Consider the following 57,554-nt stretch of genomic DNA (forward strand, 5'->3'; position numbering starts at 1 on the left):
AGCGCGGCGAGCGGGGCGACGGAGCGCGGATCGCCCGCGTAGCCCAGCCCCAGCACCGCCGCGTCGCGCCGCAGCGGCTCGCCGGAGCGCAGCGCGGTGAGGAGGGCATCCGTCCCGCCTTCGAAGCGCCGCCTTCCCAGCAGCCTGGCGGAGACGCGGCGGACGCAGGCATCCGGGTCGCCCAGCCCGTCGCGCAGCGCCGCCACGTCGTCGGCCGACGCGGACTGGGCGCCGAGCCAGGCGAGCACGCGGCCGGTCGCTTCGTCGCGCTGCACCAGGGAGGGCGCGTCCTCCGCGTCGCCGCCGCCCATCCCCCACCCGTTGCCGACCGACTGCGACACCAGCTCGCAAGCCACCGGCGAGATCCCGCGCACCGCGGCCAGCAGCGGACGCGCGCCGCTCTCCTGCGCCTCCGTCGTCTCGGCCCGCGGGCGCTCGACGCCGCAGAAAAGCGCCGCCGGCACCAGGACGAGGGCGAGCCCGGCCATGGCGGCGGCCCTCGGAAGGGGCCGCCGCACGAATGATTCGATCGTGTTCATGGGTTCGTTCCGCCTAGTTCATGGGGCGCGGACGGGGACGCGGGCGCGGTTGAGGCCGCGGCCGGGGCCGGGGATCGGGTCCGCCGCCGAGGGCACGGGCCGCGGCTCTGCGCACTTCGGGATTCGGGTCGCGCAGCAGCGGCTCGATGGCGGCCACGTCCCGCGTCTGCCCGAGCGCCCACAGCGCGTTGGCGCGCACCGACTGGTCGTCGTCGCGCAGCAGCGCGCTCAGCTCGGCGGGGGCGCGGTCCGGCTCCACCTGCCCGATCGCCCACGCCGCCGTCGCGCGCACGGCGGGTACCCGGTCGCGCAGCGCGGCGGTGAGCGCGGGCATGGCGGATTCGCGCTCGATCTCGCCCAGCGCCCACGCCGCCGTCTGCCGCACGCTCGCGTCGGAATCGCCCTGCAGCACGCGGCTGAGCGGCGCCACGCCGGACTCAGCCTCGATCTGCCCCAGCGCCCACGCCGCCTGGTTGCGCACGCGCGGGTCGGAGTCGCCCAGCACCGTGGTCAGCGCGGGCACCGCGTCCGCCGATTCGATCTCGCCGAGCGCCCACACGGCGGTCTCGCGCACCTCGCGGTCGCTGTCGCGCAGGGCGGCGGCGAGCGCGGGCACCGCCTCCGCCGCTTCGATCTGCCCCAGTGCCCAGGCGGCGAGGCGGCGCATCGCCACGTCACCCTCGCGCAGCACGGATGACAGCGCGGGGACGGCGGTGCGGCTCTCGATCTCGCCCAGCGCCCACACCGCCGTCTCGCGCACCTCGGTGTCGGGGTCGCGCACCGCGCGGGCGAGCCCGTCCACGGCGGCGGGGTCCTCGATCTGCCCCAGCGCCCACGTGGCGGTGCGGCGCACCTCGATGGAGCGGTCCGACGCCATCGCCTGCACCAGCGCGGCGGTCGCGGCACGGCTCTCGATTTCCCCGAGCGCCCACGCGGCGGTGTTGCGCACGGTTGCATCCGAGTCGGTGCGCAGCGCCTCGATCAGCGCCTGCACCGCGCGCGGATCATGGAGCGACCCCAGCGCCCGGATCGCGCTCAGCCGAACGGTGCCGTCCGCATCCCTGAGCGCCGCCACCAGCGCCACCACCGCGCCCGCGCTGCTCTGCGTCACCGTCGCCTGCGCCTTCGCTTCCACCTGCGGGGTCACGGCGGCCTGTGCATCCGCCGCCGCCTGCGCCGCCGCGCTCGCTGCCTGCTGAATCGCGGGTGCGGACGCATCTTTGAGCGCCGCGATGGGCGCGGGCACGGAGCGCGGGAGCACCGAGAGGACGGCGGGCGCCGCAGGCGGCTTCTCCGCCACCTTTGCCGAAACCACGCGCGCCTCCACACGCCCCGGCGCGGCCGGGATCGCGGCGAGATCGGCCGTGATCGCCTCCACCGGACGCATCGCGCCGACGGCGGCCACGACGGCCAGGAGGCCGCCCATGGTCAGCGCCGTCCGCGCGCGTCCCGGCGTGCCGCGCTCCACGCCCGGCTCCAGGATGGCGAGGAGGCGCCCTTCGAAGGTGGACCGCTGCGCCATCGGCAGCGCGACGGCGGCGGGGACGCGCGCCCGGCCGATGAGGCGCACCATCTCCAGCAGGTGCGCGGCGTACGCGGAGGCGCGGGTGCCGGTGCTCAGCACGGCATCGTCGCAGCACCGCTCCGCCTCGGCGCGCAGCTGGTGAAGCGCGAGCCAGGCGAGCGGGTTGAACCAGTGCACGGCGCACGCGAGCTGGGCCAGGGCGAGCGTCGCCACGTCGCGCCGGGCCACGTGCGCCAGCTCGTGCCGCAGCACCACGTCGCGCCGCTCCGCCGGCCACTCGTCGCAGTCGGCGGGAAGGAGGACGACGGGGCGGATGAACCCCCACGTCATCGGCATCTCCGACCAGCGGGTGCGGATCAGCCGCGCGCTCGGCGCGTCGAAGGTGCGCGAGATGCGGTCGGCCGCGGCCGTCCACTCGCCGTCCACCATCCGCTCGCCCGACCGCGCGAGCCACCACACCATCGCCGTCCCTGCCAGCACGCGCAGCACCAGCACCGACGCCACCAGCAGCCACACGCCCACCATCAGCGTCGTGCGGTCCACGTCCGCCGGCCACCACGCGGATGCAGCCGGCGCCTCGCGAACCGGCTCGGCGACCGTCCGCGGCGAAGGCGCGGCCTCCTCCACCGTCTGCGACACCGCGGGCGCCGCATCATCCCGCGCCACCTGCGCCCCCGCCAGCGAGGCGGGGAGCACGGCGATGCGCACGGGGATCAGGTGCGTGAAGGGCAGGGCGAGCACGCCGGCGACCGCGGTGGTCCACACGATGTGGCGCACGGCGGCGGAGCGGCGGCGCAGGAGGAAGGCGAGCACCCCCGCCACGCCCAGCACCAGCGTGGACTTGAGGGCAAGCTCCGGCAGGTAGCGCCCGGCGATCTGCAGCGCGGACGAGAGCTCGTCGATGGCCATGCTACCTCCCCTCGTCGCGGGCGGCATCCACCTGCTGCGCCAGCCGCCGCAGGTCCGCATCGGTCAGCTTGCGCCGCGACATCCCCAGGAGCGCCGCCGCCGCCGCCTCCACGCTTCCGCCGAAGAAGGTGCGCACCAGGTGCCCCAGCGCCGCCGATCGCGCGCTCTCCTTCGCCACCATCGGCTTGTAGAGGTAGCGCGGGCCATCCTGCAGGTGCTCGACCTCGCCCTTTTCCACCAGCGTGCGCAGCGTGGCGCGCACGGCAGAGTAGCTCGGCGGGTCGGGGATGCGCTCCAGGATGTCGTTGACAGTGGCCTGGCCCAGCGCAAAGAGCACGTCCATCACCTGGCGCTCCCTGCGGCTGAGGTGTGCGGTGAGCTCGGGACCCATGCGGATCTCTCTCGTGAGGAGGTGGGGATCGTCCTGCGGGAATTCCAGCACAGTGCTGGAAACCCAGCATCCTGCTGGATATCTAGCACCCTCTTTCCAGGGCGTCAAGGATCTTGTTCACCGAGTCCACTTTCTTGACCCGATCGCCCCGGCGTGGCATCGTGACACTCATGATCGACGACAGCAGCCACAACCGCATCTTCGAGGTCGTCCGCCGCATCCCCGCCGGGCGCGTGCTGACCTATGGCGACGTGGCGGCGCTGGCGGGTCTTCCCGGCCACGCGCGCCTGGTGGGCTACGCCCTGCACGCCCTCCCCGACGGCACCACCGTCCCCTGGCACCGCGTGATCAACGCGCGCGGCGGCATCAGCACCGGCCGCGCCTACCCCGGCGGCGAACTGGTGCAGCGCTTCCTGCTGGAAGGCGAGGGCGTGGAGTTCGATGCGCGCGGGCGCACATTGCTAGCGCGATATCGGTGGGAGGGTGGGTGAGGCGGGCCCCCTCCAGGGCCCCCTCCCCCGCTCGTCACCTCGCGGCCCCTCCCCCAAAACAACCTGGGGGAGGGGCGGTGGCAGCCATTGGTGCCCGTTCCCTTTTGTCATCCTGAGCGACGCGCCCCTCTGGACTCGCCCGTGCTCCGTCCTGTGGCGCGGAGCGAAGGATCTACTGCGCGTATCGAGGGGACTGGGGTGAAGTGCGGGACTCCTGCCTCGCAGGCTAGATCCTTCGTTCGCCGCCGGAAGGTTGGTGCCCAGCCGGCTTCCGCGAGGCGGCTCGCTCAGGATGACAAAAGGGGCGGGGAGGCGCTGTTCCTCACGCACTAACGCACTAACGCACTAACGCACTAACGCACCCCTCCGGTCCGCATCCTGCTTTGTAGCTCACGCGGATGGCGGCTGGCTCACAGATCCCAGGAATCGCTCCGTTGACGGCAGGGCAGAACGAGGAGACGAAGTACGACGCCTCGGCGTGGATGACGCACATGCGCGGCGGCGACTTCGAGGCGGCGTGGCGGGTGAGCGACGCGGTGCTGCGGGGACGCGTGGGCGCATCGTGCGCGCACTGGCCGCGCCACGAGCAGTGGGTTTGGAACGGCGCGCCTCTCGACGGAAAGCGCGTCCTCGTGCGCTGCTACCACGGCCTCGGAGACACGCTGCAGTTCATCCGCTACATGCCGCGGCTGCGGAAGGTCGCGCGGGAGGTGATCGTGTGGGCGCAGCCGGAGCTGATCCCGCTCCTTTCGACGGCGCGCGGCATCGATCGCCTGCTACCGCTCCACGACGGCGCGCCGGAGGTGGAGTTCGACGCGGATGTGGAGGTGATGGAGCTGCCGCACGTCTTCCGCTACACGCCGCGCACCCTCCCCGCCGAGGTCCCCTACCTGCACGCCGATCCCGCCCCGCTCCCCCGCGACGGACGCCTGGCCGTGGGCCTGGTTTGGAAGGCGGGCGACTGGGACGAGCGGCGCTCCATCCCGCCGGAGCTCCTGGCGCCGCTCGGCGAGATTCCCGGCGTGGAGCTGCACGTCCTCCAGCGCGGTCCGGGATTGCGGGAGCGCCCGGCCGGGTTCGGCATCGACTCCGGCTCGGACGACGTGCTGGAGACGGCGCGCGTGATGAAGGCGCTCGACCTGGTGGTCACGGTGGACAGCATGCCCGCGCACCTGGCAGGCGCGCTGGGAGTGCCCACCTGGACCCTGCTCCACGCTGATCCGGACTGGCGTTGGATGGAGGGGCGCGAGGATTCGCCCTGGTACCCCACGATGCGCCTCATCCGCCAGGAGCGCGCGGGCGATTGGGCGGGCGTGGTGGCGCGCGTAGCCGCCGATCTGGCGACGCGCGCGGAACCATCCGCGCGCCGTGGGGTGTAGTTTTATTAGCACCTCGTCGCACGGACGCCGCTTCCGCCCACCCCTCCGGACCTACATGACCCACCCGCTTCGCCCGATCCTGACCCTGGGCGCGCTGCTGCTGGCGGCCTCCACCGCCGCCGCGCAGGGCACCGTGATCCCCGGAACGGACGGCTACAACGACTATCCGCGCGGACGCGAGGCGTACGTCAAGGAGGTGCAGCAGGAGGTGCGCGTCACCCTGGCGCAGCTCCTGGACGCAATGGAGCGCGGCGATGCGGACGCCGTCGCGCGCCTCTACACGCGCGACGGCGTGCTGGTGTACCCGGATGGCGACGCGGCCCGCTCGCAGCGCGAGATCCGCGAGCGCCTGGCCGCCGACATCCGCCGCATGCCGCGATTCCGCATACAGGAATCGGACGTGGAGGCGAGCGGCGACATGGCTTTCGTCTCGGGGATGTACGTGTACGACGACGTGAGCGGCGGCGGCGCGCCCGTCGCGCGCCTCGGCAACGTGAGCCTCGTCCTCTGGCGCACCTGGGAGCGCCAGTGGCGGATCCGCTTCATGGTCCTCGGTGGCCCGCTGCAGCCCAAGATCTGACCTGCCAAAGCAAAAGCTCACACAGAGAACACAGAAGGAACTGCAAGACACAGAGAAAACCCTCTTGCGGTTCTCTCTGTGTCTCTGTGTGAGGCCCAGGGGATGATCGCGCCGAGCTTCAGTCCGCCGTGACCACCGATGCCATCTGCGCGTTCGAGACCGAGGCCGCGGGCGCGTCGCGAAAGGTGGCGAGCACCTCCATCAGCCGCGCGACGTCCGCATCGTTGCTCGCGATGCCGACCGAGGCCCGGATGGCGCCGACCGCGTAGTCGTTCATGCAGTCCGAGAACTGCTGCAGCGTGAACGTCTCCGGAGTGAGCGTCTGGATGCAGCGGAACGCCTCGTCGTCGTGGTACTCGAAGGCGAACTCCGCCGCGCCCGGGTTGCAAAAGAAGCCGGTGCGGATGGAGACCCCCGCCTCGTTGGTGCGCTGCTCCACCACGCGGAAGTCGACGGTGCCGCCCTCGGGATCGATCAGGTTGAACGCCACGCTCCCGCCCCGCATCACCGTCCCCTCCGGCCCGTAGACTCGCACCATCGGCGCGCCGTTGGAGTGCCGCAGCCCGGCCAGCTCGCGGAGGAGCAGGTCGGTCAGCCGCATCACGTGGGCATTGATGCGCCCCATTCCCATCTCGCCCAGGAAGTCCAGCCCCGCCGACACCGCCGAGATCCCCAGGTAGTTGAGCGTCCCGTCCTCGAAGGCGCGCCCGGTGACGTGCGACAGGTGCACGCTGTTCTGCGCGGACACGAAGCGCACCGTGCCGCCGGAGAACCAGGGCCGGTGCAGCTCGCCCAGCATGTTGCGGCGCGCCAGCAGCGCCCCCACGCCGGTCGGGTAGCCGAACATCTTGTAGAACGACAGCACCGCGAAGTCGGGCCCGTACTTCCCCAGATCGAGCGGGCTCGTGGGGACGAACGCCGCCGCGTCCAGCAGCACGTGATAGCCGCGGGCGCGCGCCGTCTCCACCCATTCCAGCGGGTGCTTGACGCCGCTGAAGTTGCTCTGCGCGGGGAAGGCGAAGAGGTGGTGCTTCCCCGGCTCCGCGCCGGCGAGGTGCTCCTCGACGTCGTCCACCCGAAGCTCACACCCCAGCGGGACGTAGCGTACGTCGGCGCCGCGCGCGGTGGCGTACTCGCGCATCCCGTTGACGGAGTTGTGGTTGTCCGCCGTCAGCAGGAAGCGGCCGCCGGGCTCCCACGGGTACGCTTCGGCGATCAGCTTGAGCGCGCCGCTGGCGTTGAGGGTGAAGATGACCTCGTAGCTTTCGGGATCGGCGTTGAAGAAGTCGAGCACCTTGCGCCGCGCCTCCTCCACGAGCGTCGTGGCGGCCATCGACGACGGGTTGCGCGAGTGCGGGTTCCCGAGCACGCACCCGCACAGGTAGTCCGCGTGCGCGCGCACCTGGCTCTCGGCGTAAAGCCCCGCACCCGTGTAGTCGAGGTACACGTGCCCGCCGCGGTCCAGCCGGCTGAAGTCGCGCCTGCGAAGCTCGGCAAAGGTGTCGGTCATGCGTTCACACCCGGGATGGAGAAGGTCAAGGCTACCAGGAGTTTCGCTCAAACGTTCGCCGCAGCACGACGCGGAGGTCCGGGTCGAGCGCGCTCGGCTCACTCTCGGACACCAGATCCAGACGCGCCGTCACCTCAGCCTCCGCGGCGATGGCAACATCATCCGAGACAGCCTCAGAGTTTTCCTTAGCTTCGTCCACCTGGATACCTCGATCAGGTCACGCGAAAAGGAGACGCCCGCGAGGTTGTGGAATCTCACGACCCAGCTCCCGGGCCGTGGCGATCCACTCGTCGATGACGACCTTGACATCGCCTACCGCTTCGGCGTACGTGGCCCCGTCGGCGGCGCAGCCCGGCAACTCCGGCACAATCGAGATGAAGGCGCTGTCCTCGTCGCTCCAATACACGATCAGCTCGTAGCGATGCTCATTTTTCATCCGAGCCGCTCGACGTCGGTATCCGGCTGGTGTGTCGCCGCAAGGCGGAGTGCATCGGCGCAAAGATCCACGCCGCCCGGCCACTCCAGAAATCGACCACCATCCCCTATCACGACTCCCGAAAACACCTCGGGATCTTTGAGCGCCGAGAGCACGCCCCCCTTTGCGATCTGCGGGCCCAGCTCGACTCTGGCCGCGGTACCGTCCGCAAAGGTCAGGTCGAGCGCCTCGGGAGGCGCGGGCAGGGCGCGGGTGATGATTGCGAGCATAGCGGCCTCATGGAGTTCAGTCGAGCGGAGCGATCTGGGACGGAGCCTGCCCATCCTGGCACCTGCGCCAGTTCTGGAGCAGCTCGAGCTGGTGCAGCGCAGTCCATTCCAGCACCATCGACCTCACGCGCCCGGGCGCCGCACCGTCGAGGATGCTGACGGGCGAGATACCCACGACCAGCTCGTGCTCTCCATACACCGCGTGAAAGTGCGGCGGAGCGTGGTCATTGTAGAAGATCCGTATGAGGATCCCGTAGAACTGCGAGATCGTTGGCATGCGCGCCGTACGTTGGCTCGGAGCAGTTCAGGCTTCGCGCGTATAACATAGCCCATCCTGGCGTGATCGGGGAGCGGGCCGGTTCGCGGCGCGGTGGTGCCATCCCAATCCGCGCTTCAGGCGAAAAACAGCCGCCCGCGGGCTCGCGGTACGACACGCCCCATCTCCCGCGCCACCGAGATCCACTCGTCGATGACCATCTCGACGTTGGCAACGGACTCGGCGTACGTGGCTCCATCCGCCGCGCAGCCCGGCAGCTCCGGGACGAGCGAGATGAACGCGTTGTCCTCATCGCTCCAATGAACGATGAGCTCGTACCGATGTTCATTGTTCATCTGGAACTCCCACCATTCAGGTCTGAGCGCCAACCACCCTGCCGCGCCGCATCGTCTCGGGGAGGAAGATGGCGACGAGGGCGGCCATCGCCAGCGCTGCACAGGCGGCGACGATAGTGTTGCCGCCGAAGCCCCAGTACGCGTACGTCGCGCCGGCCAGCGCGCTCCCCACGCCCGAGCCGGCCTGGCCGACCGCCATCGACAGGCTCATCAGCGAGCCGCGCTGCCGGTCGGGGACGAGCTCGGCCATCATCGCCTGAAAGGGGGAGGCGCGCGCGGCAAAGAGCGCCATCGTCCCGCCGAAAAGGAGGTAGGCGCCGGTGATGGAGCGCGCCAGGGGCACCGTGGCCGCGATCCCCATCGCCAGGCCGATGCTGGCGCCGATCACCAGCCGCTTGCGCCCCGTGCGGTCGGAGAGCCGGCCGGCGGCGGGGCCCGTGAGCACCGTCGCCACGCCGCCGATGGCGAAGAGGAGCGCCACCTGCCCCGGCCCAGCCCCGCGCGCCTGCTCCAGCCAGGTGGGTAGGAAGAGGATGTACAGCGCCGTCCCCCCGAACATCCCGAAGCTCGACAGGACGGCGACCGCCGCCGCGCGCCTCTCGAGCAGCGCGCGGTAGTGGCGCAGCAGGTAGCGCACGCCGAGCGGCGCCCGCTGCAGCTCCACGTCCGCGTGCGGCACCCAGCGCACGATCATCAGCCACGCGATCCCCATCGTGGCGGCGAAGACCAGGAACGGCGCGCGGAAGCCGCTGCGCGCCGCCAGCAGCGTCCCCACGGGGATGCCGAGGACCTGGCCGGCCGCCATCCCGCTCATCACCCAGCCGTTGGCCCACCCCCGCCGCTCGGGTGGAAAGTAGTCGCCCACGTACGCGGCGGTGGCGCCCGTCAGCACGCCGCCGCCCGCGCCCGTGAGCACGCGCACGGCCAGGAACGACCCGAATCCCAGCGCCAGCGCGTGCAGCGCCAGCCCCACCGTCATCGCCGCCGCGCCGGCCAGCAGCATTCGGCGCCGCCCCACCCGGTCCGAAACGGGCCCCGCGACCACCGCCACCAGGGCGACGGCCACGGAGTACCCGGTGCTGATCCACGCCACGCGCCCCTCGGAGATGCGGAGCTGCTCCGCCACGCGGGGAAGGATCGGCGCCAGGATCATCGTCTGCGTGGTGACGGAGAAGACGAGGAGCCAGAGCGCCGCCAGCGTGGCCCAGGCCGGGGGGCGGCGGGCGGGAGCCGTCACCCGTTGGCGGCGCCGCCCAGGTGCTGCTCCAGCGCGTCCGCCCGGATCTCCATGCGCGACTCGTGGAAGACCGGCTTCCCCTGCCGCAGCAGGATCACCTGCGGCGACTCGTGCGTGATCCCGGTGCGCTCCTCGATGCTGTCGCTGAGGTCGCGGCTGGCGTGGATGTCGATGATGTTGATGGGCGCCTCGGGGTGGCGCTGCTCGAAGTCCGTCATCTGCTCGTGCGCCATCGCGCTGATGGGGCAGGTGGTGTTGTGCTTGAAGAGGATCGCCTCGTCGGCGCCGAAGAGCTGCTCCAGCGCCTGGCTGTCGGTCACGTCCCGCATGATGCCTCCCTTGGGTGCGATGTTGCCGCTCGGATCGCGCGGCGGGCCGCCACCCCCGCGCAAAGGCCGGGCCTGCGGCGTGGGCCCCACCCCCAGCGTCGCTCCGCGACGCATCCCCCTCCCCCCAAAACTGCCGGGGGGAGGGGGCATGCTGGATCTCTGCATTCTGCCCAGATCTCGTAGGGGTGCGATTCATCGCGCCCGCGGCCGGCGTCACACCGTGGCCCGTTGACGGGATTGCCTCTGTAAGCACCACATGCATACAGTTGTGGTGACTGTCGGCGAGCGCGAACTGAAGGAGGGAGACATGGACCATGAGGATACCATGCTGGTAAAACGGCGCCTCCCTGACAGGCGGCGCGGCGAGACGAACTGGGCGCGCGTGGATGCGCTCACCGATCAGGAGATCGAGGCGGCGGTCGCGGATGATCCCGATGCCCCGCCGCTCCTGGACGAGGAGTTCTGGGCGAGCGCCGAGTTGGTCGTCCCGGCGGGAAGGTAGCAAGCGGAATCGCCCACGCCGGGGCCGCCAACGGAACGCTCATCTGGGCCATGGACCTCCCGGAATCGTGGACGGGTATCCCCTGCCGCACGTGACTGAAATTGCGGTCGCGTAGAAGCGGGGCCGTCGGCTCCGTCCACTCCTTCCCGGGGGCAACATGAGGCTTGCGACGTTGGTGATGATCGGTGCGGTGGCGGCACTCACGGCCGGTTCCGCATCCGCACAGGCTGCGACGGACCAGTCCAGCACGCGCGGGCTGGGCGTGGGCGTGAGCTTCAACGCGAGCGCGGTGGGCGTCGGAGCGCCGAGGGAGGCGAACACGGGGAGCGGAGTCGGTGTGGCCGTAGGATACGGGGTCAACGAGCACCTCAGCTTCTTCGCCCGTACCAACTACGCCTACCGCTCGTCGCACCTGGATGCGGGTGTGCGCTACAGCTTCGGCGGTCCGCGCGCGGCGCTGCGCCCGTACGCGGAGCTGGCGGCGACCCGCGCCGGTACCACGCCGGCCGAGGGGTTCCGCTCGACCGGGTACGGAGCGACCGCCGGGGTCGGGGTGGAGTACTTCGTCAGCCGCAAGCTCGCGCTGGACGTAGGCGTCGTCCATTCGGAGGGGCGGTTCACCAGCCGGGAATTCGCCGGCGAGCCGGTCGACGGCACGTTCCGCTTCACCTCATCGCGCCTGAACATCGGGCTGAAGTGGCACCCGTAGAGCGCTGACGGGGAACGAACATCGAGAGGGTGCTCACACGGCCGGGTGAGCACCCTCTTCGCTTTTCTCATTCGCAAGCACCACCAGGAGCACGCCGGCCAGCACGACCGCCGCGAACAGGTACCCGGCCGCGCCCAGCCGCTCCCCCCACACCAGGTACGCGGCGATGGCGGCGACGACGGGCTCGGTGGTGGCGACGGTGGCGGCGCGCGTCGCCTCGATGCGGCGAAGGCCGGCGCTGTACAGGAGGTACGAGCCGTAGGTGGGCACCACGGCCAGGAACACGAGGACCGCCCACGTGGCCGCGGCCTTGTCGGGATGGAAGCGGAAGAACGGAAGGAGCCCCGCGGCGCCCAGCGGCAGTGCGTAAAGGAAGAGCGTGGGCGTGGGATAGCGCGGAAAGTAGCGCTTCCCGAAGACGTAGTGCGTCGCGTATGCCCACCCTGAGACCAGCCCCCAGAAGATCGCGCCCGCCCCTACCCGCACCTCCCCGCCCGCCGCGCGCGCCAGCCCCGCCACCCCCACCAGCGTGAGCGCGAGGGCGAGCACCTTGCGCCCGCCGAGCGTCTCCCATCCCAGCAGCCAGGCGAGGAGCGCCACCCACACGGGCGCCGTGTACAGGAGCACCGCCGCCAGCGACGCGCCACCCAGCCGCACCGCCTGCATGTACGACGCGAAAAAGAGCGCGATCCCAACCAGCCCGAACGCGAACACCGCGGGCACGTCGCGCCGCTCGACTCTGACGCGACGCAGCGCCGCCGCGTGCGCGCCAAAGAGCACCGCCGCGATCGCCGCGCGCCAGAACGCGATCTCCAGCGGGTCGATTCCGTCGCGCAGCGCGAACCTGGAGGCGGGGCCGAGCAGTCCCCAAAGCACCGCCGCGCAGACGACGTAGATGTATCCCATCATCCCGGTGGCGCAGTCAACGGCATTGCCTCACGCGGAGACGCGGAGACACGGAGGAGGAGAAAATGGAGGCTCGTATTTCTCTCTCTGCGTCTCCGCGCCTCCGCGTGAGACCCAAGGAAAGTCAGATCGACTCCACCGAAACCCGCTGCCACGCGCTCCAGCGGCCACCTGCCTCCAAGCGCACGGGCACGGCGACGCTCCCCGCCTCCACGCACAGCATCTGGAGGTACTCGTCATCGGCCATGTCGTCCAGCTTCGCGGCGCCCTCGATCCACGGGTTCCACACGACGGCGTCGGCGAAGCCCCCCTTCTCCAGCACCAGCATCCGCCCGCCGGCGCCATCGCGGATGCGGAGGAGGTCGGGGGCGTCGCGGTAGACACGGTCGAGCGGGGCGTGCACGGTGAGCTCGTCTTCGTCCTGCGCACGGTCGCGGTCCAGCTCCTTGTCGTGGAAGGAGATGCCTTTGAGGCCGAGCACCGCCGCCTCACGCACGTCCGCCACGCGGAAGTAGCTGTGCAGCGCCGCCGTGAACTCGATCTCCTCGTCGCCGCGGTTGAAGACGTCCAGCCGCAGCTCCAGTCCGCGCTCGTCCAGCACGACGGCGAGCGAGGCCAGAAAGGTGTGCGGCCAGAGGTTGAGCGTTTCCGGCGAATCGGTAAGGACGAAGGTGGCGCGCGCCACCCCTTCCGCGCCGGCGGCCTCGGGGAGCGCCCATTCCGCCACCCGCGCGAAGCCGTGCTTGGGAAGCGGCCCCTGCTCCGCGAACTGCGGGAAGATGACGGGGACGCCGCCGCGGATTGCGCTGGCCGCATCGAAGCGCGCGCGGCGGCTCACGAAGAAGACCTCCTCGCCTCCCGCCGGCACGTACGAGGTGAGGTGCGCCCCGTGCGCGTACGCCTCGGCGCGGGCGCCGGAGGGGTGCGTTAGGATCACGCGCGGCAGGTCGTTCTCGCCCGCCTCGACGGCGGCGGATGGGTCGGTCATGCGGGGTCTGGCGTGGATGGTTGCCGTTTCATGCGACTGCGCGTCCGCAACATCGCTGTCGCGGACGCGCGAGCCTGCTCGATCAGCCGCCGTTCACCGCGAGGGGGACGGCGGGGTTCCCGATCCACCCGCCGTTCCCCCGCTGGGCGGCGATGGCGGGGGAGGCGGCGGCGCGGGCGGCAGCACGATGGTGTCGCGCGGCGGCGTGGGCGTCGGCGCTGGGGGTTGCGGCTGCGGTTGCGGCTGCTGCGGCACCGGTTGGGGCGCCGGCGGCTGCGGCTGGGGCTGCGGCTGCTGCGGTACCGGCTGCGGCTGCGGCGGCTGGGGTTGCGGCTGCTGCGGCTGCGGTCGCGGCTGCTGGGGGACGGGCCGGCGCGGCGCCTGTCGCTGCGGCGGCAGGTTGGGGCGCGGACGCTGCACCGGCTGGCGCTGAACGGGCTGCGCCGGAGCCGGGCGCGGCACCACCTGCCCCGGCTGCGGTGCCGGAGCGCTGGGCTGGGGCGCCGGCTGCGTGATTACCGGAGCATTGCCGCCGTCATCGGGGTTAGACGGCTCCGCCGGCACCTGCACCGGCTCGCCGCCGCCCGGATCTTCCACCGGCTGCGTGGGGCCCGGATCGACCGGGAGCGGCTCGTCGGCCGGATCGTCCTCGGGCTCGCCGCCGCTCGTTCTCACGGAGTCCGCCGGAACGCCCGGCGACCGGTCCACGTCGCCGCCGCCCCGGTTCATCGCCCACAGCCCCGCCACCAAACCGAGGAGGAGGATCGGCAGCACCAGCATCCACGCCGGGCGTTTGCGGCGCGGCGGGGGCGGGGTGGGGTTTTCGCGCAGCGGCGGCGGCGGTGCGGCGGGCGGCGGCGCGTGCTGCACCGGCACCGCGGCCGCCACCGGCACGACGACGGGCGTGGGCGCGATCACCGTCCGCTCGTCGTCGTCGTCCATGATGGGCGGCAGGGAGGTGGCGATCAGCGTGCCGCTGTCCTCCTCGTTCTCGGCTGCATCCAGCGCCGCCGCGAACTCCCCCGCGTCCGTGAAGCGGGCCCCCGGCTCCGGGAGCATGGCGCGCTCGATCACCGCCGCCAGCTCGGGCGACACCTGCGGGTTCAGCTCGCGGATCGGCTGCAGCGACGACGGCGAGCCGGAATCGCGATCCGCGCCGAAGGGCTTCTTCCCGGTGAGGAGCTGGTAGCCCACCACCCCCAGCGCGTACACGTCGGTCGCGGGGGTCAGCGTCAGGTCGCCGCGCAGCTGCTCCGGCGACGCGTACGCCGGCGAGAGCGGCGCGGCGCCGCGGGTGCGCGTCATCGACCCGTCGTCGTCGTCCGCCGTCAGCCGCGCGATGCCGAAGTCCAGCACGCAAACGCGGAACGGCTGGTCCCCCTGCGCCTCGGCCAGAAAGAGGTTCGCGGGCTTGATGTCGCGGTGGATCAGCCCCGCGCGGTGCCCCACGGCGATCCCCTCGGCCCCGTCGCGCAGGATGCGCAGCGCCAGTGGCAGGGGAGGACGCCCTTCGCGCGCCAGGTACGCGGCCACGTTCTCGCCGCGCAGCAGCTCCATGACGATGAAGTCGATCCCCGTGTCCGGATCGGTCCCGAAGTCGTAGACCGGCACCACGTTGGGGTGGTGCGGCAGGGCGGCTGCCGCGCGCGCCTCGCGCTCGAAGCGGGCGCGCATGTGCTCGCGGAGCTCGGGCGTGGGCGCGGGAATGGAGAGCACCTTGACCGCGGTGGGGCGCCCCAGCCGCAGGTCGTCGGCGCAGTAGACCACGGCGAACCCGCCGCGGCCGATCACCTCTCGTATCGTGTACCGTTTCACCAGCGTTCGGCCGGTGAGCAGCTCTTCGAACCCTGAAGACATCGTGCGTTCCGCGGGCGGTGGGTGCGCGCTCCGGTGCCCACTGCGGGCAAAGAACCCCACCCCGGCAAGATGCGGTCCGGGCCGGTGCGGTCCCCGCAGGGGCGCGATCCGTCGCGCCCGCCCTCGCCCCTATCGCGATCCCCGCCCCGCCCCACCGATCCCGTAGGGGCAGACCCACGTGTCTGCCCGTGCCTGCCGATGCGCCGACCTCTGCCGGATCGCGCCCGTGCCCCGCGTTGTAACCAGATAAAGGTGCCGCGACCGCGGTTCCACCACCCCGCACCCGCCGCGGCACCCACCCCGTCACGCCCCGTGCCCGCCCGACCCCTGCGCGGGAATGGCGCCGCACGCCACGGGCGCCATCGGGTCCGCCCCCGCGCCGGCGTGGAAGTTCACCACGTGCTGCCCGTTCATCACTGTCCCCATCGACACCTTCACGGTGCTGGTGGAAGTGCCGGTGCCGCCCGCCATCGCCACACTCTCCAGCGGAGCCACCACCGGCCCCAGCTGGTCGCACGTCCCCGAGTGGATGTGGCCCGGGTGCGTCGCGGTCCCCTGCCCCTGGAGCGTGACGGTCACCATCGTCTCGGCGGCGCCGTGCTCCATGATCTGCGCCTGCCCGGTGACCCCGGAGTTGTTGAGCGCCGTCAGCTGCACGGGAGTGGTGGCCGAGCTCTGCCCCGTCATCGTGCTCTCCGCGGGCGTGGTCGGCGGAGTGGTGGCACTCGGCGCCGGCGACACGGCTGCGGTCGTCGTATCCCCGCCCCCCTCGGCACCGCCATCACCGCCGCCCCCGCAGGCAGCAACCGACAGCGCAAGCGCCGGCAACACCCATGTCCGAAACGCGATCATAGTCTTCTCCTGTCGATGTGGACGCACGGCCGCATTGGCCAAGCGCGCCTCCCGCCATGCAAGCCCCGTTCACACACCCGGGTGCACGCCCCCGCATCAAAACCGCGCACCGACCCTCAGCAGCGGCCGGTTGGCGGGATGGTCGAACGAGTGCACCGTCTTCCCCGCCGCGATCACCTCGCGCACAAGCCGTATGAGGTGCCCGCCGGGCGAAGCGTGCGGCACCACCAGCTCCCGCGCCAGCGACGCGACCACCCGGTTGCGCGCCTCGGCCGTGGCCGCGCTCAGCTCCACCACGTCGTCCGCGAACGGTGAGACCAGCAGCAGGCGCCCCCGGTCCAGCGGCGTGCGCCAGCGCACCGGAATCCGCGTCGCCGCAAGCCCGCGCGCCAGGCACACGACCACGGGCTGCGTCCCCTCTAGGAGCACCTCCAGGCACCCCCGCTCCACCGGCGACAGGAACCCTCCCACCACCGCAAACCTCAGGTCGCGCGCGGACCGGGCCCACGCCAGCGCGTGCTCCTCCAGCGGCGGCGGCACCCGCCGCGAGCACAGCAGCCCGATCAACGCCTGGTCCAGCAGCGCGACATTCCCCAAGATCGAGAGCTCTGGGCCGCCCGCGATTCGTACGTGGGTATAGGGCGTTTTCACCACGATCCGCAGCGGGTGTGGGCAAGTGCTCGCTCTGACAGGTGCAGGTGCTGGTTGCCGGCGTGCGCACACGGAGTCGCTTCCGCAAAGCCCGCGTTGCCGTATGCACCCTTCTCGAGCGTACGCACACGGGCGCGTCAACGACCCAGGGGCGTCCATCGCTCCAGCGACCCCATCGCGCCAAGCGCGTCGCGGTGGATCCCACGCGCAAGCTCGCTGAAGAACTCCGCGATGGGCGATTCCGACCGGCCGGCGGTTTGGAGTAGCTGGCGGAGGCAGAGCCCGAGCCCGCGGAGGTCCTGGTCTACGCTGGCGATGTAAGAGTCGTCGAACTGCTGCTTCAGCCAGTCCTCCGCACCTTCGGGGAAGAGGTCGATGGCCGAGCGCGGCACCTTTGTGCCGATCGGCCTAGAAGCGGGCGCCGCGATGATGACTGCCTGGACACGTGCCCCGGTGCGGCCACGGGCGGGGCGGAAGACGAGCGTCCGTGGCGTGAGGACACCCACGCTCAGCGGCGGGTCAGATCGATGCGCGGCGGCAAGGGAACCCAGCAGGCTGGACGCGATGTCGTAGAGCTTCACCTCGGCCTTCGCGGGCCACAGTGCTCCGCCGCCAGCCAGCAGCGACTCCAGTCCAATACCGATCGCCGGGCGGAGGGCGGCGTAGGGTCCGGCGTAGCCCTCCGCCTCAAGGGTTCCGCAATGAAGTACCTGCGCCGCAGCCCCCGGCAACGTGGCTTGCAGGCGGAGGAGGAGCGCACTCTCGGCCTCGAGCGCACCGAGGTGGGACGAGCGTCGTGGACTTCGGCCCCGCAGCAGGCGGAGCCATACGCGCTCCGGACCCGCCGCGGGGAATTCCGCGAGGTATCCCTGCAGCGCGCGCGACCGGTAGAGGTGGACCGGGTTCCCGTCTGCCCTGCGCACCAGAACGGGACTCCAGGGTTCCCGCAACGGGGCATTGAGGAGGGGAGGGGGGCGCTGTATGGAAAAGAGGAGATCCTGCCCCGCGGGGCGCCGCCCGTATACACCCGGCGCGGGGATCACCTCACCCTGCTGAACGAGGCGGCCGGCTTCTATCCCGGGTGAGAGCAGCTGCGTCTGGAATATGGCCGGGTAGAGAGTACGCCACCAGAAGCTCGTCCGCTGCTCCCACCGGAAGTACGGCCGGAGCCGGTCCGCTTCCAGCTGGGTAAGCGGGGGAATGTAGCTGGGCTGAGCCAAAACGAGCTGCACCTCGCCCGGCCTTCCCGTCGGTACGGCCTCCAGCGGTGTTACTACGTCGGTGCGGATCACCACGGTGGTGGCGTCTACTGGAAAAGCGTACCGGCGGGTCACGGTTCGTTCCGCCGGCGTGCGTGGCAGAGCCGGTGGTGCAGGGCGATGGTTTCGGCATATACCCAGCTCTCGTCGGCCGTCAGCGTCTCCGAGTCACCGCGGGAAGCGTACTGGAGCGCGAGCTCGGCGGAAGGATCTCGTTTGGCGGCGGAGAGCAGCGACTCGAGCGTCTGGAGATGCACTCCGGCGCCGTGCCGGAGCAGCCTGCGTGCCTCCCGGTGGAGAGGAGCCCGATCGATCCTGGAGAGGGTGAGGAGCATCTCGTACTGGAACTCGGGGCCGCCGGGGCTGTGCGTGACGTCAGGGCCCGCATCGGCCAGCCAGAGATTGATAGCCTCCTCCCGGGCCGCCAGCCGGGTGGCCCCCGTTCGCAGCCAGAAGCGAACCGCGTCCAGTGCGCGCAGCGAGCGGCAGGCGCCGATCCGCTCTTCAGTGACCCCGCTGACGGATTCCCATCTCGCCCAGGCGCCGGGAAGCGCTTCGGCGTATCGGAGCCGCATGCGGCGGAGCTCGGCGCGCAACTCCTCCACGACGTCGAGCAGGTGCACTATCTCTCGCGCGTGCCGTGCGAAGGCCGCCATCTGCGCGAGCGTGCTGTGAAGTGGTTCCTCGTGAAGACGCCACGGTCTCTCCTGCGCCAGGGTGGCGCGTGCGAGGCGCGCTTGCGGGCCGTCGAAGAGCGAAGCACCGCGACGTGCGAGGAGAGCAAACCGGGACGCGATGCCTGGAGTGCCCGGCCAGCGCGCGGCCGCTCCGGCCCTGGCCTCGCAGGCGTCTGCCTCCGCCGCCCGCACGATGCGCCAGCCCGGCCCCGCCTGCGCGCGTCCGTACGCGGACCAGCCATCCAGGATGAGAGGCGAGGGCGCCGGCTGCGCGTCGGGCGCTACTTCGGGCGGCAACCCGGCCTCCCTCCCGAGGAGCTCCCCGGGATTACGGGGTGGAGGAGGAGCTCGATCCTGCGGTCGCGGGCGTCCGTGGAGTCGTTGCGCACCCTTTGCCTCGTGTCACGCGGGAAGTACTCCCCCCGGCCGGAGGGGATGACGCTGCAGGGGTCCAGCCGGACGCTGTCGATCATGAACTCGGCGACCGTCGCGGCTCTCGCCGTGGAGATGCCCCAGTTCGTGAGCGCCGAGCGTCTGGCATACTGGGTACGGTCCGCATGGCCGACAACCTCGATCTCGCGGATCAGGCGGCCCAGTCTGGCGTCCCGCGTCACCTGTCCGATGGAATGCAGCGCGGCCCGACCCTGTGGCTTCAAGTCGACCAGCCCGCTACGGTTCCGCGGAAACGTGACGTTCTCTTCGAGGATCACCAGCACGTCAACACCGACCTTCTCCACCGAGAAGGTCCGCTGGCGGTCGGCCAGGCTGTTCAACTCCGCGTACAGCCGGTCCACCTCGGGCCCCTTGCCGCTCGCCTGCACGTACCCGAACGCCATCACTACGAAGAAAACCAGCATGATCATGCTGGTTGCGGCAAAGAGATCCGTGAATGCCGGCCACGGGCCTCCGTGATCCGTGCCGCTCGGGCCGCCAATCTCCAGCGACTCATCCTGATCGAAGCTCATCGCCGCGTGCCATTCTTCGACGTGCCGAACCAGCGCCGCCAGACCGGCCCCGCCAGGCGAGCTTCCAGCGACTCGACGGCACCTGACAGGCGGTCGAGGCTTTCGGCGGATGCCGCCACTGGGGAGCCGGGTTGCCGGCGAAGCTGTTCTTCCAGCAACTGCAAGGTGAGCGCGACGCGCTCCAGCACCGGAGCGCTCCCCCTGTCCGCGGCTCCGTTCATCGCGGCCTGCATCCCTTCCTCCACGGCACGGGTAACGCGCTCCATGGCATGCGCGCCCCCAAGTGAGTCCGCGGCTTCCGTCATCGCGGCCCGCACCCCCTCCTCCACGGCTCCGGCTACGGCGGATGCACTCCTTCCCAGCTCGGCGGCGACGATCTCGGAAGTGTCGCGTCTCAGCGTTTCGAGGCTGGAGCGGTGCTGCGTCTCCGCCTGCGTAATCGCCGATGAGATCTGCCGCGCTTCGGGGAGCAGGAGATCCACCGACTCGCGTATCCCCCTGTACTCGTGCGCCGCCCGGCGCGCGGCACGTGTGTGCCGGGTGGTCGCCTGCTCGATCTCCGCCAAGCGCGCGCGGATCGCGGAGGTAGCGCTCTCGGCAAAGGTTCCGAATGCCTCGCGCGACTGCCGGAGCTCGCCCGCCGCCGCGGAAAGCTGCGTTCCGGCTTCGGCAAGGGCGTCGCTCCGGTGCGCGAGCGTCCCCGCGATGCTCTCGTAAAGCGACGTGGCGTGCTGTACCGAGAGGGCGACTTCGGTGAGGTGGCGCTCCACTCCGTCCAGCCGCTCGCTGCTCTCCGACGCGAGCCGCTCGCGCTGCTCGCTCAGGATCGTGTCGAGCGTTTCGGTGGTCTTGTCCAGCGAGGTCTCCACCGTGTGGCTGAGTCCCTCCAGCGAGTCGCCCAGCTTCTCCAGGTTGCTGGAGATTCCCTCCAGGTTTCCCGTGGCCTGCCGAAGCGCGTTCAGCGCCTCCGTGAAGTTGCTGGTGGCGACCGTCTGGCTCACCTTCTTGTACACGTACAGCGACGATGCCTGCTCCAGCCGCGCCAGCATGTTGTTGCGCCCCAGCCCCAGGCCGAACGAGGCGAGCCCCAGCGCGATGGAGCCCAGCAGCGCGCTGAGGTTGGCCCCGAACGCCCCCGACACCATGCGCAGCGCGTCCTGGAGCGCCGGAACTCCCCCCGTGCCCGCCGCCACTCCCAGCGCGTCCACCAGTGCGGGCATGGAGGCCTTCACTCCCACGAAGGTGCCGAGTACGGTGAGCAGCAGGAGCAGAGTGGAGATGTAACGAGCCGCGTCGCCCACGCCCGCCGCACGGGAAAGGGCAATGGCCCGCAGCTCTGGGCCGCGCAGCGTGTCGTGCGGCTGCGCGCCCTCGCTGGCCATGCGCAGCACGCGCAGCACGCGGTCGTCCATCAGCGTCTGCACCCGCGGCGCGGCCACGGCCCTCGCCTTCGCCTCTTCGAGGTGGAAGAGGGCAGTTTTGCCGCCCATGAGAAGCGCCCGGTCCCGGGGCGCCAGCAGCACCAGCTCCAGGTGATCGCGCCCCTTCGCCAGCACGAAGGCGATGTCCTCCTCTTCCCTGCGAAGCCAGGTCCAGTCCCTCGCGGCGCTCAGTACCAGCGCGGCGACGGTGAGCACCACGCCCGCGACGTTGAGGATCTTCAGCAGGGCCGCGGTCTCGCCCCACCGCACGAGGCCGCTGGCGTGGAAGGCGGCAAGGCTGCCCCCGTAGACCAGCACGGCAAGCGCGATAAAGAGGAGAGCCACCTGGTCGCCGCGCCGGGGCGGCTGGAGGCGATCAGAATCCTGCGGGGGACTGCTCGTCATCGTTCGGCTACTCTGTCTACGGCCGGGCGCGCGCGCGGCCCTTCTGCCGCACGTGTCCCTGGCTGGAGGTGGGATCCCAGTCGATCACGGCGGGCGCGAGCGTATCGTACGCGCCGGTCCCGCCGCCCTCCAGGTGAAAGGCGGTTTCCAGCAGGGCGGCGGTGAGGTCGGCGAACTTGAAGTTGGGGTTGATCCATGCTTCGGCATGGTCCGCTCCCTCACGCCACCGGATCTCGATCATAGGGCGATGCGAGTTGTTGAGCCGCACCACCTCGTCTTTGGAAAGGGTCCCCTTGAGGATGCGGACACCCTCCGCGGCCGCACCTTGCCCCGTCCGAGACGGCGCGGCGGTGACCTGCGTCGGGTGTGGAACGTCCTGCCCGTGCCGGGCGTCGAACTTTTGTTGAAGCGCATGCACCTCCTCGAGCGTCTCTTCCACGCAGCGCTTGAGCGCCCGCACCTCATCCACCAGGCCGTTGAACGCGGGCCAGTCGGCCTCCGGCTCGGGGTCTGGCGTCCAGGCGGAACGCTGCGGGCGGTCCGCCTCGGAGAGCGAGCGGCGGGTCTGCGACCCGCGTAGCTCCTCCACCTCGTATCGCAGCTGATTCAGTGCGCGCGACAGGCGGAAGGCGGCTACGAGGCCCGCCCCGGCCAGCACGAGGGCGGCCCACCCCGGCCATCCACCGCCACGCGCTCCGCTGTCCCTCTGCGCGCTGGTGGGCTGGAGTGTGGCACCCCCGGAGGCTACCCCGGGGGCGGTGTCGCCCCGCGTCCGCCCGGGGGGAGCGCCCTTGGGCGAATCCGCCTCCGTCTGCCCCTTGGACGCGCCCACACCCTTGCTGCGCCCACCTGGTTCCTGTTTCCCTCGAGCGCCGGCCGGGCGCGCCCCGGGGGGGGTGTCGCGCTGCGCTCCTCCCCGCGGCGCGTCCCCAGGTGCGTCGACCTCCACCCCGGCCACGGTCGCGGCCCTGCTTTTGTCGCGCTCAACCACGCCCCGCTCCACGGCGTCTTCCTCGGTGGTGGCCGAGATCCCCGGGGCGTCGCCGGACAGCGCCAACCTCGCGCTCCACCCCACTATCCCGGCGGCCACCACGAATATCAGGATCAGCGGGACGGACGATGCGTGGCTGGACCGATACCTCTTCTTGTAGGGCATGGGTCAATCCACGAGGGAGCGCTCGAGTTGGCGGAGGCTCGCCGCCGCTTCCACCCCGAAGATCGAGACCGTGTCGAGCTCCTGGGCCGCGATATCGGCGGCGAGCCTCCGCTTCACCTGGTTGTCGAAGAACACCTCCGTGCACTCTGCGAGCGCGCTCCGAACGCGACCCGCGAGTGTCCCCCACTTCTTGTCCACCTTGTTCAGCTCTTCCAGCGCATCGACGAAGGCGGTGTTGAAGCGGGAGATCTCCCACTCGCCGAAGGGCTGGCTGTACGAGAGCTCGATTACCTGCTCGCGACTGAGCGCGGAGGCGTCGAGCATCTCGGGTGCGGTAAGGGAGCGGGTCTCGCCGCCATCCTGGCCGGGAACGGAGACGTCTTCCCCGACCGGCTGGAACGACGGGATGTCATCGTCGGCGGAGAATGGGTCGTCCCGCAGCAGCCCGAGCACCACCTCCTGCTTGGGCTTGCTGCTCGAACTAATCTTCAGGTCGCCCGGCAGCGGCTGGCCGTATCCCGCCTCCAGCACGCGCTGGAAGAGGCGCGTGTACGGCTTGGACAGCGGAGACTGGTTCCAGTGCTCGAACTGCGTCAGCCAGTTGAGGTAGCTCGCGCCGTTCCCCGCGAAGAAGAGCGCGTCCGGCGGGCTGCCCTGCGACGGCTCCAGCGAGCGGAGGCGCAGGCCCACGTTGTAGAGGATCGCGCTGTAGAAGTAGGCGATGCACGCCTGTACGCTCATGAACCACGGCTCGCCCGCCAGCGCCCCGCAGTGCTCCGCGAACCAGGGCTGGCGAACCAGGTAGGTGAAGCGCGTGTGCTCGGTGGGGTAGCGCCGCAGGACGTTGAGGGGCGCGCCGCGAAGCCCGTTCCTTTCGGCCCAGCTCTGGAGTCGTCCATAGATCGAGGGCTCCGCCCCGTCGCCCGCGATCAGGTCGCGCCCCCCGAACAGCATGGACATGCGAAGCACCGGCCCGCCTTTGGCGAAGGCGGTGATGTCGGTGGTGCCGCCTCCCACATCTGCCGTCAGCTTCATGGTCTTCGCCTCCACCGAGAAGCTGGAGCGCGAGGCCGGGTCCGAGCCGAAGAAGAGCATCGATGCGGTGCTCTCGTCCAGGTAGCGGAGGGGGAGCGCGGGCGTGCTCCCCCCGGGCTGCCCCTTGGCGCGAAAGCTCCGGATGGCGACCTCCCACTCCTGGCGCGTGGAGGCTCGGCGGTTGCGCGAGAACGCGATCGGGTACGACACCCTGAATTCCATCTCTTCGGTGCGGGCGCCACGGGCCAGTGCCTCGGCGTGCACCACCTGCAGGATCTGGTGGAGGAAGAGCCGCGTCAGCCGGCGCGTGTCCGCGCCGCCGCCCCCCCACTTGAGGTCGCCCACCAGCACATTGTTCTGCTGCTGCCCTCCGTCGCCCCCGATCTCGCCGCTGAACGGGATGTTGGCGGTGAAGGCGGGAAGATCGGCGAGAGGGCTCTCTGGTCCCGCGCCACGGCTCTTAAAGATGACGGTCGAGAACGGCTCCCCCTTGAGCTCGGCGGGAAAGAAGAAGGTGTCAAAGTAGGTGCCGGCGCTTTCGGCCTCGTCCCCCCCGGTCAGGTCGAACCGGGTAGCATGCGACACCTGCAGAGGGCGCGGAGCGGAATCCTGCGGGTCGACGTGCGCAACGACGGTATTGGAGGTGCCGAAGTCGATCGCCACTGTCCACGCGGGGAACGTCGGCTCCGGAACGCTCCGCAGCCGGGGGAGCACCACCCCCTCGGCCGCCTGGGAGCGGAAGTGGCGGCTGCGGAGCCGGATCGCCTCCGCCGGACGCCCGAAGTGGTAGAGCACCGTGCTCTGGTCGCGGCGGATGCTCTGCGCCGTCACACGCTCGCCGCCCGCGCCGATATCCACGTCGAACTCCTCGCCGGCGTCGCCGCCCTCCAGGTAATGGATCAGGTAGAAGTCGCTCCATCCCGCCGCGCTCCCCTCCGGCTTGAACCCGGGCCACAGGCTCAGGTGCGACGTCGCGCCGGTGAAGCCGTCGTAGGTACGCTGCACCGCCACCGTCCCCCCCCGGGTGGGGACGGCGAGCGTAAACCTCACCTGTGGCCGGTCTCCCCCCGAGAGGATCTTGCAGGTAAGCATCCCCGGCACGTCTTGGGCCCGGAAGAAGTCGAAGAAACGCTCCTTGAGAGGGAGCAGGATGCGGGAGGCGAGCGCCGGGTCGCCCTCCAGGGCCGCGCCGTACACGCGGTCGGCGTGGAAGGGCGCGTCGACGATTAGAAGCTCCTCGGACAGGAAGTCGCTCTCGGGGAAGATCCAGGGTTGCTTCCATGCCGTGCCGGGAAGGACCTGGCGGTCACTCTGCGCCTCGGCCACGGTGCCCCTGGGCCGCGGGAGCCAGGGGAAGTAGAGGTCCTGCGAGCTTCGGCCGCTGTTGTCCAGCACCAGGGGGATGTCTCCGCCCGAAGGCGCGAGGCGTGTGGGCTGGAGCGAGAGCGTGCTCCCGAGCGACGCTTGGGCAAGCCGGTGCAGCACCACGCCCGGCACCGGTTCCATCTGGGTCTCGGCGTACGCCAGGGGCTCGCTCGGCAGATCCACGTCGGCGAGCTGTGCCTTGAGAAGGCTCTTCAGCTCTTGGAGCTCGGTGAGCGCGCCCAGCGAGCTCGCGTCCAGCTGCGGGATCAGCCGGTCGCGCACGTACTGCCCAAGGAGCACCGGCCGCTCGGCCAGCGGGCGCAGCGGGCGCGACCCGCCGTAGTACCCGGGAACGGACGCGTGCTGGGCTTCGGGCGTGAAGAACAGCGTGAACGGCGAGAAGGCGAAAAGAATGGGACCGTCCTGCGCCAGCCCGTTGAACACCACCGTGACGTCCGTGAGCGTGGTGCGCGGCTGCCGCTCCACCACCGGCGCGAGGTCGCGCAGCGCGGTGACGAACCGCCCGACCCCCCGGCTGCGCGAAGCCGCCGCGCAATCGTGCAGGTTGTCTATGGAGATGGTGCGGGAGCGGAGCGAAACCCCAAAGATGAACGCCTGGAACAGGACGATCTCCATCGAGTCCAGGATGTCGTTGAGCGCGTCTTCGTGGAAGGGGTGCCCCTGGTCCACGATCGCGTCGCGAAACAGCTGGACGCGCGCCCACGGGTTCGGTATCGACGAGATCCGTCCCCGCTTCGCGCGATCCTCGGCCTGGCGCAGGTCCACCTTGGTCAGCTCGTCGGGCAGCTTGATCTCGTGCCACTCTCCCGCCGGGGCGCGCGTTACGCCGGCGTCTTTCACGAGCGGGTGCAGGAGCAGTCGGCTCATCGCGTTGTTCCTGGATCAGGTGGTGGCGTACCACTCGGTGACGAAGAGGCGGGTCCCGGCTTCCATGTAGCGCAGGAGGCCGGGAAGCCCCGCCCCCTTGGGAACACGCGCGCGGTTGTACCACGAGAATATCTCCGCCAGCGACGCGAGCTGGTCCTCGCCGCCCTTCCCAAAGATCCCCAGCCGTTTCGGCTTCTGCCGCGGTGCGAAGCCCGCTAGGCACTTGTCCACGGGCGGGAGACGGAACTCCGTCTCCGGGTTGTCTCCCCCTGACCTCGCGTACTCGTCGGGCGTCCGGATCGCCCGCCCGCTGGCACCCTCAAACGTCACCAGACGGACGGGGACGTAGTTTTCCGACACGGCACGCAGGTAGCCCCACACAGAGCCGAAATACCGCCCCAGCGCGTCGAGCGCCGCGCTCTGGGTGCGGACGAACTCCGGCGCGAGGGCGATCTCGTGGACCCAGGCCTGGCTGCGCAGCTCGTCGATGATGGCCTGCTGCTCCGCGCCGCTCCGCGTGGGGCCAAAGTACTGGAGGAAGAAGTTGGCGGCGACGAGGAACGCCTGCAGATCGCGCCGCTCCTCGGTCCCGAGCGGAAGGTCGCTCCACGTGGGCTGCTGGCCTGCCACGGTGCTGTAGCGGACGCGTGTGGGAGCGCCGGGCTCGTGCGGGCGCTGCGCGAAGTCCAGCGCCGCCAGCGCGGCGTAAAGCTCCACCACGTGCGGATCGTTCTTTTGGCCCGCGCCCCCGGCGGAGTACAGGGGGCGCGGCCGAGGGAGCGACTGGTCGTCGCCGATGACGTAAAGCGCTCCGTACTCCGAGTGGCCGCGGACGTAGGTGGGGAGAGCCGCCGCCGTATTGCGCAGGAACACCTCGCTGTTTGGCTTCAGCCTTCCATCCTGCCGCTCGCCCTGGCCGGGTTCCTCCAGGGAGTAGTAGGGCGTCACGAGCGCGGCGCCGAGCGCCGCCCGCTGGATTCCCTCCGCCGCCAGCACCTTTGCCAGCACGGGAAGCGCCGACGCTCCCGTGCCCCCGAAGATGGAGCCGGCCACGAAGAACGCGGCCGAGGTGTCGCCGCGGGCGCTGCTCATGAACTGGCGGAAGAACTCCGACTCCCGGATTCCGTGCATCAGGATGGAGCCGATGGAAGGGTTTCCGCGGAACCCTTCGCGGAGTGGCTCCTTCTGCTGCCCCGGCGAGAAGAGGAGGTCCAGGAGGGTGGCTGCGTCCGCGCAGTCGCCCGTCATCCGCTGGCGCTCGGTGAAGCGCTCCAGCGTCACCTGTCCCACATCGTCCGTGCTTCCGCTCCCCAGCGGCGACCACACGGATTCGGCCGGGGCCGTGCGGATCAGCGCCGTGCGGAAGAACCCCTGCTCCGGGTTGCCGAACGCCTCCCGCACGAGGGCGTACTGGCGCGTCAGCTCACGCGCGCGGGCTACCGCGGGGTTCGCCGCGTCCGCGTCGATCAGCATCACCGCTAGCCGCGCCGGGCCGAGCCCCGCGGCGCAGAGAGCGAGGAGCGGCTCCACCGACAGTGCGCCGGTTCCCCCCACGGCGAGGTAATAAAGCGTGTTGGTCGACATGGCCTAAAAGCGGAAAGGGAACCGCGAGTTGTTGATCCACGTGGCGCGGCGCGTCCAGCGGGCCACGAGGGAAAGGAGCCAGCTGAAGAGCACGAAGAGGATCAGAGACTGGACGAGTGCCACCGAAGCTCGCAGGAGGGCGTACTGCGACGGAATGCGGGTGGTGGCCTCGCCGTAGCTGCACCCGGCGGTGCTGACGGGTACGAGGCTGAGGTAGACGTAGCAGACCAGTGCGGTGACACCGGCACCCGCCACGAGCCACTTCCACCAGCGGGCTTTGAACTGGTGCCCCATCGTCCGCGTCTCGTATGCCCCGAGCACCAGCAGGATCGCTAGGAGCAGGGTAATGCCGGTCGCGACGCCGAAGGCGGAGACCCAGTCGGCTTCGGCGATCACGGGACGCGCCGTGGAGATCCCGCCCTCGGGGGATACGGGGCAGACCGTGAGATCCGCGAACATCTGAGGGCGCGCGGCCCACCAGTGGATCAGCTCTTTGGACATGGCTCAGTAAAGTGCGACGTAGAAACCCGCCAGGCGGGCCGGCTCGGCCTGCAGCTGGGAGAAGAGGGTGCTCAACCCGTACGTGCGCGTGGCGTCGCCCTGCCGCGGGGCATCGAAGCGGGCCAACCACGCAGGCCTTCCCGTGGAGACCAGCTCCACGCGATAAGCGCTCGGGGGTATACCGGGCCGGGTACGGATCTCCAGTGGCACTCGGATCCGGCTCCCGTCCACGACGGGAGCGCTCGGCGCGACCCACGCCTCCGTTGCGTCCACGTCCCGCCACTGCGCCCCGGCTCCGCAAAGGGGCGACCGGCTCACCCGCGTGCGGAGGGTGTCGGTCGCGGTGAACCGGGCCAGGCTTCCGGCGACGTCGAACCCCACCTCGGTCTGGACCACCGCTCGCGTAGCGGGAGGCGAAGCGTGCAGCAGAAGCCGGAGAGGACGTCCGGCCCCCGCCGGGTAGGGCGCGAACTCTCCGGGTGTCCCGACGAACCGCGTTGCGCCCACGCGGGTCCGCACCAGGGTGTCGGACAGGCTGGGAGAGACGTGCAGGTATGGCATCGCGCCCATCAGCCGCGGAAGCACGGCGGGTGCGGCCGAGCCCGGCAGGAAGGCGAAGACGTAGAGGGGGCAGCGGAGGTTGGTGCGGGGGGTGTCCGTCCAGCACCCGGCGCTGTCACTTCGCACCTGCTGGAAGCGAGCCTCGACCGCGCCGACCGCGAATACGGAACCGATTGCCCCGTTCCCCGGCGAGCCTGACCACTGCTGGGCGAGCCGGCCGAGCCGCTGGTACTGCGCGATCGCCGAGGCCCCGTCCCCGCGTCGCCCGTCGGTGACGACGAGGTGCACCGACGCCCGTCGCGAATCCGCCTCCACCGCGTCCAGCACGTCCTCGAGCTGTGTGTTGTTGTCGCCGTAGAACTCCTGCCGTACCAGCTGCGCTATGACGTCCTGGTTCGTCGGCGCCGCCACCGGCCGGAGCGCGCTGCCAAACCCGTATACCTGTAGGCGCGGGAGGGAAGCCAGCCGGCTCAACACTGACCGGAGGCTGGAACTGCCGGGTGCAACGCCGAACCCGGTGGAGAAATCCCGGTCCAGATAGCCAGCCATACTCCCCGAACGGTCCACGTACAGCCTCACGGGGAACGACTGACGCGTGATCTGCACGGTATGTTCGGGTCGCAGTGGAGATGCCACCCTGTCCATTCGGGATAGCGCCCCCTGGAGCGTGGCACAGGCCTGCTCCGCGTTCGGCTGCGGGCATGCCCCCAAGCAGGCCAAACTCGCCACGAAAAGGAGCTGGCGATTCAGAGTTGTGCTCATCTATGCCGTAGCCCCGCGGAGCAGGGGTGTGGAGCGGGTGACGGGAGGAGTAAAGCGACTGCGGCACTCCCAAGGTAAAGATCCAAACAAATGCCGCAAGAGGGTGCTTCAACGCGCATCCGCCTTGACGCGTTCAGGTGCGGCCGCGGGGTTGCTTCAGCGGGGAGCCAGACTGGCGGTTGGGCCTCTGCGCATACAGCGTTCGCAGACGGTCGCAAAAATGGTGTGCCCAGCATGGGCGATGGGTCCGCAGGTGACGTCTCGGTCGGCGGCCCGCCCGGAGCGGACGCCAGTCTCCTCCAAGCCGTCCGGCCCGGGGGCGGCGTCGACATCTGCCAGCATCACGAATCACGTACCGCCGTTCGATCAGCCCGACGCCGTACACCGACTTCGTCGACCTGCCCGGGTACGTCGTCGTCGGGAGACTCTCCTTGCGGCTCCTGCGCCAATCCCCCGGGCGGTTGAGGGGAATCCGGAGATGTCGGCACCGGTTCACCGCGATGGAGGAGAGCTCCGAGCATGACTACGAAAAACGGAGGCCGGAACTCTCCCTCGGCGGCCCTGGCGCGGAGCAGCATCGAGCAGGCACTCAAGAAAACCAGAATAAAGACAATCAGCACCGCTTCGACCTGCCCGATTCCCGCAAGCCCGTACCCCGCCCGTGCCAGAGCCGCCCATCCGATCATCACGGCCACGCATGCCAGCAGTACTGCCAAAGTCTGCTTGAGGCGAATCATCTCACACCTCTACAGAAGGGGGACGGCCCTAGTCGCCATTCGCGCTCAAGGCATGAAGTAGGTGCTGGCAACGTCGAGTACCCCCTGATGAAACGATAGTAGGATGCCGGTGCCGATAAAGGCGAGCGCCACCTGGACCAGCGCCGTGGGGCCATTCGCGTCAGGGGTAACCGCGTCCATCGAGATCATGCAGCACAGAAGCAACCACGCCCCAGTGGTGAGGATGTTCACTGCGGCAGTGGCCAGACCAAGGTGATGAGTCCATGCTTTCACCGCAATGAATCGCCGGATGTATGGCAGTTTCACCGCCATCATTTCAAGCCCGATGGCAGCCAGAAAGCAGAGTGCCGCCGCTATGAAGAAGGGCTGCAGGGGTTTCCTCGCCGTTATCGGAGCGGGAAAGCAGTCTTCTGCGCCGCAGTCGTAAAGCTCCGCATCGTCCAGCAAGAGAACGCCTACGTTTACCGCCTCTGCAGAGCTGATCCGCGTATTCACGCGAAAGCATGGCGTCCGCTGCTCCGGACAGCTTCGATCCTCCGTCCAGACGAGAGGAACCGGGAATCCTCTCACCATGAGCCGAGCTTCACGTTTGGATTGGGATTGCGAGGCAACGCCACCCCGCAGTTGCCAGACACCAGGTTTTAGAAACGAGCGAATCAACACGAAGTTGCTGGCCGGATAAGCACGGAAAGGCGCGACAGGTATGCGGAACCGCTGGACATATTTCATGGAGTCCGTGAATACCACCGGCCACAACGTACTGCCTTCCATGATTTTGGGAGTAAAGAGATCGTCAAGGGCAAGACATCCGGTAGTCCCAACCGGGACCAGGGAGTCGTCCTTGTTTAGTACCAGGGAACCATCGGCGGTATGAGAGGCATTCCATGCCACGTACAACCGATCACCGGACGGTACAGACCGCGGCCACCGTCCTGTTGTTGCCAGATGCGTGAGAAGCGTGCGGTGAGAGCATGAATCAGAGGCTGTTCTGACGATGAACCCGTGGCGGAACGCCGGGGAGTGCGACGTCCCCTCAAATGAATAGCGCCTCGCAGGCTGGTAGATCGCAGATATCCCCTCGATCATCCGATAGCGATCCAGCCAATCGGCCGGCTCTTGTTGCGGGTTCGCATGATAGAATACGCATCTGTCGCCGGCTGCGCCGATCTCTCTCAGCCCTTTGAAAGCGTCGGGCAAGCCCAGCACGTGGCACGTCGAGTTGGAGAGGGGCGCGCGGAGAAATAGGTCAGCGGCCGGTTCGCGCCGACTTGGAAGCCCGGTAACATAGCCAAGTGCGGCTGGAAAGACCGCGTTCGGAGAGAAGAGGAGCAGATCGGTCACTGCCCCGCTCGAATATGGGAAATACCGGCCGGAGAATGTACGTCTCAGCAGGCTGTCGCCCCGCAGCGTGCTCAGATCCACATCCCAATAATCGTCCCTAACCACCCTTCTCGGCTGCGGCCAGTACGTGGAGTCGATCGCAAGGCGTGCATCTCCCCGAAAGCCAAGGACGTAAAGATCGACGCTCTTCTGTGCTTCACGGACGGCAGACCGGAACTCCTCTACGACAAGTTTCACCTCGTCGTCGGAAACATCCTCCGACGTCTCCTTGTTCGGCGAGAGCGATCCATCCGTAATGAGGACCACTGCGGGCCGACACGGATCATCCTGGAAGCGTTTCTGAATCGATCGTATGGCTCCGGCAAGGTCGCTGTCGTGCGTGGGGTACTTAAGGATCTCGCCTACGATCCTGTTCGCCTGGACAGGGCGTTCGCCGGTGACTTCTTCGATCCGTTCGACCTCGTTCTCCCTGGCACCAGGGAGCCGGAAGACGACGAGTCGGTCAGAGGGACGTAACGCGGAATGGAACGCTGAGAGGATCGCTGGATAGGCGTTCCGGGTGGAGGCGATCGGAGTGCTGAGAGATTGGTCGAACACAAGTGCGAGGCGGAGGGGCCCTTCCGGGCAAGGGTGCGGCTCGGCTTGCCCCGACACGGCTGACGGGGAAAAAAGCAACAGCCAGAGCGTGAACGCACCGAGGCGGGTACTTGGATCGCGCATACCAGGGAACTCGAATCAACGGACATTAATTAGGCCAGGCTTATGCAGGGCGCAGGCATATTATACGTCATTACCCGCAACCGCAACGAGTTTGTTTGTGGCGCAAGCCGGGTGGACGCACGGCTTGCGGCGAGAACCAGCTCGGGGCAGCGAAAGCGGTAGGGCATGGACTACCTGGCTGTCACTGTACGAGGAGGAGCCGCTCCGGAGGATGCTGGGCTTCCCTGGCCACAGGCAGTCGGACCGGAGATCGAATCGTTCTGCGAACGCAGTCCTGTCCGTCCAAGCCTCTTGGCATTCACTCTGCTGACCTCACACCAGCCTTACCTCCGCCACCAGCGCCTCCAGCGACTTCCTGGCGTCGCCAAAGAGCACGGCGATGTTTTGGGGAGATAGGAGAGGTCGTTCTCCACGCAGGAGTACCCGGCCGCCATGCTCCGCTTGAGGACGATGACGTTCTTTGCGTGGTCTGCACGTCGTTGGCGCCAATCACCAGTACCACGTCTGTGCGGGCGAGTTGCTTATTGATCTCGTCCATCTCGAAGAGGTGGTCGTACGGCACGTTGGCTTCGGCAAGCAGCACGTTCATGTGCCCCGGCATCCGCCCGGCGACGGGGTGGATGGCATAACGAACGGTGGCGCCGCGGGCGCCCAGGGAGCGCGCCTCCTACGCCGCGGCGGCCCGCACGTCGTACGCGGAGACCTGCGCGCCCAGCATCCGCGCGGGGGCGATCGCCTGCAGCCCCGCGACGCCCACGCCCAGCACCAGCACTTCGCCGGCCGCACCGCCCCCGCGGCCGTGGTGAGGAGAGGGAAGAAGGCGGGAGGCGCCTCCGCTGCTAGTGGCCGCAGCGCACGTGGACATACCGGCACGGGCGCTGCAGCTCCATCGCGGGATAATGGGGGCGGCGCACATCTCACCCAGCGCGTACGAGGCACCAGATGCCGGAGGATCGTGGTCGCCCGGATGACTTCGTCGTCACCCACACGCCGGTCGCGTACGGCTGGGGCGGAATGATCGTGCGGGACGGCGTGGGCGAGCCGATGCCAGACGAGATGGCGCTGGAGTTCGCGCTGCCGGAGTGGGCGGAGAACGTGCCCGACACCGGCCTGGTGGTCGACCTCTGCTTCACGGCCCTTCGCTACGACCTGGGTCAGCCTTCGAGTGGTCGCGCTCGAGACGCTGGCGCGGATAGCGGCGCGCCCGGAGCCGCTACCACGCGCTGACGAGGTTCGGCGCGAGATCCAGCGCGCGCTCAATGGCGACGATCCACACGTGCAATCGGCGGCGCGGGCAACGTTCGAGGCTGTCGTGCCTCACGAGGACAAAGGGTAGGCGGGTGTATGACCGCGGCTTGCGGATGTGAAGCGTCGCGGCGCCGCGCCAAGTCCTACAGGTTCTCCGCCTCCCTGCCCCGAACGTTTCCCGAGGTAGCGAGCCGCCGGATCCCCCGGCCGCGCGGTGAACGGGGAGCGCGCACATAGCCCGTCATCTGCCTCGCAAATGACGGGCTATGCGCAAAGGTTTGTTATCAGGGGGCAACAGTAACGGGCACGGCCCGGCTGGATCGTGGGACACCTTCACACTCCCGGCCCTACAACGAGAACGCGGGCAAGCGCCTCACCACGCGCCAGGTTCCATCTTCCTGTTCTCTAACCAGAGCCCAGTAGCCAAAGCCCACCGGGTGCGCAGCGTCCTCGTCAGCCTGGCGCGAGGGCGGTGAGCGGCGCATGTCCAGTATCGCCACCCGAACCCAGTAAGGCCCCTCGGCCGGAGGCGGGCTGCCTTCCGGTCGCTCGGCGATCTCGCCAAGGCCGACGAAAACGGCGTTCGTGGCTTCCGCGCAGCCGTAAACTCTCGGCGAAACCGAGCAGGTACCGTCGATCAACTTCTTCTCGCGCAGCTGAGCGACCAACGCTGGCCCGTGTGTCGCCTCATTTGCTTGCCGCGGCTCTGGAGTGATGGGCGACTCGTCGGGCACGGATGCCCCGCAATGAGGCATGCAGCCCACGCCGGAGCGGGTTTCCGAAAGCACGATACGCGCATCGGCGTACTCTGCCCGAACGCCCTGGAGCAGAAGCGCGTAAACGGAAGCGCTGTCCACCGGAGGAGGACCCCCGGCCAGCTGGAGCACCGCAAACAACGTCGTGATCATCGTAGTTCCGTCATCAACTGGCGCAGGCCTTTGCGGTTTCGTTCATCGTCATCCCCATGGGGGTCATCTGGTTGTGCTGGCAGTATCGAGACCCGCTCCCGTCCAGGTTGGGCATCCCGTGCAGTGCCTCATGCGCGATGGTCTTCGGCCCGATGGAGCCGGACCAGAGCCACATGGTGGGACCGGATCCGCACCCCCATACTCGAAGTAGGAGTGCCCGTTCAGGGTGGCTTCCTGACCGGCCTCGTTCACCACATACAGCCGGGTTGTCCAAACGCGAAGTCCGCGGCTGATCATCCGTTTAGCATTGGCCCGGATCTGACCGCAGAACCCGTCGCCCCGAATCAGTTCGATCGCCTGCTGCGCGTTAGCGAGCTCGGCCCTCCAGCATCTGTGCCGGTCGCGCCGGGTGGTGGCGCAATCTGCCGGTTTTGATGGTGGCGCTTCGTGGCGGGTGGGGTATGTGCCGGCTAGATTGGGGCCACTTCGCCTGCACTCTCCCCAGCTTCCCACAAGGACGGCACACCATGAAGCGCCTGTACACCTTCACCACCGCATGCGCCCTCGGAATGGCGCTCTCTGGATGTGTTCAGTCTCCCACCGCCGCAAACAGTGACGGACATACATTCGGGAGTGGAAACGCAACGGAAGCGAGATTCAGCCTCGGCGAGGCCGCCGGTGGAGGCACATTCGGTTCCGGGCACCGGGGTACAACGGGAGAGGCTCCCTCAGATACCTCCAGCGCGGCAACCGTCAACTCGACGGGCGGACAGACGACGGTCGATTCGGCGGCAGTCACGGAACGCGGCGGCTACACAATCGGGTCCGGCAACTGACCAGGATCAGCTGGATTCGATGTCCTTCCATTTCCGGAGCCGTGCAGCCAACCGCCGAGTCAACCCACGGACGAGCTCCGGCTCCGGGACCAGTTCCTCCCGCGGAGAGGGCTCTCGAAGTGCGATCCGCGCGAGCAGCACCACCGAGTCACTCAGTACCAGAGCGTGTTCGCGCCGCTGCGCAGCTTCACGTGCAGCGTTCGCGTAGCGCTCTGCCTTGCTCCAGTCGCGAAATGCTCTCGCCGCTTCCGCCAGGTGGATGAAGGCGGCGGGAGCGAACTCGTCGTGCAAGCCGGCCAGCCGTAGCACGCGCCCTTCGACTTCCTCGAAGCGCGCCACCTGCCCGGCACCAGCGGCTGCTCTGGCGAGTGTCGCCAGCATGACCGTTTCGACGGCGGGGCGCGGAGTGCCTGTCGTCGCCAGATCGAGCAGCGGCAGCGCGGCGGAGTAATGATGAAGCCGCACGAGGAGCCACGCCCAGTCGTGCGCCAGCGCAGGGAGCGCCGGGTGCCGCAAAGGGTACAGTCGAATCGCCTGGCGAAGATGTGCAGCGGCCTCCGGAATGGTGCCGATCTCCGCCGCGATCGTGAGAAGATCGTGGTAGGCCTCGGCCGCCTGACGCCGCCGGCCGGTCCTCTCGGCCCGGCGAGCTGCACGCTGGAAAACGACGCGGGCTTCACGGTGGCGTCCGAGCTCCGTCAGGAGTGCGCCGTAGCCCAACAGCGCACGAATGGCTTCGACCCGATTGTGAGCGCGCACGGAGAGCCGGAAGGCGCGGACGTACCAGGCTGCTGATCGTTCGTTGAGCGCGGCGCGCCGGCAGGTCCGGCCCGCCACGTTCGCACGCGACGCGTCTTCCTCGTCTGCATGGGCGGCGGCCTCGGCGAAGTGCACCGCGGTTTCCGTGATCCCGCGCCCCTCCGCCCAATTGTGGACGGCGTGGCACGCCTCAGCCAGTTGTGCTCCATTGAGCACGTCCGCCGCTCGCGCGAGCAGCGCAAACGTGCCAAACGCGTCTGCAAGCTCCGGGGCCTCGATCGCTGCGTAGGCCAACCGCTCGCGGACCTCGCGCGTGGGCTCCTGGGACAGGCCGCCTCGCCGGTCCGGGGGAGTGTCCACCCACGTCCATACCGCGCGCAAGGCGCGCCAGAGCGTGAGCCCCAGCGCGCCATCGACGTCATCGAGCACGGGCCAGCCCTCTGGCCGGCCGCGCGCGTCCATCCGCCACCCCGGCGCGGGCGGGACGATGTGCGGGCGTGCTGCTCTCTGGGGCGGCGCCTCCCGGTCTCCGGCCATTCGCGCCCTCGCGTATCCGACTATGCCCGATGAACCACGTTAGCGAGCCGATCTCGCAGGCGCCATAAAGTGTGGTCCGACCGTCGCGCATTGTCCTCGTGCACTTGGCCGCTCCGGATCGACTGAACGCGAGAACTCCGCGTCGGGCGCCGTTCCCCCCGTGCGCGGATCCGCAGGCGAGCCGCCGTGCACCGCCGTAACCGGAACAATTCGCGCTGCACCGGAAGAGAGGGCTCGCTGGTCGCTGGGAGGAACATCCAGAGCGCGTCCTCAGGGATCGCCATCTCCAGAGCAGTCATGTGCAGCCGCTGCATCTCGGCCCGCTCCTCGGGCGAGAGGCGGTTGATCTCCAGCTGAAGCAGCGCGGCGGCTCCCGCAGAGTGAGGGTGAAGCACGGCTCACGAGCCCGCCGGCATGTGGCGCATGAAGTTCCCGGAGGCCAGGCGAGACAAAGGACTGCGTGTTGGTCGGATCATGGGAGGTGGCCTCGAATGGAGTCGCCAGTCTGTCAACGGAACGGTAGCCTTCGAGAAACGTTCAACCTAGTGCCGTATGGTGGCGGGATTGGTTTGTCGACAAAATCCGCGTTGAGCGACCCGGGCGCGGCAAGAGAAAAGAGGCAGAATCGACCGCGCGAGTCGCTCCATCCCTTCCACGTTGCCACGCGCCGGGGCATCGGCACACCGAAAGCTAACCGGCCTCTACTCCAAACGTCGAAATCAGCATCGCTCTAGATCCGCTCCGGTTGCGCCACGTGTCGGACAGCGATGTGCGTCTCCTGGCAGAAGACGATTCCGTTTCGGACCGGTACGCCTTAGCTTCAACAGGCCGTAAGATCTATTGGGTTGTACCCTGCGGAGGGTTGCCGCATCCGACCGGCATCTACGGTCCTCCACTCCGGGTACGCCTCGGCTGCACCGTCGACGTTCCCGCAACGATGAGAGAGGCGGCTCTGAGCCAGTTCTGGACCCACCAATCGGTTCGCAAGTTCGCAGGTGACGCGGACCCCGTTGCCGCAATCACTCACCATGCACGAACGGTGGTGCTGCGGGCGATGGATGCAGGATGGTCTGGCCCACCGTTCGATCCACTCGCCCTCGCAGAGTTCCTAAAAATTCCTGCGATGCCTACCGATGCGGTTCGCGACGCCCGCACCGTCCCAATTGGCACCCGCGGTTTACAGATCGAGTTCAACCCAAACCGTCCTCGTGGTCGCGTTCGGTACTCTGTGGCGCATGAAATTGCGCATACGTTTTTCCCGGACTGCGCGGAACAGGTACGCAACCGTGCGCCACACTTGACGCTTGAGGGCGACGACTGGCAACTAGAAGCATTGTGCAACATCGCGGCAGCCGAAATCGTCATGCCGATCACCAGCGTTTCGGTCCCCGCCGACGAGCACCCCGATATCGAGCGGCTTCTAACAGAGCGTGAACGGTTCGATGTCTCAACCGAAGCAATCCTTATTCGAATTGCGCGTGCTTCCACCCAGAAGATGGCGATGTTTGTCGCCTCCCGCACACCTCAAGGCAGGTACCGCGTCGACTATCTGGTCCCATCACCCGCCTGGGGAGTCCCGGGTGTTCGGCCGGGATTGGTGCTCCCGACCGGGTCCCATGTGGCAGAGTGTCTCAGCATTGGGTTTACTTCCGCCGGTGAGGAATCCTGGGGGCGGAGCGATATACCCGTGCATGTGGAGTGCGTAGGGATTCCGCCGTACCCGGGGGGGAAATTCCCGCGCGTTACAGGACTCGTTTGGCGCCCCGACGAAGTCGCCGCTCAAGGCGCATCCGAGTGGATCCGTTACGTCCGCGGGGACGCCACCGAACCTCGAGGCGAACGCTCGTTGATCGTCCATGTGGTTAACGATGCGAGCCCTACGTGGGGCGGGAGTGGATTCGCGTCGGTGCTTCGTCGCGTATATCCGAACGTACAGCGGTCCTTCAAGACCTGGTGGGTAGGAACGCCAGGACCTCGCCTGGGCCGGCTCCACCTAACTGAAGCTACCGCAGGTATATGGGTTGCGAGCGTCGTCGCGCAGCACGGGTATGGCCCGTCTTCGACCCCGCGCCTTCGCTACGAGGCACTACAAGAGGGTTTAGAGAACGCGGCTGCCGCGGCGGTTTTGCACGACCTTAGCGTACATATGCCGCGCATCGGTGCGGGTCAGGCGGGGGGAAGGTGGGAAGTGATTGAGGATATGATCCGGGACGCGTTCGCGCGGACGGGCCGGCGTGTTACCGTGTACGATTTGCCGATGGGTACCTCTAGGTCCGCAGCGCCTACGCACGTCGGGGAGGCGTAGGTGCCACGCAGAATCGTACTGCTCTCAGGGCACGTCGCTACCGGAAAGTCCGACGTCGCTGCGGCCCTAGACGAGCGTTTTGGGGTTCGCCTCTTCAAGACCCGAGAGGTGATTCATCAATTGAAGAAGGTGGAGCCGGAACGTGGTGCGCTTCAAAGGGCGGGGGAGGCGTTAGATCGGGAGACCAAGGGAGCGTGGGTCGCAACCGAGTTGCGCCGCTTCATTGACACGATGGGTCCAGAGGGCGCGGAGTCGATAGTCGTTGTGGATGCGGTCCGGATACGGGCCCAATGCGACGCAGTGCGGCGCGCCTATGGGTCAAGGGTGATGCATGTGCACCTCACTGCGTCCAAGGCTGTGCGCGAGGAGCGGTTTGGGTCCCGCGAGGGCGAGGTGCAGGAGCTTGCGAGCTACGATGCTGTCCTTGAGAACCGAACGGAGCAACAGGCGGACACACTCAACGACATCGCGGATATCGTGGTGAACACGGAGCGTAACACGATCGCCGATGTAGTCGTGCGGATCGCGAGCCGAATTGGTCTCTACGGGCGAGGCCTCGACCGGACTGTTGATGTTCTCGTAGGTGGGCAGTGGGGCAGTGAGGGAAAGGGGAACGTCGTCGGTTATCTTGCTCCCGAGTACGACGTTCTGGTGCGGGTGGGTGGTCCGAATGCGGGCCATCAAGTTTATCAGGAACCGGTGCCGGACACATTTTACCACCTCCCTTCCGGGACCAACCGAGCGCCGCATACCGAGATAGTTCTTGGACCTGGGGCGACGCTTGAGCCCGTGCGCCTCCTCGAGGAGATAAATAAAGCGCATTTGGACCCGAGTCGGTTACGCATTGACCCGCATGCGATGATCATCGAACCTGGCGACCTAGCAGAGGAGGCTCGGCGCCTCACTGGCTCGATCGGCTCCACGGGTCAGGGTGTCGGTGCGGCTACTGCGCGCAAGGTTCTCAGAACCGGAGCGAAGCGGAAGGTGCGGCTCGCTAAGGACTTTCCCGGCCTGAAGCCGTTCTTGCGCCCGACGCTCGACGTACTTGATCGCGCGTATGCGGCTGGCAAGCGGATTTTCCTGGAGGGCACGCAGGGGACTGGTCTCAGCCTTCATCACGGCGAGTACCCTTATGTCACATCCCGCGATACCACAGTGAGTGGATGCCTCGCCGACGCTGGAATTGCTCCAACGAGGGTCCGCCGGATCGTGATGGTCTCTCGGAGCTATCCTATCCGCGTGCAGGACCCGCCCGGTGGAACCTCTGGGCACATGCCAATCGAACTTGACTGGAAGACGGTAGCGAATCGCGCGGGCCTAGACGCTGCCGAACTCAAGGCGCGTGAGAAGACGACGACGACAAAGCGCGATCGGCGTGTGGCTGAGTTCGACTGGACCTTGCTCCGGCGAGCAGCGACACTTAACGGTCCTACTGATATCGCGCTGAGCTTCACCGACCACCTTGACGCGGCGAATCGGGCAGCGCGACGCTTTGACCAACTAGTCCCGGATACTATCCAGTTTGTGGAGGAGATCGAGCGCGTAGCGGGGGCGCCGGTCTCCCTCATTGTGACCCGGTTCGACTACCGGAATATTATCGACCGTCGCCAATGGTGACGCGGTTGCCGCCGACCGGCCGTTCAACAACCCACAACACCTGCCCATGGCCTTTTCGCTTGCGGAATTTGCACGAGTCCGACCATACGCGTTTCACCTCACAAGCGCCGCCAACCTTCCGCGGATCCGCAGGGAACGCCGATTATACCCGACTCTGCAACTCGCCGCCCTTGCCGGACGCACTCACCTTGCACGCGAGCACCGGCCAGTGAGCGTTTGTATTGAGATCGACGGAGAAGTCGTGCACCTGCGGGACCAGGCACCGCTCCGGGCGAGTAACGTCGTCCTTTCCGATACATGGACGTTCGGTGATGTGGTCGAGATGCTGAATAACCGCGTATTCTTCTGGCCCGGTAGTGATACTCGCCCGATCCCGTCGGGGCAGCGCCACTTCGAGAGGTACGCTAATGAGTCTATAGCCATCCTCCGGGTCCCGACCGATCTCCTCTTCAACAGCAACCCTCTCCCTGTGCCGGAATTTTGCAAGTGGAACTCGGGGGCACCGCGGTGGACGCGCGGCATTCGACCTGTCCGAGGGGCTGACACATTTCTCACCGCAGACCAGTCTCCATACCGTGCGTCTGCTGTAGTGGAGCTTACGTTCCCGGGGCCAGTCCTCCTGCCCGACCCTACTCATCTGACCTACGCGGTAAACGGTACCTGGGAAGCGCTGTGAGAGAGGCGCCTCGAGTTCTTGAATGTGATCCCAACCGGCCGCCGATGGATGTCCGGGAGAGCCGAACGATGCAGATAGTGCACGCATTCCCGAGTGTCGACGGGATAACGACCAAATACGTATTAGATGCGGGCGATGCGCTTGTGGAGTGCACCTATGTCGACCGCCCGGAGAAGCATATCCTCTGCTTCTCGACAGCCGTTGGATGCCCTGTGCGCTGTGGGTTCTGCGCGGCGACGCCCTTCCGCCGCCGCATGTCCGCGGATGAAATGGTTGCGCAGGTGTACGCTGTTGTGGAGGCGACTGTGCCCTGGAAGGTGGAGAAGCCGGTGCTCTTTAGCGCGATGGGCGAAGGGGAGCCTCTTCTATCACAAGGTGCCGCGGAGGCGCTACTTGAGGCGCTCCAAAGACTCATGCATCTGCGTCAGTCGTCGCGGGCTGCGGTCTCCACTACAGCGATCAAGCCACATATCGTGACCTGGCTGTCGGAGTCGGCGCCCCCCGAACTCAAACTGCAGGTCTCACTTCATGCGACCACAGATGCTCAGCGCCGGACGGTGATCCCGCACGCTGCTCCCTTGGCGGAAGTGCTGGAAGCCGGCCGCGCGTTTCTTGCCTCCCGTCCCGGTATGCTCGAATGGAACTATGTCTTGATCTCGGGACTCAACGACGCACGCTCCGACGCCTTACGTCTAGCCTCAATTCTACGCCCTGGAGATGTTGTTAAACTCAACCGTCTAAACCCTGTTCTCAATGTCGCATGGCAGCCAAGTGAGCGAGTGGCAGAATTCGCCGCGATCTTGACCGCCTACGGTCTGCGTCCTGAACAGTATTGCACAAATGGGGTTGACGTAGCTGCGGCTTGTGGCCAGCTGAAGTCTCGGGTTGCCCTTTGGTACGACCGCTCGCCGGGGGTCTCATGCCTGCACGTAGGCGCGCGGTGACGAACAACGGTACTAGTGGCCCCTATCCCGAGCGCGCTGGTAGTGCGGAGAGCGGTGGCGACCGCCTCTCGCAGCATTCCGAGTCACAGGCCGCGAGCAATCGTCGTGAGACTCCGTCTGGCGCTGAACTGACTGCGGCGGTTGAGCGCGCCCATGCTCGCGCACTGGAGTATCATGATAACCTCGGTCGCGAGGCGGATCTGGCGCTGAAAGCGCTGAAGGCTCGTAAACCAAGTTCCTTAGAGGAGGCGATCCTTCGATTTCGTGAGCACCAGCGTCGGGATCCGCACCCTAATATCCCTGCGGGCCTGTTGCCATCCTCGTCTGCATGCACATACATCGCGGACACAGGCATGCTGTACCCGTTCAGCTTCTCTCGCGAAGACCTGCAACTGGCGTCGCTAGACCTTCCCCTGCTTGGGAGGGCCGTGCTGTGGGATGAGGAACTGAAGGAGAGGACAGTCGAGATTGCTGACGGCACCGCGTTCGAACTCCCGCCTAATTCAATTGCGTTCGTTACGCTCGAACCATACCTCCAGCTCCCCGACTATATCGCGATTAGATTCAACCTGCGCGTCCGGAATGTATATCGTGGCCTGCTCCTCGGGACCGGACCGCTCGTAGACGCGGGGTACCAGGGGCGCCTAGCATTTCCACTGCACAACCTGACCAACAATCCCTACAGGTTTTATGGCGGGCAGCGCATCGTCTCCGTTGAATTCACGAAGCTGAATACCACCCGAAATCAAAACACTGACGGCGGCAGTGTTTTGGAGAGCTCCACAAGCGGGGGGCTCGAAGCACCGTTTGTTGTACCGTTCCGCGAGCCGAAGCACCCGATTCCTGACCACCGCCGGGACGATCCCATCGCCGCGAATTTTCGCAAAGCGGGAGTAAGCCACGTCGAGAGTTCGCTGCCATCACTTGGCCTAAAGGTTGAGGAGCAGAGCAGAAGGGTTGATGAGAACCTCAGAAGTCAGAATGCACGCATTACCGCCGCGACGCGGTGGTTCACGGTCGGCGGTGCAATAGCTCTCATCGGAGCCCTTGTTACGCTAATCGGCATTGCATGGCAAGCTCAATCAGAGATGCGAGGTGTCGCTACCCACGAACGCGAGTTGATTGAACGGCTCACGGCAGCGCAACAAAAGGTCATAACCGACTCCCTCACAAAACTCGAACAACGTATCGTGCGCACCGAGGACGCAATCTGTGCTGCGGCTGGGGCGGCAGACACCTCCAGGAATCTCCCTGTCGAGCTCACGAAGCTTTGTCGATGACGTTACTGGAGATACGGCACGTGAGCTTCGGCCGCGGGCTCGGGGGAGCTGAAGCGTTTGAGTTGGGGAGCGTCGGACCGGGCGACCAGGTCGTCGATCCCACGCGTTCTAAACGAGGGTAGGCTCGCAGCGATCTTGATCGCCTCCGCCCAAACGCGGATGCCACGCCGTCGTACTCTGACCTTTTGTGTTAGGCGGACGCGCCTAGATGGCTCTCCTCTAGTACAACAACCTTTTCGGCGAGTTGTTGGTTGTAATTCGCGCCGCTGCCGCTGAAGTGAACGCGTCGGTGGCAGTTGGGACACAAAGCGACCACCCATCGCGGGTGATCGGGCCCGCCATCCGCCCGTCGGCGAATATGATGCGGCTCTAAATACGGCGAGCCAGATGGCGTGAGAAACGGGGCCTCAGATCCGCAGCCCTCGCAAAACCCCGCAGCGCGTCGCAGTACGTATGCGCGCACAGCCTGGCTGCGATAGTAGGCGTTCGCTTTTCTTTGCTGTGGGGTGGCGTCGAGGGAGGCAGTTTCGAGCGCAATCTGCCTGAGCTCCTGGAGAGATTTCGTCTTTGCCAAATCGTTCGCTGGCGGCCGAACGACAATATCTGCGGCGGCAGTTCCTTTCTCAGAGTTGACTGGCGCGAGCTCGAACACGATAACGCGTCGGGGCGCTCCCTCTCGATCGGCAGCAACCTCTACATGGTGTCCGGTATACAGCATCTCGGCGACGTACCGGACGGTGCCTGGTCCCGTATACTCGAAGAGGTGGAGCGATTTAGAGAGCTGGAAATGGTTCTGAATGGCAAGGTTCCCGCGGACCATTTCCATATCCCCAATCTGCCCCTCGCCTGTATACCAGAACGTACCATCGTTCCTGAATCCGTCCTCGTACCCGTACTGACCACCCTGCTCGCCCGTGAAGATCCACACCATGGGGTAGCGCGCAGGCGTGCTGATTCCACCCTGCTGCTGACCGCCGAATTGCTGGTGTAGTTCCCTACGCCGGTACACAGCTCCCGAGACGAACATAGATGGTACTTTCATCCTTGAGTGAGGTGCTCCAGAACGAAGTCGCGATCGCTTGGAGCTAACGGGAGTTGCAGGAGTTCTTCCGGGTGGCACCAGACGAGCTGGTCATGGGCAAGCAGTACCGGTGAACCTCGAATCTCAGTCTCAACAAACTCGATCACGAACTCGGACCCGAGGTCTGCTCGTGCGAAGAGGACTCTCCCGGTGAAGGTCACCGCCACCGCGAGCTCCTCTGCGAGCTCTCGAGCCACAGCCTGAGAAGTCGACTCGCCACCCTTGACCTTGCCGCCCGGAAACTCCCAGAGGCCGCCGTGGCGCTTACCGTGAGGTCTGAGGCAGACAAGATATCGGCCACCTTGTTCGATCACGGCGGCGACTACGCGAATTGACATCCTAAGACGCTACCGTTTGTACGGGCACGTGCGCAGGGTGTCACAATTTACGCCGTGCGCCCCTGCTCGCAAGCTTGTTCTGCTGGAGGCTCTATGAAGTTGTGCTCATTACGCGGGAATTCCTCTTGCCCACACGGAAAGGCTGCACAGCGCATAGCGCCGTGCAGCCTCTGTCCGTTGTTACGAGGAATGTCTACTGCCTATCGGTTTACCTGATATTCCAGCCGCTTCGCGAGCGCCGCCGCAGGGTACCACACCGTCACCGGCTCCACCCCGCGCGTCGCGGCGATCTGCTGAAGAAGCCGCAGCACCGGTGCGCGCACGGAGCCGACGAGTGGGACCGGACCGTTCGTGTATAACGCGTGCATCGCGAGCGCGTTCGCGGGATATACTCGCCTGACCTGGCCGTCTGCTGGTGGTCGGTTCATAAACCAGCCGGCATGATGCGGATCGACGTAGTTGTCCAGCACGTGCATGGCTCCCACGCGGACCACGTCCGCACGCGAGCGGTCCACGGCCACGGATCGGACCTGCTCATAGATGCGCATGTCGCGAATCGCAGTGCTTGCGCGCATGAGCTGGACGACCGCGGCCGTGTCGCTCGGTACGTTGCGCCACTCCTGAACAATCGCCGGCGGGCCTTCGTTCTCACAGTTGGCGATGAAACCACGCGCCCAATCGCGTCTGGTGTGGGGCTGAGGGGTGATCAGGATCTGTGCTGCCAGTCGGCAGTCGGCGCGGTGCTTCACCAAGAGCGGGTTTGCACCCCGATCCTGCGCGGATGATTCGGCGGGCACGAGCGATAGGGCCGCGGCGCACGTAGACAGGACTCCGACCAAGTTGCGAATCATCAGGGTGAACCTGGTTATGACGAGGGGAGGTCTGACGCGCACGTAGGCGACTCCAGCCCCTGACGATGGTGCGATCACCGCCGGAAGGACGATGTGCCAGGTGGCTGTTGCCGCCTACTCAGTGACATCAATTCCGCCACTCGATCTCCTGCTGGATGCGCCGGGCGAGCGCGCTGGCCGCATACCACACGCTCACCGGCTCCACCCCTCTCGCGGCGCCGATCCGCTGCAGGAGGTCGAGGACGGGGGCCTTCACCGAACCGGTGAGTGGCATCGGACCGTGACGACTCCTCCCGCGGGAAGAACCTGCCCGACCTCACGCCCCGCAGCCGGAACGGCGCTGAACCAACCGACGTGGTGCGGATCGACGTAGTTGTCGAGCACGTGCATGGCTCCGACGCGAACCACGTCCGGACGCGAGCGGTCCAGGGCAACGGCGCGCACCTGCTCGTAAATCCGTGCGTCGTGAATCATCGTGCTCGCGCGCATCACCTTTATGACCGACGCGGTATCGCCGGACACGGCGCGCCACTCCTGCACGATCGCGGGGGGACCCTCGTTCTCGCAGTTCGCGATGTAGTCGCGTGCCCACTCGCGTCTCGCTCGAGGCTCGCCGGTGATGAGCACCTGCGCCGCCAGACGGCAGTCGCTGCGGTGCTTGACCATGAGCGGGTTTGGACCCTGATCCTGTGCGCGGGACTCAACGGGCACGAGCGGCAGAGCCGCAACGAACGCCAGCAGGATCGAGAACAGGCTGCGAAGCATGTTGGGGATATCGGTTCTGCGACATGTGGGGAGAGGTCGGGGCGTGCGGCATGACGCAGCCGCACGCTCCGCTTCGACAGCGATTACCCGACGCGGTGCCCCCGCGTGGGGACGCGCCTTCGCAGGTCACCGATTCCACTCGATCTCCTCCTGGATCCGGAGTGCGAGCGCGGCTGCCGCATACCACACCGTCAGCGGCTCCACGTCGCGCGCGGCGCTCACGCGCTGGAGGAGCTGGAGCACCGGTTCTCGCACCGGAGCGACGAGCGGTAGAGGGCCATTGGCGTACGGCGCATGCGTAACGAGGGCGGTCTCCGGATGTACGACCTTGACTTCGCCACCTTCTGGCGGAACGCTCCCGAACCATCCGCCGTGAAGCGGGTTGACGTAGCTGTCCAGCACATGCATGGCCCCCACGCGGATCACATCGGGACGCGAACGGTCCTCGACGACCTCGCGTACCCGCTCGTAGATGCGCACATCGCGAATCGCAGTGCTGGCACGCATCAGCTGTAGGACCGCCGCCGTGTCGGCAGGTACTGCCCGCCATTCCCGCGCGATGGCTGGCGGCCCTTCCTCGGGACAGCTCGAGATGTAATTCCGCGCCCAGGCGCGCTTCGTATGCGGCTCGCCTCTGGTCAGCACGTGTGCCGCGAGCCGACAATCGTTGCGGTGCTTCATCGCGATCGGATTGGCCGCGCCGCTTTGCGCGTGCGCGCCCTCGGGAGCTGCGGCGATGACCGAGGCGATCAATGCGAGGGCGCGGATCAGCCGCTGAATCGTGTTCGTCATCTCAGTTGTCGCCCTCGTTCTTTAGGTCCACGCCGGAAGTAGAGTAGAGGGTGCACGGCTTAGCCCGGGTTCCAAAGGTAACCAGGTACGGTCCATTCTTAGCATCTACGACGCGCTTGCTTTCCGAGGCTCCGAGCAGGAAGGTGCGCCTCCATTCCCTCCGGTACGCATCCACCATCTCGGCGTCGCCGAGGCTATCTACCCTTGTTTCCCACGCGCGGATAGAATCGGCGAGGGCGAACGCGCGAACAGTCTGGAACACTTCAACGTGCTTCTCCTCGTGCCTCAAAACGTCCGCCCGGAGATCCCCTGTCACGTACGAGCGCGGGCAGTAGTTGGTTCCTCCGAAATTGATCACGTTTCCGTTCCGCTCCTCAGCTTGGCTGAGATAGAATAAGCTGCCGCGGGCCATGGCGTCGTCATTCAGGACGATGGCAGCATACGCCGGGAACGTCAGGTCCTTGTAGTAGAACAGGCCGTTGTTTGGTCCGCCGCGCACCTCGGCCGTTGGGTCTTCGGGGTAGTCCCTTCGGTAGTCTTGCTGATCGGCACGGAAGAAGGTGGTTCCCAGATGGTGCGTGAATTCGACCCGAGCCGGAAGAGTTGTGGTTGGATCCGGATCGGTGCCATTGCGCACCGTCTCAGCATGGATAACCGGTGACCGACCGCTCCAGTCCCGGTTCGTAACCGTGACGGTGGCTTTCAGCGTCTCTTCGCCTGCGCTGGGGTCGCGCCGGAGCCCGGTGTGCGCCTTCACCTCGATGACGCCGCTCTGGACCATCACACCCCGCCACACGTTCGACTCGGTGTCGCCGTCTTCACGAGCCTTGCCGTTGAACTTCCACCCGCGCGACCACGCGGGCCCGCGTTCGCGGTTGAGGGAGCGGGCTTCGCAGCTCAGCGTGTCGCCCCGCGTGATCTGGACGTCGATGGTCTGCCCTGAGACGGGCTTCTTCAACTCCTGGCCCGTAAGCGTGCCGCAGGTCAGCGCCAGCTCTGGCTGCCGCACCGTCACGACGAGCACGATGTCGTTGAAGTCGTTGTCGTCGCTGTCCTCGATGTACACGCGGTACGACCCACCGTTGAACATGGATCGGATTCGCGCCGTGCCGGGGAATCCGATCTTCGCCCAGTAGCGAGAGGTCTCCGTGACAATGGTGTAGGTGCCGCCGGTCGCGACAGGGCCGATGGTGACCGGTTCCGGCTTGCCGCACCACCACGGACCGACGCCCGTGAAGAGGGTGCCGCTCAGCACGCCGCCGAGGTACAGGGTGTCGCACCAGCCGTTCTCGGTGCTCTCCACCTCGAACGTGAGGTAGCTTCCCTGCGTGACCTCGATGTTGGCGTTCACGAACTCGCCGTTCGCGTTGATGTCGAAGCGGGGCCTGTTGGCGGCCCGCTGGCTCAGTCGCGCGAAGTTGCCCGCCGTATCCGCGGCGGCGGTGGGGCCGGTCGGGTGGCGCACGTCCGCACACGCGCTGACCGTGATCAGAATCAGAGCAGATGCCCAGATGCGGAGCCGCTCTGGGCGTCGCCAAGGGGTACGGTTCATGGAACCCGCGAAGAAGGGGGGTCGGAAGGAATGAGTAAAGGCTGTGCTGGTGCAGGACGTGGCGCGGGGTGGACCACGCACCCGTACAGCCAGGGACTGGCGGGAGGGCATCGGGAGGAGGGCGAAGGTTCGGCAGCCGGGCTGTCTCCGTGAGACCCCTAGCTTTGCGGCCCCGCCTCGCGGCGGGTGTGCTCTTATCGTTTCTTCGGTACTGCGGCTACAATTCTATCTCAAAAAACAGACGAGCACAATAACGGCGCGTTAAGAATGCTCTTGGCGAATGGCGGACGCGCCAAACCTCGATAACAGGCCCGGTAGACGCCAACCTATCAGACAAGAGGCCCCGCCACCGGAACCGGTGCGGGGCCTCTCTCTTGTTGAAGCGGCGCAGGCACGACGGGTCAGCCCCAGAGCTTCTTCCAGAACGGCCGGTCGTCCAGAGTGAGCTCTACGGCGCCGGGCAGATCCACCGGCTCGACCTCCATCCCAGGGAAGTGCTCCGCGAGCAGCCGATCTTCTTTGTCGTACATCGAAAGCTCGGGGTCCACGTCGGCGTCGTAGAGGAGCTGGACGCGGAATTTGCGGTCTTCGACCAGGTAGACCATGGCGCGCCAGCGGTAGCGGGGGCCTGCCTCCCGGGAGTGCTCCCACGCGTCGCGAACCGCGTCGGCCACTTCGCCGAACTCCAGCGCGCACCGCAGCTTCTCCGCGCCGGGCGGGGCGTAGCGCAGGATCATGTGATCCAGGTCCTCCTCCACCTCGGCGTAGAGGAGGATGCGCGCATCGGGGTCGCCGGCGACGGCCAGGGCTGCATGCCCGATGCGGCTCATCCTCTCGCCAAGCTCATCGTTAACGCTCGCGTGGAAACTCACTGCGATTCTCCAGGCGTTACGCGGGTACCGGGAGCCGCGACTCCCGGCTGGCAAACCGAGGCAGGCACGCCTCACGTTCCGCGGCTCGGCGATGAGTTTGAAGCTGCGCGAGGGTCACCGCGATCGCGAGTCGGAACGTTACGACTGACGCAAGCTTGATGAGCTGGGCACTAGACTACACATACTTCTTGTGAATCGAGATCTCAGAGACTGCTGGCCGCGTCAGCCGGATTGACAGGGAAGATTCAACTACGATTCGTTATGGTTGATCCTGCTTACTTGCTTTGTTCGCGTGCTTTCGTTGGTACTTGATTGTGCTTGATTGTGCTTTAACGATTTTCTGCATTCAAGAAAACGCGTTGTGTTTTCCAACGTTTAAACGCGGGTATGTTTGTCCTATTAAGCCAGACGCAAGGTTTGATTATGCGAAAGCGCTTCACTTCAACGCCGATTACGTTATGCGTGATTCAGGCCCAACAAACCAGCGCGCACCTCTCGTGCTTCCCTTCACGTGCACTCGTCCATTTGTCTTCAATTCCTGCAAGAGCTTCTGTACCTGATTCCCTGACAGCATTGGAAGCACCTGAACCAGATCACTCAACTGACTACCTTCCTGGTTGTGCTCAGCGATGTGGCGAAACAGCAACTCCTTGTTCGTTTCACGGTCCAACCCCCGGCTGCGCGTATACGCTCCGCTTATACCCAGCGCCTCGTAGAAGCGCTTGGATAAGATGTGGCGCACGCCACGTCCACGGCCAATGCGTTCGACGACCCCACGATCACGCAAGGAGTCCAGCCGGTCCCGGTACGCGATGGGAACCGGCCGATCCCGGTACAGGCAGTCCACGACTATAAAGTCCCCGGTGTCGAACGATGACAGCGTCTCCTGACCGATCTGCTCCAGTACACGAAGAAACTGCGGGTCCTGCACCTCTCCACGCATAACGACCAGAACCTCGTGCTCATCCGTTCGGGAAAAGTCTGGTACGGGTTTACCCTGTTTGATCGACTCTTCATACATCCGGTTTACGCCCTGTCCCGAACGCTCCACCAGACCGCATCGTTCGAAGCTCTCCGCAAGACGCCTGTTCCGCGGCTTCTGCCGCCAGAGCACATTCTCCGGGGTGATCCCTGGGAGGAAGCCACCGGGGCTTACCACCTCAAGAGAGCGGGGGAACTGCCGCACGAACACCGAGCCGCCGTCGCGGTAGTCTCGGTGACACACCGCGTTCAATACGGCCTCTCGAAAGACGTCTTCGTTGAACGTCGGAATCTCACGACGGAACAGCCCATCCAAAAACGGCTGAACATCGTTGCGCAGGTTGATGCGATCCCATAGCTGATCGTGATACAGGAAGAAGCCGGCGCGGAACCCTTCCCGATCTTGTGTACCGAGTGCATTCGGAGCAGAGCGATACTCGAAGATCAATTCCGCCTGGGGAAGAAGACGATCCACCGCGGGCTTGCTGCCGAACAAGATCAACGCCGCATACGTGACGCCCTCATCGGACATCAACTCGGCATCGCGGAGGAGTTGCCGAACGGCTAAACGTTCCACCCCCTGCCTGGCGCTCTTCGAATTCCGCCCCCAACTCTCGCGGAACGCCTCGAGCGCAGCGGTATCCAGATCTTCCAGCGTCGCGTCCGGGCAGATCTGGGCCGAGAAGTCCCCAGCTTCCTCCGCGAAGATCTGCCTCAGGCGCGACTCTAACATGGGTACCAGACTGTCGCCAGCACGCATCAGGTACTTGCCGTCCACTGATACGGGCGTGCCAGCAGCACGCCCCGGAACGTGGAACACGACTACCCGGCCATCCGGATGATCAACCTCGTCAGCCATAACGCGTATGCGAAGGCGCTGGAACAAAGCTTGGCGTGTACGCTCCAACGCGTCGAAGGCATGAGATCCCACTACCCGGCGTGGACGCTCGTCCGTCACACCCAAGATGATCTTGCCCCCGCCTTCGTTGCACAAGGCGGCACAGTACTGAACCAGCTTCTCGAAGTCGTAGCGGCTCTTGGCCTCCTTGAATTCGAGATGCTCGCTCTCGCGTGCTGACAGCAAACCGCGGAGTTCGTCTAGCGAGATGCCCAATGTTAAGGCCCTTTTGAAGATCCTGCGCACACGGGAAGGCTTTATCCTCCACACCAGAAACCCCCGATCCACGGCTGGATCGAGGGCATTCGCACTGACATCCGCCAGCGTTTTTAAATTTACGGCACCGGCGCCGCGGCCGCCACCGTGTCCGTAGCCTCGGCAACGGGCGGGGCTACGCTGTCCGGGCGCGGGGGTTCGGCGCCGGCGGGGGTGAGGACCGGCGCGATCTCGGCGAGCTGGACCTTGGGGACCGGGGGGCGCAGCGTGGAGAGGTCGGCCAGGGCGAAGGAGGCGCCGCCGCGGGAGTAGGCGCGGTCGCGGAGGTAGCGCATGGCGACGGCGTCGACTTCGGTAGGGTCGGCGCCGGCGCGGGCGAGCTCGGCGCGGACGGCGGTGGCGAAGTCGCCCGCGCGGCCGTAGACGTCGGGGTACACGTGCAGCTTGTCGCCACGCACGTGGGCCACGCGGTACGTCACGCGCATGCGGACGGAGCGCGCCAGCACCGTCTCGCGCGTGCGGCGGTCGTTGCGCGACAGGCGGTCGAGCTCGGCCTCGCTCATCGAGGGGTTCGCGATGAGGTTGAGGCGGCGCGCCAGGTCCACCACGTCGGTGTTGGCCATGCGGATGCAGCCGTGCGAGGCGGGGGCGCCCAGCCGGCCCTCGCTGGTGGTGCCGTGAATGTAGATCAGCTCGTCCATGTGCAGCTTGACGCGGCCCATGGGGTTGCCCGGCCCCGGCGGGGTGCGGCTGCGGCGGGCGGCCCACGCGCTCCCCGGCGGCGGGTTCCACCACGGGTTCCAGATCACCGTGGCGAGCAGGTAGTCGCCCACGGGGGTGGAGTAGCGCGCGGAGCCCACGGACACCGGGTAGCTCTTGACCAGCGAGTCGCCCTGGAGCAGCTCCAGGCGTCCGCTGGGGATGTTGACCACCACTTCCACGCCGTCGACGATCTGGCGCTTGGGCTTGGGCGGCACCACCACCGAGTCGCGCGCGGGGACGTCGGTGAAGGCCGCGCCCGTGGCGCCGGGTACGGTCTGCAGGGCGGTCCGCGCGGCGTCCGCCCCGCCGGTGGCGCGGAGGACGACGGCGGCCGAGACCGCCAGTACGGCGATGACGGCGAGGGCGCGCATGAGCTTTCTGGACATCGGGGTACCGCGCAGGAGCTGCGGGAAAGGGTGGCGCTGTAGCGGGGCGGGGCGGGGTGCCGGTGGTAGGAAGATAGGGGGCGGGTGGGGGTTGGTCCAGTGTGGCGGGGTTGGGGGAGGGGAATGGGGAATGGGGAACCCTCCCTTGTCGCTCCTCCCCTTCTGTCATCCTGAGCGACGCGCCTCACTGATCTCGCCCGTGCTCCGTCCTGTGGCGCGGAGCGAAGGATCTACTGCGCGTGGCGAGAGGCCCTAGTCGGTTACGCCGTCCTCCTGCCTCGCGGGCTAGATCCGTTCGGTCGCCGCAGGGAGTATGGCGTGCGCGCATGCATTCGTGCCGGCGGCTCCCTCAGGATGACAAAAGAACAACGCACTCACGCACTTTTCACGGCGCGGACCAGTGCGGGAATGGGGACCCTCCCTTTGTTTGTCATCCTGAGCGACGCGCCTCACCGTCCTCGCCCCGTGCGCTGTCCTGTGGCGCGAAGCGAAGGATCTACTGCGCGCGACGAGGGGGCCTGGTCAGTTGCGCCGTCCTCCTGCCTCGCGGGCTAGATCCGTTCGGTCGCCGCAGTGAGTATGGTGTGCGGCGCGTGCATTCGTGCCGGCGGCTCCCTCAGGATGACAAAACCAACGCACTCACGCACTTACGCACTCACGCACTTCATCCCAGCGTGAAGTGGAACGTCGTCCCCACGCCCACCTCGCTTTCCACCCAGACGCGGCCGCCGTGGGCCTCGACGATGCCGCGGGCGATGGGGAGGCCGAGGCCGGCGCCGTCGCGGCGGGCGTGGCCCTGCCAGAAAGTATCGAAGAGGCGCGGGAAGTCGGACTCGGGGATCCCCGCGCCCGTGTCGCGCACCCAGAAGCGCACGGCTCCGTCGTCCAGGGCCGCGCCCAGGGTGATGACGCCGTCGGAGGGGGTGAACTTGAGGGCGTTCCCCACCAGGTTGCTGAAGACCTGCAGGGCCCGCTCGCGGTCGGCGCGGACGAGGGGGGCGCGGTCCGGGGGGACGGCGACGAGGTGGATGCCGCGCTCCTCGGCCAGCGGGGTGAAGAGCTCCGCGGCGTCCAGCACCAGGCGCCCGGGGTCGTGCGGCTGCGGGGCGACCCGCAGGTTCCCGCTCTCGATGCGCGCCACGTCCAGCAGGTCGCGGATCAGGTGCTCCATCGCCTCGGCGCTGCGCACGATCATCCGCACGCCGTCGCGCGCCCAGGGCGGCAGGGTGAGGGTGTCGTCGCTGAGGATGGCGTCGGCGTTCAGGAGGACGGCGGTGAGCGGGTTGCGCAGGTCGTGCGACACCACGCCCAGCACCGAGTCGCGCGCGCGCACCGCCTCCTGCGCCTCGCGGTAGAGGCGCGCGTTGTCGATGGCCAGCGCCGCGCGCCGCGCCATGTCCTGCGCCACCGCCAGGTCCGCCGGGCCGTAGTGGCGGCCGCTGTCGCTCATCGCCAGGGTGATGGAGCCGCGCGTGCGGCCGCGTGCGGTGAGCGGCACGATGATGAACGACCTCAGCCCGTTGCGGTTGAAGCTCTCGCGGTGGCGCTCGTCGTGGGAGAGCCGGTCCTGCATCTCCTGCGTGAAGTTGGGGACGAGGAGCGGCTCGCCCGTCCTCACCACGCGCAGCACGGGGCGGCGGTCCAGGTCGCCGTCGGGCGGGTTGACGGCGTCGTGGATGAGGGACTTTTCCTTTTCGGGATCGTGGTGCGCCACGGCCACGCGCCGGGTTCCCCCGTCCGGCTCCACCACGTCGATCAGGCAGTAGTCCGCCAGCTCAGGGACGGCCAGGCGCGCCAGCTCGCGGTACGAGCTGCCGTAGTCGAACGATGCGCTGAGCAGCGTCCCCACATCGGCCAGGAAGGCGGCGCGGCGGCCGGCGGCTTCGGCGGCGGCGCGGGCCGCGCGCTCGCGCTCCAGCAGCTCCGCGCGCATCCGCTCGTCCGCCTTGCGGCGTGAGATGTCGCGGTAGATCCCCCAGATCGCCACCTGCTTCCCGTCCACGAAGACGGGGCTCCCGGTGACGTACACGTCCAGCGGGCTCCCGTCGCGGCGCGCGCGCACCGTCTCCACCCCCACGCGCTGCCCCATCATCACCTGCGCCGTCATCTCGTCGCCCTGCGCGCGCAGGTCGGGGGGGACGATGAGGTCGTTGATGGCGCGCCCGGCCGCCTCCCTGGCCGAGTAGCCGAACATGCGGGTGAACTCGCCGTTCACGTCCAGCACGCGGTCGCCGGCGTCCAGGAGGGCGATGGCTTCGGGGGATGCTTCGAAGAGCTGGTCCAGGTAGGCGCGCTGAAGGGTGAGCGCCCCCTCGCGCTCGCTGAGGTCGCGCAGCACCACCAGCCGCCCGGCCGGTTTGCCGCGCTCGTCGTGGAAGCGGGTGACGCGTGCGTCCAGTGCGCGCCCCGCCTCGGCCAGCTCCAGCCGCCCGCGCACCCGCGGCTCCGCGCCCTCGCGCGCCTGGTCCAGCAGCGGCGCCAGCGGGGGGACGAGCTCGCAGGCATGGCGGCCCAGCCACCGGTCGCCATCCACGCGCAGCAGGGTGCGTGCGGCGGGGTTCAGGTCGAGGACGCGGTCGTCGTCGTCCAGCACCAGCACGCCGTCCGGCAGCTCCTCCACCAGCGCCTCGCGCGCCACCGGGATCACATCCAGCAGGCGCAGGCGGAAGATGGCCCAGAAGAAGACGAGCCCCGTGAGCGTGAAGAGAAAGGGCATGGGGTTGGCGGGGAACCTCACCACCTTGCCCACGTGCAGCACGTTTCCCACCCACGGCACCAGCGCCGCTACGCCGATGGCGACCGCCTGCCTCCGATAGATCCTCACCGAGCGCAGGGCGCGCAGCGAGAGGAGCGCCACGCACGCCGAGAGGAGCGTCCACGAGTAGCCCACGTGCAGCCAGAACCCCCACGCCTCGCGCGAGTCGATCTGGATGTAGCCGCGGCGCGGGACGAGGGTGAAGCGCGCCCAGAACTGGAAGTGGAGCGGGTTGGTGAGCGCCATCACCAGCGTCAGCAGCGGGATGGCGGAGACGAGCGCGACGCGGCCCGGCGTCAGCCAGCGCTCGTGGCGTGTGTACTGGAGGGTGAAGATCATCCACGCCAGCGGCACCACGATGGCGCCGGCCTGGGTGGCCTCGGCCAGGAAGAGCTTCGCCTCGAGCGTGGTGGCGCCGCGATACAATCCGTAGAAGAACGACCACCAGGCGCACGAGGCCATCAGCACCACGAACCCCACCGCCGCCGGCACGCGCCGGTGCGCCCACGCAAACACGCCGAGCCCCGCGCACAGCGCCGCGGAGACCATCAGGGGAACGAACTCGGGAGTCTGCTGCCAGGTCATGGAAGGGAAGTGCCGAGTGACGAGTGCTCAGTGCTCAGTGGAACCGCAATCTCACGCGGAGACGCGGAGACGCGGGGGAAAGGCAAAGAAGTTCTCTCTGCGTCTCCGCGTCTCCGCGTGAGCCATGCAGTTTGTGGGGAGGGGGATGCTGCAAGGTGCTCTGGATGTAAGGTTTGCGCAAGGAGCCTCGCCTTGCGCGCGCGGGGGCGGGCCGCCATCGTGCCGGACACCCGTGTTCGTGCGATCCACCCCGGCACCCCCGGCTCCATGCGCATCACCCACCGCCGCCGCGCCGCCGCGGCGCTCCTCGGCCTGCTGGCGGCCGCGCCCGCCGCCGCGCAGGTAAGGCCCGCGCCCCCGCCCTCGGCGGACAGCGCCACGCTGGCCGGCTTCCGCTGGCGCAACATCGGCCCCAACCGCGGCGGCAGGTCGATCGCCGTGGCGGGGAGCACGCGCCGGCCGCTGGAGTACTGGTTCGGCGCCACCGGCGGCGGCATCTGGAAGACGACGGACGGCGGCACTACCTGGCGCCCCATGTCCGACCGCGCCTTCAGCAGCTCCTCGGTGGGCGCCATCGGGGTGTGCGAGTCCAACCCGGACGTGGTGTACGCCGGCATGGGTGAGGTGCAGCTGCGCGGCAACGTCATGCCCGGCGACGGCGTGTACCGCTCGGCCGACGGCGGCAAGACGTGGACGCACTCGGGGCTGCGCGACGCCCAGATGATCGGCCGCGTGCGCGTGCACCCCACCGACTGCGACCGCGCTTACGTGGCCGCCCTGGGCCACGCCTACGGCCCCAACCAGGAGCGCGGCGTCTTCCGCACGCGCGACGGCGGAAGGACGTGGCAGAAGACGCTCTTCCGCAGCGAGAACGCGGGCGCGGTGGACCTGGTCCTCACGCCCGGCCGGCCGGACACGCTCTACGCATCCACCTGGGAGGTGGGGCGCACGCCCTGGGCGCTCTCCAGCGGCGGGCCGGGGAGCGGGCTCTTTCGCTCGACGGACGGCGGGACCACGTGGACGGAGCTGACCCGCAATCCGGGAATGCCGCGCGGGATCCTGGGGAAGATCGGCGTCACCGTATCCGCCGCCAACCCGAACCGGGTGTGGGCGATCGTGGAGGCGGCGGAGGGGGGCGTCTTCCGCTCGGACGACGCGGGCGCCACCTGGACGCGCATCAACGACGAGCGCAAGCTGCGGCAGCGCGCCTTCTACTACTCGCGCATCTACGCCGACCCGCGCGACACGGCCACCGTGTACGTGCTCAACGTAGCGTTCTGGAAGTCGACCGACGGGGGGAAGACGTACAAGTCGATCCGCACTCCGCACGGCGACAACCACGACCTGTGGATCGATCCGCAGAACCCGCAGCGCATGATCGAGGGGAACGACGGCGGGGCCAACGTTTCGGTGAACGGCGGCGAGAGCTGGACGGAGCAGGACTACCCGACGGCGCAGATGTACCACGTCGTCACCACGGGCCACTTCCCCTACCACGTGTGCGGCGCGCAGCAGGACAACTCCACCGCGTGCGTGCCCAGCAACGGCAACGGGCGCGAGT

At 67.7% G+C, this 57,554-nt stretch carries 52 protein-coding genes and 1 riboswitch (1 of these 53 running past the window's edge); of the genes, 11 read left to right on the forward strand and 41 right to left on the reverse strand.

The features are described from left to right. The 3 genes from VF647_11665 to VF647_11675 all read right to left on the reverse strand — a co-directional run. Window positions 1-539: HEAT repeat domain-containing protein (locus tag VF647_11665; protein HEX8452747.1), on the reverse strand; the 539-nt coding region annotated here is incomplete at its 3' end. Window positions 540-552: 13 nt separating this feature from the next. Further along, on the reverse strand, window positions 553-2,973 hold the full coding sequence (locus VF647_11670; GenBank protein HEX8452748.1) for a M56 family metallopeptidase: 2,421 nt from the start codon (window positions 2,971-2,973) through the stop codon (window positions 553-555). Window position 2,974: 1 nt separating this feature from the next. Then, window positions 2,975-3,364, reverse strand: a complete 390-nt coding sequence (locus tag VF647_11675) for a BlaI/MecI/CopY family transcriptional regulator (protein HEX8452749.1) — start codon at window positions 3,362-3,364, stop codon at window positions 2,975-2,977. 170 nt (window positions 3,365-3,534) lie between these two features. Between VF647_11675 and VF647_11680 the strand changes: the two genes are divergently transcribed. From VF647_11680 to VF647_11690, 3 genes are all read left to right on the forward strand, one after another. Continuing rightward, the gene (locus tag VF647_11680; protein HEX8452750.1) at window positions 3,535-3,855 is read left to right on the forward strand and encodes an MGMT family protein; all 321 of its coding nucleotides are present in this window, start codon (window positions 3,535-3,537) and stop codon (window positions 3,853-3,855) included. A gap of 434 nt (window positions 3,856-4,289) precedes the next feature. Next, window positions 4,290-5,234 carry a glycosyltransferase family 9 protein gene (locus VF647_11685; GenBank protein HEX8452751.1) on the forward strand — a complete coding sequence of 315 codons (945 nt, stop codon included), beginning with the start codon at window positions 4,290-4,292 and terminating at the stop codon, window positions 5,232-5,234. Window positions 5,235-5,289: 55 nt separating this feature from the next. Beyond that, entirely contained in the window at window positions 5,290-5,814 is a 525-nt protein-coding gene (locus tag VF647_11690; GenBank protein ID HEX8452752.1) for an SgcJ/EcaC family oxidoreductase, read from the forward strand. Between the two features lie 118 nt (window positions 5,815-5,932). Here VF647_11690 and VF647_11695 read toward each other — a convergent pair whose 3' ends face one another. From VF647_11695 to ytxJ, 8 genes are all read right to left on the reverse strand, one after another. Next, complete coding sequence (locus VF647_11695) at window positions 5,933-7,324, reverse strand: aminotransferase class V-fold PLP-dependent enzyme (GenBank protein ID HEX8452753.1); 1,392 nt, start codon at window positions 7,322-7,324, stop codon at window positions 5,933-5,935. Window positions 7,325-7,355: 31 nt separating this feature from the next. After that, window positions 7,356-7,523, reverse strand: a complete 168-nt coding sequence (locus tag VF647_11700; protein HEX8452754.1) for a hypothetical protein — start codon at window positions 7,521-7,523, stop codon at window positions 7,356-7,358. An 18-nt stretch (window positions 7,524-7,541) separates the two neighbouring features. After that, complete coding sequence (locus tag VF647_11705) at window positions 7,542-7,760, reverse strand: type II toxin-antitoxin system HicB family antitoxin (protein ID HEX8452755.1); 219 nt, start codon at window positions 7,758-7,760, stop codon at window positions 7,542-7,544. Next, the gene (locus VF647_11710; protein ID HEX8452756.1) at window positions 7,757-8,029 is read right to left on the reverse strand and encodes a DUF2442 domain-containing protein; all 273 of its coding nucleotides are present in this window, start codon (window positions 8,027-8,029) and stop codon (window positions 7,757-7,759) included. The genes VF647_11705 and VF647_11710 overlap by 4 nt, the downstream gene beginning before the upstream one ends. A 16-nt stretch (window positions 8,030-8,045) precedes the next feature. Further along, window positions 8,046-8,306: a DUF4160 domain-containing protein gene (locus VF647_11715; GenBank protein HEX8452757.1), complete on the reverse strand. Its 261-nt coding sequence runs from the start codon at window positions 8,304-8,306 to the stop codon at window positions 8,046-8,048. Between the two features lie 116 nt (window positions 8,307-8,422). Continuing rightward, window positions 8,423-8,641 carry a type II toxin-antitoxin system HicB family antitoxin gene (locus VF647_11720; GenBank protein HEX8452758.1) on the reverse strand — a complete coding sequence of 73 codons (219 nt, stop codon included), beginning with the start codon at window positions 8,639-8,641 and terminating at the stop codon, window positions 8,423-8,425. 16 nt (window positions 8,642-8,657) lie between these two features. Then, window positions 8,658-9,878: an MFS transporter gene (locus tag VF647_11725; protein HEX8452759.1), complete on the reverse strand. Its 1,221-nt coding sequence runs from the start codon at window positions 9,876-9,878 to the stop codon at window positions 8,658-8,660. Further along, window positions 9,875-10,207, reverse strand: coding sequence for a bacillithiol system redox-active protein YtxJ (gene ytxJ / locus VF647_11730; protein ID HEX8452760.1), 333 nt, complete (start codon window positions 10,205-10,207; stop codon window positions 9,875-9,877). The genes VF647_11725 and ytxJ overlap by 4 nt, the downstream gene beginning before the upstream one ends. Before the next feature lie 307 nt (window positions 10,208-10,514). Here ytxJ and VF647_11735 point away from each other — a divergent pair, with 307 nt between their 5' ends. Both VF647_11735 and VF647_11740 read left to right on the forward strand, forming a co-directional pair. Then, on the forward strand, window positions 10,515-10,709 hold the full coding sequence (locus VF647_11735; GenBank protein ID HEX8452761.1) for a hypothetical protein: 195 nt from the start codon (window positions 10,515-10,517) through the stop codon (window positions 10,707-10,709). Between the two features lie 157 nt (window positions 10,710-10,866). Further along, window positions 10,867-11,418, forward strand: a complete 552-nt coding sequence (locus tag VF647_11740; protein HEX8452762.1) for an outer membrane beta-barrel protein — start codon at window positions 10,867-10,869, stop codon at window positions 11,416-11,418. Between the two features lie 33 nt (window positions 11,419-11,451). Here the strand turns inward: VF647_11740 and VF647_11745 are convergent, their stop codons facing one another. The 17 genes from VF647_11745 to VF647_11825 all read right to left on the reverse strand — a co-directional run bounded on the left by VF647_11745 (window position 11,452) and on the right by VF647_11825 (window position 32,914). After that, the gene (locus VF647_11745; GenBank protein HEX8452763.1) at window positions 11,452-12,327 is read right to left on the reverse strand and encodes an EamA family transporter; all 876 of its coding nucleotides are present in this window, start codon (window positions 12,325-12,327) and stop codon (window positions 11,452-11,454) included. A gap of 121 nt (window positions 12,328-12,448) precedes the next feature. Next, window positions 12,449-13,312 carry a D-hexose-6-phosphate mutarotase gene (locus VF647_11750; protein HEX8452764.1) on the reverse strand — a complete coding sequence of 288 codons (864 nt, stop codon included), beginning with the start codon at window positions 13,310-13,312 and terminating at the stop codon, window positions 12,449-12,451. Between the two features lie 93 nt (window positions 13,313-13,405). After that, on the reverse strand, window positions 13,406-15,169 hold the full coding sequence (locus VF647_11755) for a serine/threonine-protein kinase (protein HEX8452765.1): 1,764 nt from the start codon (window positions 15,167-15,169) through the stop codon (window positions 13,406-13,408). 303 nt (window positions 15,170-15,472) lie between these two features. Continuing rightward, window positions 15,473-15,856: a hypothetical protein gene (locus VF647_11760; protein ID HEX8452766.1), complete on the reverse strand. Its 384-nt coding sequence runs from the start codon at window positions 15,854-15,856 to the stop codon at window positions 15,473-15,475. 261 nt (window positions 15,857-16,117) lie between these two features. After that, the gene (locus VF647_11765) at window positions 16,118-16,618 is read right to left on the reverse strand and encodes a hypothetical protein (protein HEX8452767.1); all 501 of its coding nucleotides are present in this window, start codon (window positions 16,616-16,618) and stop codon (window positions 16,118-16,120) included. A 191-nt stretch (window positions 16,619-16,809) separates the two neighbouring features. Further along, entirely contained in the window at window positions 16,810-18,006 is a 1,197-nt protein-coding gene (locus VF647_11770; GenBank protein ID HEX8452768.1) for a hypothetical protein, read from the reverse strand. After that, on the reverse strand, window positions 18,003-18,554 hold the full coding sequence (locus tag VF647_11775; protein HEX8452769.1) for a hypothetical protein: 552 nt from the start codon (window positions 18,552-18,554) through the stop codon (window positions 18,003-18,005). Before VF647_11775 ends, VF647_11770 begins: the two co-directional genes overlap by 4 nt. A gap of 335 nt (window positions 18,555-18,889) precedes the next feature. Beyond that, complete coding sequence (locus VF647_11780; GenBank protein ID HEX8452770.1) at window positions 18,890-19,573, reverse strand: OmpA family protein; 684 nt, start codon at window positions 19,571-19,573, stop codon at window positions 18,890-18,892. Next, complete coding sequence (locus VF647_11785; protein ID HEX8452771.1) at window positions 19,570-21,399, reverse strand: hypothetical protein; 1,830 nt, start codon at window positions 21,397-21,399, stop codon at window positions 19,570-19,572. The genes VF647_11780 and VF647_11785 overlap by 4 nt, the downstream gene beginning before the upstream one ends. 16 nt (window positions 21,400-21,415) lie before the next feature. After that, complete coding sequence (locus tag VF647_11790) at window positions 21,416-22,555, reverse strand: hypothetical protein (protein ID HEX8452772.1); 1,140 nt, start codon at window positions 22,553-22,555, stop codon at window positions 21,416-21,418. 3 nt (window positions 22,556-22,558) lie between these two features. Next, window positions 22,559-25,843, reverse strand: coding sequence for a hypothetical protein (locus tag VF647_11795; GenBank protein ID HEX8452773.1), 3,285 nt, complete (start codon window positions 25,841-25,843; stop codon window positions 22,559-22,561). A 15-nt stretch (window positions 25,844-25,858) separates the two neighbouring features. Beyond that, complete coding sequence (locus VF647_11800; GenBank protein ID HEX8452774.1) at window positions 25,859-27,427, reverse strand: hypothetical protein; 1,569 nt, start codon at window positions 27,425-27,427, stop codon at window positions 25,859-25,861. A gap of 3 nt (window positions 27,428-27,430) precedes the next feature. Continuing rightward, window positions 27,431-27,928, reverse strand: coding sequence for a hypothetical protein (locus VF647_11805; protein HEX8452775.1), 498 nt, complete (start codon window positions 27,926-27,928; stop codon window positions 27,431-27,433). Window positions 27,929-27,931: 3 nt separating this feature from the next. Next, entirely contained in the window at window positions 27,932-28,900 is a 969-nt protein-coding gene (locus VF647_11810; GenBank protein HEX8452776.1) for a hypothetical protein, read from the reverse strand. Between the two features lie 692 nt (window positions 28,901-29,592). Next, entirely contained in the window at window positions 29,593-29,988 is a 396-nt protein-coding gene (locus VF647_11815; GenBank protein HEX8452777.1) for a hypothetical protein, read from the reverse strand. Between the two features lie 45 nt (window positions 29,989-30,033). Further along, a complete protein-coding gene (locus VF647_11820) occupies window positions 30,034-32,049 on the reverse strand; it encodes a hypothetical protein (protein HEX8452778.1) in 2,016 nt (671 codons plus the stop codon). Between the two features lie 667 nt (window positions 32,050-32,716). After that, on the reverse strand, window positions 32,717-32,914 hold the full coding sequence (locus VF647_11825; protein ID HEX8452779.1) for a hypothetical protein: 198 nt from the start codon (window positions 32,912-32,914) through the stop codon (window positions 32,717-32,719). 77 nt (window positions 32,915-32,991) lie between these two features. Here VF647_11825 and VF647_11830 point away from each other — a divergent pair, with 77 nt between their 5' ends. Further along, a complete protein-coding gene (locus tag VF647_11830; GenBank protein ID HEX8452780.1) occupies window positions 32,992-33,276 on the forward strand; it encodes a hypothetical protein in 285 nt (94 codons plus the stop codon). Between the two features lie 368 nt (window positions 33,277-33,644). Here VF647_11830 and VF647_11835 read toward each other — a convergent pair whose 3' ends face one another. From VF647_11835 to VF647_11845, 3 genes are all read right to left on the reverse strand, one after another. Further along, window positions 33,645-34,205 carry a hypothetical protein gene (locus VF647_11835; protein ID HEX8452781.1) on the reverse strand — a complete coding sequence of 187 codons (561 nt, stop codon included), beginning with the start codon at window positions 34,203-34,205 and terminating at the stop codon, window positions 33,645-33,647. Between the two features lie 13 nt (window positions 34,206-34,218). After that, window positions 34,219-34,380 (reverse strand): hypothetical protein, encoded by a 162-nt coding sequence (locus VF647_11840; GenBank protein ID HEX8452782.1) that lies wholly within the window; start codon window positions 34,378-34,380, stop codon window positions 34,219-34,221. Between the two features lie 667 nt (window positions 34,381-35,047). After that, window positions 35,048-36,229 carry a tetratricopeptide repeat protein gene (locus VF647_11845; GenBank protein ID HEX8452783.1) on the reverse strand — a complete coding sequence of 394 codons (1,182 nt, stop codon included), beginning with the start codon at window positions 36,227-36,229 and terminating at the stop codon, window positions 35,048-35,050. Between the two features lie 2,413 nt (window positions 36,230-38,642). Between VF647_11845 and VF647_11850 the strand changes: the two genes are divergently transcribed. From VF647_11850 to VF647_11865, 4 genes are all read left to right on the forward strand, one after another. Next, window positions 38,643-40,259, forward strand: a complete 1,617-nt coding sequence (locus tag VF647_11850; protein ID HEX8452784.1) for an adenylosuccinate synthetase — start codon at window positions 38,643-38,645, stop codon at window positions 40,257-40,259. A gap of 744 nt (window positions 40,260-41,003) precedes the next feature. Further along, window positions 41,004-41,879, forward strand: a complete 876-nt coding sequence (locus VF647_11855; GenBank protein ID HEX8452785.1) for a hypothetical protein — start codon at window positions 41,004-41,006, stop codon at window positions 41,877-41,879. 353 nt (window positions 41,880-42,232) lie between these two features. Beyond that, entirely contained in the window at window positions 42,233-43,159 is a 927-nt protein-coding gene (locus tag VF647_11860; GenBank protein HEX8452786.1) for a hypothetical protein, read from the forward strand. A gap of 496 nt (window positions 43,160-43,655) precedes the next feature. After that, entirely contained in the window at window positions 43,656-44,150 is a 495-nt protein-coding gene (locus VF647_11865) for a hypothetical protein (GenBank protein ID HEX8452787.1), read from the forward strand. Between the two features lie 47 nt (window positions 44,151-44,197). On the opposite strand, the gene VF647_11870 is transcribed toward VF647_11865, so the two are convergent. The 10 genes from VF647_11870 to VF647_11915 form a co-directional block, all read right to left on the reverse strand. Beyond that, entirely contained in the window at window positions 44,198-44,578 is a 381-nt protein-coding gene (locus VF647_11870; GenBank protein ID HEX8452788.1) for an NUDIX domain-containing protein, read from the reverse strand. 200 nt (window positions 44,579-44,778) lie between these two features. Beyond that, window positions 44,779-45,429, reverse strand: a complete 651-nt coding sequence (locus VF647_11875; protein ID HEX8452789.1) for a hypothetical protein — start codon at window positions 45,427-45,429, stop codon at window positions 44,779-44,781. A gap of 127 nt (window positions 45,430-45,556) precedes the next feature. Further along, complete coding sequence (locus tag VF647_11880) at window positions 45,557-45,685, reverse strand: hypothetical protein (protein ID HEX8452790.1); 129 nt, start codon at window positions 45,683-45,685, stop codon at window positions 45,557-45,559. Continuing rightward, a complete protein-coding gene (locus VF647_11885) occupies window positions 45,682-46,194 on the reverse strand; it encodes a hypothetical protein (GenBank protein ID HEX8452791.1) in 513 nt (170 codons plus the stop codon). The genes VF647_11880 and VF647_11885 overlap by 4 nt, the downstream gene beginning before the upstream one ends. 126 nt (window positions 46,195-46,320) lie before the next feature. Continuing rightward, a complete protein-coding gene (locus VF647_11890; protein HEX8452792.1) occupies window positions 46,321-46,986 on the reverse strand; it encodes a hypothetical protein in 666 nt (221 codons plus the stop codon). Between the two features lies 1 nt (window position 46,987). Further along, entirely contained in the window at window positions 46,988-48,538 is a 1,551-nt protein-coding gene (locus VF647_11895) for a hypothetical protein (GenBank protein ID HEX8452793.1), read from the reverse strand. A gap of 128 nt (window positions 48,539-48,666) precedes the next feature. Then, window positions 48,667-48,741, reverse strand: a riboswitch (cyclic di-GMP riboswitch). 198 nt (window positions 48,742-48,939) lie between these two features. Beyond that, entirely contained in the window at window positions 48,940-49,368 is a 429-nt protein-coding gene (locus VF647_11900) for a hypothetical protein (protein ID HEX8452794.1), read from the reverse strand. Window positions 49,369-49,861: 493 nt separating this feature from the next. After that, window positions 49,862-51,475, reverse strand: coding sequence for an ATP-binding protein (locus VF647_11905; GenBank protein ID HEX8452795.1), 1,614 nt, complete (start codon window positions 51,473-51,475; stop codon window positions 49,862-49,864). Between the two features lie 149 nt (window positions 51,476-51,624). Beyond that, the gene (locus tag VF647_11910) at window positions 51,625-52,653 is read right to left on the reverse strand and encodes a L,D-transpeptidase (GenBank protein HEX8452796.1); all 1,029 of its coding nucleotides are present in this window, start codon (window positions 52,651-52,653) and stop codon (window positions 51,625-51,627) included. Window positions 52,654-53,317: 664 nt separating this feature from the next. Further along, window positions 53,318-55,993: a histidine kinase N-terminal 7TM domain-containing protein gene (locus VF647_11915; GenBank protein ID HEX8452797.1), complete on the reverse strand. Its 2,676-nt coding sequence runs from the start codon at window positions 55,991-55,993 to the stop codon at window positions 53,318-53,320. A gap of 192 nt (window positions 55,994-56,185) precedes the next feature. Here VF647_11915 and VF647_11920 point away from each other — a divergent pair, with 192 nt between their 5' ends. Beyond that, window positions 56,186-57,554: the start of a hypothetical protein gene (locus VF647_11920; GenBank protein HEX8452798.1), read on the forward strand. 1,910 nt of this gene lie beyond the right edge of the window; 1,369 of the gene's 3,279 nt are visible here — the first part of the coding sequence; the start codon lies at window positions 56,186-56,188; its stop codon lies beyond the right edge, outside the window.

The organism is Longimicrobium sp. (assembly GCA_036387335.1).
Classification (GTDB): Bacteria; Gemmatimonadota; Gemmatimonadetes; order Longimicrobiales; family Longimicrobiaceae; genus Longimicrobium.

Bases quoted from the DNA above. Each gene is read 5' to 3' on its own strand.
- VF647_11670 (HEX8452748.1), bottom strand. From the start codon at position 2,973: ATGGCCATCGACGAGCTCTCGTCCGCGCTGCAGATCGCCGGGCGCTAC.
- VF647_11675 (HEX8452749.1), bottom strand. From the start codon at position 3,364: ATGGGTCCCGAGCTCACCGCACACCTCAGCCGCAGGGAGCGCCAGGTG.
- VF647_11680 (HEX8452750.1), top strand. From the start codon at position 3,535: ATGATCGACGACAGCAGCCACAACCGCATCTTCGAGGTCGTCCGCCGC.
- VF647_11690 (HEX8452752.1), top strand. From the start codon at position 5,290: ATGACCCACCCGCTTCGCCCGATCCTGACCCTGGGCGCGCTGCTGCTG.
- VF647_11695 (HEX8452753.1), bottom strand. From the start codon at position 7,324: ATGACCGACACCTTTGCCGAGCTTCGCAGGCGCGACTTCAGCCGGCTG.
- VF647_11705 (HEX8452755.1), bottom strand. From the start codon at position 7,760: ATGAAAAATGAGCATCGCTACGAGCTGATCGTGTATTGGAGCGACGAG.
- VF647_11710 (HEX8452756.1), bottom strand. From the start codon at position 8,029: ATGCTCGCAATCATCACCCGCGCCCTGCCCGCGCCTCCCGAGGCGCTC.
- VF647_11715 (HEX8452757.1), bottom strand. From the start codon at position 8,306: ATGCCAACGATCTCGCAGTTCTACGGGATCCTCATACGGATCTTCTAC.
- VF647_11720 (HEX8452758.1), bottom strand. From the start codon at position 8,641: ATGAACAATGAACATCGGTACGAGCTCATCGTTCATTGGAGCGATGAG.
- ytxJ (HEX8452760.1), bottom strand. From the start codon at position 10,207: ATGCGGGACGTGACCGACAGCCAGGCGCTGGAGCAGCTCTTCGGCGCC.
- VF647_11735 (HEX8452761.1), top strand. From the start codon at position 10,515: ATGGACCATGAGGATACCATGCTGGTAAAACGGCGCCTCCCTGACAGG.
- VF647_11740 (HEX8452762.1), top strand. From the start codon at position 10,867: ATGAGGCTTGCGACGTTGGTGATGATCGGTGCGGTGGCGGCACTCACG.
- VF647_11745 (HEX8452763.1), bottom strand. From the start codon at position 12,327: ATGATGGGATACATCTACGTCGTCTGCGCGGCGGTGCTTTGGGGACTG.
- VF647_11750 (HEX8452764.1), bottom strand. From the start codon at position 13,312: ATGACCGACCCATCCGCCGCCGTCGAGGCGGGCGAGAACGACCTGCCG.
- VF647_11755 (HEX8452765.1), bottom strand. From the start codon at position 15,169: ATGTCTTCAGGGTTCGAAGAGCTGCTCACCGGCCGAACGCTGGTGAAA.
- VF647_11760 (HEX8452766.1), bottom strand. From the start codon at position 15,856: ATGACGGGGCAGAGCTCGGCCACCACTCCCGTGCAGCTGACGGCGCTC.
- VF647_11780 (HEX8452770.1), bottom strand. From the start codon at position 19,573: ATGAGCTTCGATCAGGATGAGTCGCTGGAGATTGGCGGCCCGAGCGGC.
- VF647_11785 (HEX8452771.1), bottom strand. From the start codon at position 21,399: ATGACGAGCAGTCCCCCGCAGGATTCTGATCGCCTCCAGCCGCCCCGG.
- VF647_11790 (HEX8452772.1), bottom strand. From the start codon at position 22,555: ATGCCCTACAAGAAGAGGTATCGGTCCAGCCACGCATCGTCCGTCCCG.
- VF647_11795 (HEX8452773.1), bottom strand. From the start codon at position 25,843: ATGAGCCGACTGCTCCTGCACCCGCTCGTGAAAGACGCCGGCGTAACG.
- VF647_11800 (HEX8452774.1), bottom strand. From the start codon at position 27,427: ATGTCGACCAACACGCTTTATTACCTCGCCGTGGGGGGAACCGGCGCA.
- VF647_11805 (HEX8452775.1), bottom strand. From the start codon at position 27,928: ATGTCCAAAGAGCTGATCCACTGGTGGGCCGCGCGCCCTCAGATGTTC.
- VF647_11815 (HEX8452777.1), bottom strand. From the start codon at position 29,988: ATGATTCGCCTCAAGCAGACTTTGGCAGTACTGCTGGCATGCGTGGCC.
- VF647_11820 (HEX8452778.1), bottom strand. From the start codon at position 32,049: ATGCGCGATCCAAGTACCCGCCTCGGTGCGTTCACGCTCTGGCTGTTG.
- VF647_11825 (HEX8452779.1), bottom strand. From the start codon at position 32,914: ATGTCCACGTGCGCTGCGGCCACTAGCAGCGGAGGCGCCTCCCGCCTT.
- VF647_11830 (HEX8452780.1), top strand. From the start codon at position 32,992: ATGCCGGAGGATCGTGGTCGCCCGGATGACTTCGTCGTCACCCACACG.
- VF647_11835 (HEX8452781.1), bottom strand. From the start codon at position 34,205: ATGATCACGACGTTGTTTGCGGTGCTCCAGCTGGCCGGGGGTCCTCCT.
- VF647_11840 (HEX8452782.1), bottom strand. From the start codon at position 34,380: ATGTGGCTCTGGTCCGGCTCCATCGGGCCGAAGACCATCGCGCATGAG.
- VF647_11855 (HEX8452785.1), top strand. From the start codon at position 41,004: ATGCAGATAGTGCACGCATTCCCGAGTGTCGACGGGATAACGACCAAA.
- VF647_11860 (HEX8452786.1), top strand. From the start codon at position 42,233: ATGCTGTACCCGTTCAGCTTCTCTCGCGAAGACCTGCAACTGGCGTCG.
- VF647_11870 (HEX8452788.1), bottom strand. From the start codon at position 44,578: ATGTCAATTCGCGTAGTCGCCGCCGTGATCGAACAAGGTGGCCGATAT.
- VF647_11875 (HEX8452789.1), bottom strand. From the start codon at position 45,429: ATGATTCGCAACTTGGTCGGAGTCCTGTCTACGTGCGCCGCGGCCCTA.
- VF647_11885 (HEX8452791.1), bottom strand. From the start codon at position 46,194: ATGCTTCGCAGCCTGTTCTCGATCCTGCTGGCGTTCGTTGCGGCTCTG.
- VF647_11890 (HEX8452792.1), bottom strand. From the start codon at position 46,986: ATGACGAACACGATTCAGCGGCTGATCCGCGCCCTCGCATTGATCGCC.
- VF647_11895 (HEX8452793.1), bottom strand. From the start codon at position 48,538: ATGAACCGTACCCCTTGGCGACGCCCAGAGCGGCTCCGCATCTGGGCA.
- VF647_11900 (HEX8452794.1), bottom strand. From the start codon at position 49,368: ATGAGCCGCATCGGGCATGCAGCCCTGGCCGTCGCCGGCGACCCCGAT.
- VF647_11910 (HEX8452796.1), bottom strand. From the start codon at position 52,653: ATGTCCAGAAAGCTCATGCGCGCCCTCGCCGTCATCGCCGTACTGGCG.
- VF647_11915 (HEX8452797.1), bottom strand. From the start codon at position 55,993: ATGACCTGGCAGCAGACTCCCGAGTTCGTTCCCCTGATGGTCTCCGCG.